The 57,671-nt window shown below is 34.8% G+C and carries 46 protein-coding genes and 3 pseudogenes (1 of these 49 running past the window's edge); 34 read left to right on the top strand and 15 right to left on the bottom strand.

Annotation, left to right across the window (positions count from 1 at the left end):
- The 4 genes from N9R04_RS10215 to N9R04_RS10200 form a co-directional block, all read left to right on the top strand.
- Positions 1 to 260, top strand: the end of a protein-coding gene (locus N9R04_RS10215; protein ID WP_262856671.1) for an ABC transporter ATP-binding protein. Its footprint begins 1,453 nt before the window's first position; 260 of the gene's 1,713 nt are visible here — the last part of the coding sequence; its start codon lies beyond the left edge, outside the window; it ends in the stop codon at positions 258 to 260.
- 89 nt (positions 261 to 349) lie between these two features.
- On the top strand, positions 350 to 673 hold the full coding sequence (locus N9R04_RS10210) for a PadR family transcriptional regulator (RefSeq protein WP_262856670.1): 324 nt from the start codon (positions 350 to 352) through the stop codon (positions 671 to 673).
- The gene (locus N9R04_RS10205; RefSeq protein WP_262856669.1) at positions 666 to 1,232 is read left to right on the top strand and encodes an HAAS signaling domain-containing protein; all 567 of its coding nucleotides are present in this window, start codon (positions 666 to 668) and stop codon (positions 1,230 to 1,232) included. The genes N9R04_RS10210 and N9R04_RS10205 overlap by 8 nt, the downstream gene beginning before the upstream one ends.
- Positions 1,232 to 1,846: an NDxxF motif lipoprotein gene (locus N9R04_RS10200; protein WP_262856668.1), complete on the top strand. Its 615-nt coding sequence runs from the start codon at positions 1,232 to 1,234 to the stop codon at positions 1,844 to 1,846. The genes N9R04_RS10205 and N9R04_RS10200 overlap by 1 nt, the downstream gene beginning before the upstream one ends.
- Positions 1,847 to 1,876: 30 nt before the next feature.
- Here N9R04_RS10200 and N9R04_RS10195 read toward each other — a convergent pair whose 3' ends face one another.
- Positions 1,877 to 3,265, bottom strand: a complete 1,389-nt coding sequence (locus N9R04_RS10195; protein WP_262856667.1) for an ISL3 family transposase — start codon at positions 3,263 to 3,265, stop codon at positions 1,877 to 1,879.
- Between the two features lie 733 nt (positions 3,266 to 3,998).
- Positions 3,999 to 4,229, bottom strand: coding sequence for a hypothetical protein (locus N9R04_RS10190; protein WP_262856666.1), 231 nt, complete (start codon positions 4,227 to 4,229; stop codon positions 3,999 to 4,001).
- A 190-nt stretch (positions 4,230 to 4,419) separates the two neighbouring features.
- Here N9R04_RS10190 and N9R04_RS10185 point away from each other — a divergent pair, with 190 nt between their 5' ends.
- The 9 genes and pseudogenes from N9R04_RS10185 to N9R04_RS10145 all read left to right on the top strand — a co-directional run bounded on the left by N9R04_RS10185 (position 4,420) and on the right by N9R04_RS10145 (position 14,750).
- Positions 4,420 to 4,986, top strand: a complete 567-nt coding sequence (locus N9R04_RS10185; protein WP_262856665.1) for a Pycsar system effector family protein — start codon at positions 4,420 to 4,422, stop codon at positions 4,984 to 4,986.
- 2 nt (positions 4,987 to 4,988) lie between these two features.
- Positions 4,989 to 5,738, top strand: coding sequence for an adenylate/guanylate cyclase domain-containing protein (locus N9R04_RS10180; RefSeq protein WP_262856664.1), 750 nt, complete (start codon positions 4,989 to 4,991; stop codon positions 5,736 to 5,738).
- A gap of 177 nt (positions 5,739 to 5,915) precedes the next feature.
- A complete protein-coding gene (locus N9R04_RS10175; RefSeq protein ID WP_262856663.1) occupies positions 5,916 to 6,071 on the top strand; it encodes a GNAT family N-acetyltransferase in 156 nt (51 codons plus the stop codon).
- Positions 6,052 to 6,216, top strand: coding sequence for a GNAT family protein (locus tag N9R04_RS10170; protein WP_262856661.1), 165 nt, complete (start codon positions 6,052 to 6,054; stop codon positions 6,214 to 6,216). The genes N9R04_RS10175 and N9R04_RS10170 overlap by 20 nt, the downstream gene beginning before the upstream one ends.
- A gap of 368 nt (positions 6,217 to 6,584) precedes the next feature.
- A complete protein-coding gene (locus tag N9R04_RS10165; protein ID WP_262856660.1) occupies positions 6,585 to 8,513 on the top strand; it encodes a DNA methyltransferase in 1,929 nt (642 codons plus the stop codon).
- A gap of 1 nt (position 8,514) precedes the next feature.
- Complete coding sequence (locus tag N9R04_RS10160; RefSeq protein ID WP_262856659.1) at positions 8,515 to 11,067, top strand: DEAD/DEAH box helicase family protein; 2,553 nt, start codon at positions 8,515 to 8,517, stop codon at positions 11,065 to 11,067.
- A 189-nt stretch (positions 11,068 to 11,256) separates the two neighbouring features.
- Positions 11,257 to 11,739 (top strand): annotated as a pseudogene (gene tnpA, locus N9R04_RS10155) (IS200/IS605 family transposase).
- 252 nt (positions 11,740 to 11,991) lie between these two features.
- Entirely contained in the window at positions 11,992 to 13,923 is a 1,932-nt protein-coding gene (locus N9R04_RS10150; protein ID WP_262856658.1) for an ATP-dependent DNA helicase, read from the top strand.
- Positions 13,924 to 13,970: 47 nt separating this feature from the next.
- Complete coding sequence (locus N9R04_RS10145; protein WP_262856657.1) at positions 13,971 to 14,750, top strand: hypothetical protein; 780 nt, start codon at positions 13,971 to 13,973, stop codon at positions 14,748 to 14,750.
- 1,259 nt (positions 14,751 to 16,009) lie between these two features.
- Here N9R04_RS10145 and N9R04_RS10140 read toward each other — a convergent pair.
- Both N9R04_RS10140 and N9R04_RS10135 read right to left on the bottom strand, forming a co-directional pair.
- Positions 16,010 to 16,903 carry a DMT family transporter gene (locus tag N9R04_RS10140; RefSeq protein WP_262856656.1) on the bottom strand — a complete coding sequence of 298 codons (894 nt, stop codon included), beginning with the start codon at positions 16,901 to 16,903 and terminating at the stop codon, positions 16,010 to 16,012.
- The gene (locus tag N9R04_RS10135; protein WP_262856655.1) at positions 16,896 to 17,345 is read right to left on the bottom strand and encodes a hypothetical protein; all 450 of its coding nucleotides are present in this window, start codon (positions 17,343 to 17,345) and stop codon (positions 16,896 to 16,898) included. Before N9R04_RS10135 ends, N9R04_RS10140 begins: the two co-directional genes overlap by 8 nt.
- A gap of 224 nt (positions 17,346 to 17,569) precedes the next feature.
- Between N9R04_RS10135 and N9R04_RS10130 the strand changes: the two genes are divergently transcribed.
- Together N9R04_RS10130 and cas9 are read left to right on the top strand one after the other, a co-directional pair.
- Positions 17,570 to 18,976, top strand: coding sequence for an aminotransferase-like domain-containing protein (locus tag N9R04_RS10130; RefSeq protein WP_262856675.1), 1,407 nt, complete (start codon positions 17,570 to 17,572; stop codon positions 18,974 to 18,976).
- Between the two features lie 202 nt (positions 18,977 to 19,178).
- Entirely contained in the window at positions 19,179 to 22,340 is a 3,162-nt protein-coding gene (cas9, locus tag N9R04_RS10125) for a type II CRISPR RNA-guided endonuclease Cas9 (protein ID WP_262856654.1), read from the top strand.
- Between the two features lie 286 nt (positions 22,341 to 22,626).
- Here the strand turns inward: cas9 and N9R04_RS10120 are convergent, their stop codons facing one another.
- From N9R04_RS10120 to ppx, 8 genes are all read right to left on the bottom strand, one after another.
- Positions 22,627 to 23,097 (bottom strand): hypothetical protein, encoded by a 471-nt coding sequence (locus N9R04_RS10120; RefSeq protein ID WP_262856653.1) that lies wholly within the window; start codon positions 23,095 to 23,097, stop codon positions 22,627 to 22,629.
- A 1,058-nt stretch (positions 23,098 to 24,155) separates the two neighbouring features.
- Positions 24,156 to 25,076 (bottom strand): ABC transporter substrate-binding protein, encoded by a 921-nt coding sequence (locus N9R04_RS10115; protein ID WP_262856651.1) that lies wholly within the window; start codon positions 25,074 to 25,076, stop codon positions 24,156 to 24,158.
- A 187-nt stretch (positions 25,077 to 25,263) separates the two neighbouring features.
- Complete coding sequence (locus tag N9R04_RS10110) at positions 25,264 to 26,244, bottom strand: tRNA dihydrouridine synthase (protein WP_262856650.1); 981 nt, start codon at positions 26,242 to 26,244, stop codon at positions 25,264 to 25,266.
- A 312-nt stretch (positions 26,245 to 26,556) separates the two neighbouring features.
- A complete protein-coding gene (locus N9R04_RS10105; protein WP_262856649.1) occupies positions 26,557 to 28,434 on the bottom strand; it encodes an FtsX-like permease family protein in 1,878 nt (625 codons plus the stop codon).
- Positions 28,424 to 29,182, bottom strand: a complete 759-nt coding sequence (locus N9R04_RS10100; protein WP_262856648.1) for an ABC transporter ATP-binding protein — start codon at positions 29,180 to 29,182, stop codon at positions 28,424 to 28,426. Before N9R04_RS10100 ends, N9R04_RS10105 begins: the two co-directional genes overlap by 11 nt.
- A gap of 166 nt (positions 29,183 to 29,348) precedes the next feature.
- On the bottom strand, positions 29,349 to 29,501 hold the full coding sequence (locus tag N9R04_RS10095; RefSeq protein ID WP_262856647.1) for a hypothetical protein: 153 nt from the start codon (positions 29,499 to 29,501) through the stop codon (positions 29,349 to 29,351).
- A gap of 273 nt (positions 29,502 to 29,774) precedes the next feature.
- Positions 29,775 to 31,934: an RNA degradosome polyphosphate kinase gene (locus N9R04_RS10090; RefSeq protein WP_262856646.1), complete on the bottom strand. Its 2,160-nt coding sequence runs from the start codon at positions 31,932 to 31,934 to the stop codon at positions 29,775 to 29,777.
- A 64-nt stretch (positions 31,935 to 31,998) separates the two neighbouring features.
- On the bottom strand, positions 31,999 to 33,528 hold the full coding sequence (gene ppx, locus N9R04_RS10085; RefSeq protein ID WP_262856645.1) for an exopolyphosphatase: 1,530 nt from the start codon (positions 33,526 to 33,528) through the stop codon (positions 31,999 to 32,001).
- A 221-nt stretch (positions 33,529 to 33,749) separates the two neighbouring features.
- On the opposite strand from ppx, the gene N9R04_RS10080 reads away from it, so the two are divergent.
- The 8 genes from N9R04_RS10080 (at position 33,750) to N9R04_RS10045 (ending at position 40,417) form a co-directional block, all read left to right on the top strand.
- Positions 33,750 to 33,878 (top strand): hypothetical protein, encoded by a 129-nt coding sequence (locus N9R04_RS10080; RefSeq protein ID WP_262856644.1) that lies wholly within the window; start codon positions 33,750 to 33,752, stop codon positions 33,876 to 33,878.
- Positions 33,838 to 34,071 carry a hypothetical protein gene (locus N9R04_RS10075; RefSeq protein WP_262856643.1) on the top strand — a complete coding sequence of 78 codons (234 nt, stop codon included), beginning with the start codon at positions 33,838 to 33,840 and terminating at the stop codon, positions 34,069 to 34,071. Before N9R04_RS10080 ends, N9R04_RS10075 begins: the two co-directional genes overlap by 41 nt.
- A gap of 336 nt (positions 34,072 to 34,407) precedes the next feature.
- Positions 34,408 to 35,766: a branched-chain amino acid transport system II carrier protein gene (gene brnQ, locus N9R04_RS10070; protein WP_262856642.1), complete on the top strand. Its 1,359-nt coding sequence runs from the start codon at positions 34,408 to 34,410 to the stop codon at positions 35,764 to 35,766.
- Positions 35,767 to 36,223: 457 nt separating this feature from the next.
- Positions 36,224 to 36,448 carry a hypothetical protein gene (locus N9R04_RS10065; RefSeq protein ID WP_262856641.1) on the top strand — a complete coding sequence of 75 codons (225 nt, stop codon included), beginning with the start codon at positions 36,224 to 36,226 and terminating at the stop codon, positions 36,446 to 36,448.
- A gap of 45 nt (positions 36,449 to 36,493) precedes the next feature.
- On the top strand, positions 36,494 to 37,690 hold the full coding sequence (locus N9R04_RS10060; protein ID WP_262856640.1) for an MFS transporter: 1,197 nt from the start codon (positions 36,494 to 36,496) through the stop codon (positions 37,688 to 37,690).
- An 87-nt stretch (positions 37,691 to 37,777) separates the two neighbouring features.
- Complete coding sequence (locus tag N9R04_RS10055; protein WP_262856639.1) at positions 37,778 to 38,404, top strand: DNA-3-methyladenine glycosylase family protein; 627 nt, start codon at positions 37,778 to 37,780, stop codon at positions 38,402 to 38,404.
- A 386-nt stretch (positions 38,405 to 38,790) separates the two neighbouring features.
- Complete coding sequence (locus N9R04_RS10050; RefSeq protein WP_262856638.1) at positions 38,791 to 39,444, top strand: hypothetical protein; 654 nt, start codon at positions 38,791 to 38,793, stop codon at positions 39,442 to 39,444.
- A gap of 274 nt (positions 39,445 to 39,718) precedes the next feature.
- Positions 39,719 to 40,417, top strand: coding sequence for a phosphatase PAP2 family protein (locus N9R04_RS10045; RefSeq protein WP_262856637.1), 699 nt, complete (start codon positions 39,719 to 39,721; stop codon positions 40,415 to 40,417).
- Between the two features lie 149 nt (positions 40,418 to 40,566).
- On the opposite strand, the gene N9R04_RS10040 is transcribed toward N9R04_RS10045, so the two are convergent.
- Positions 40,567 to 41,727, bottom strand: a complete 1,161-nt coding sequence (locus tag N9R04_RS10040) for a putative glycoside hydrolase (RefSeq protein ID WP_262856636.1) — start codon at positions 41,725 to 41,727, stop codon at positions 40,567 to 40,569.
- A 491-nt stretch (positions 41,728 to 42,218) separates the two neighbouring features.
- Between N9R04_RS10040 and N9R04_RS10035 the strand changes: the two genes are divergently transcribed.
- From N9R04_RS10035 to N9R04_RS10005, 7 genes are all read left to right on the top strand, one after another.
- Positions 42,219 to 43,787, top strand: coding sequence for an IucA/IucC family protein (locus tag N9R04_RS10035; RefSeq protein ID WP_262856635.1), 1,569 nt, complete (start codon positions 42,219 to 42,221; stop codon positions 43,785 to 43,787).
- Positions 43,787 to 45,472 (top strand): IucA/IucC family protein, encoded by a 1,686-nt coding sequence (locus N9R04_RS10030; protein WP_262856634.1) that lies wholly within the window; start codon positions 43,787 to 43,789, stop codon positions 45,470 to 45,472. The genes N9R04_RS10035 and N9R04_RS10030 overlap by 1 nt, the downstream gene beginning before the upstream one ends.
- The gene (locus N9R04_RS10025; RefSeq protein ID WP_262856632.1) at positions 45,453 to 46,616 is read left to right on the top strand and encodes an MFS transporter; all 1,164 of its coding nucleotides are present in this window, start codon (positions 45,453 to 45,455) and stop codon (positions 46,614 to 46,616) included. The genes N9R04_RS10030 and N9R04_RS10025 overlap by 20 nt, the downstream gene beginning before the upstream one ends.
- Positions 46,609 to 47,841: an alanine racemase gene (locus tag N9R04_RS10020; protein ID WP_262856631.1), complete on the top strand. Its 1,233-nt coding sequence runs from the start codon at positions 46,609 to 46,611 to the stop codon at positions 47,839 to 47,841. The genes N9R04_RS10025 and N9R04_RS10020 overlap by 8 nt, the downstream gene beginning before the upstream one ends.
- A gap of 96 nt (positions 47,842 to 47,937) precedes the next feature.
- On the top strand, positions 47,938 to 48,873 hold the full coding sequence (locus N9R04_RS10015; RefSeq protein ID WP_262856630.1) for an ABC transporter substrate-binding protein: 936 nt from the start codon (positions 47,938 to 47,940) through the stop codon (positions 48,871 to 48,873).
- Complete coding sequence (locus N9R04_RS10010) at positions 48,863 to 49,861, top strand: FecCD family ABC transporter permease (RefSeq protein ID WP_262856629.1); 999 nt, start codon at positions 48,863 to 48,865, stop codon at positions 49,859 to 49,861. The genes N9R04_RS10015 and N9R04_RS10010 overlap by 11 nt, the downstream gene beginning before the upstream one ends.
- A complete protein-coding gene (locus N9R04_RS10005) occupies positions 49,858 to 50,841 on the top strand; it encodes a FecCD family ABC transporter permease (protein WP_262856628.1) in 984 nt (327 codons plus the stop codon). The genes N9R04_RS10010 and N9R04_RS10005 overlap by 4 nt, the downstream gene beginning before the upstream one ends.
- 112 nt (positions 50,842 to 50,953) lie before the next feature.
- Here N9R04_RS10005 and N9R04_RS10000 read toward each other — a convergent pair whose 3' ends face one another.
- Entirely contained in the window at positions 50,954 to 51,433 is a 480-nt protein-coding gene (locus N9R04_RS10000; protein ID WP_262856627.1) for a glutathione peroxidase, read from the bottom strand.
- 304 nt (positions 51,434 to 51,737) lie between these two features.
- On the opposite strand from N9R04_RS10000, the gene N9R04_RS09995 reads away from it, so the two are divergent.
- Complete coding sequence (locus tag N9R04_RS09995) at positions 51,738 to 52,043, top strand: hypothetical protein (RefSeq protein ID WP_262856626.1); 306 nt, start codon at positions 51,738 to 51,740, stop codon at positions 52,041 to 52,043.
- 110 nt (positions 52,044 to 52,153) lie between these two features.
- On the opposite strand, the gene N9R04_RS09990 is transcribed toward N9R04_RS09995, so the two are convergent.
- Positions 52,154 to 52,570, bottom strand: coding sequence for a MarR family winged helix-turn-helix transcriptional regulator (locus tag N9R04_RS09990; RefSeq protein WP_262856673.1), 417 nt, complete (start codon positions 52,568 to 52,570; stop codon positions 52,154 to 52,156).
- A 654-nt stretch (positions 52,571 to 53,224) separates the two neighbouring features.
- On the opposite strand from N9R04_RS09990, the pseudogene N9R04_RS11510 reads away from it, so the two are divergent.
- The 3 genes and pseudogenes from N9R04_RS11510 to N9R04_RS09980 form a co-directional block, all read left to right on the top strand.
- Positions 53,225 to 54,280 (top strand): annotated as a pseudogene (locus tag N9R04_RS11510) (MMPL family transporter); the annotation flags it as partial.
- Between the two features lie 33 nt (positions 54,281 to 54,313).
- Positions 54,314 to 55,915 (top strand): annotated as a pseudogene (locus N9R04_RS11505) (MMPL family transporter); the annotation flags it as partial.
- Between the two features lie 22 nt (positions 55,916 to 55,937).
- Positions 55,938 to 56,870 (top strand): glycine betaine ABC transporter substrate-binding protein, encoded by a 933-nt coding sequence (locus N9R04_RS09980; RefSeq protein WP_262856623.1) that lies wholly within the window; start codon positions 55,938 to 55,940, stop codon positions 56,868 to 56,870.
- The last annotated feature ends 801 nt before the right edge of the window (positions 56,871 to 57,671 follow it).

Below are 57,671 nucleotides of genomic sequence, written 5' to 3'. Positions count from 1 at the left end.
TTTTAAAGAATCCAAGTCTAATTTTATTAGATGAAGCTACTTCAAATTTGGATAACGAATCTAAAAGTGAGATTCTAAAATCTATTTCAGAACTTACACAATACAGAACTACTTTAAAAATAACGCATAATGTACAAGAGTTATGTGAGGATGAAGAGATTCTATTTATAGAAAATGGTAAAATGCTTTTTAAAGGAAGTCACGGAGAATTGTTGAAAAACAATGAAAGATATAAAAAATTCATTAAAGTTATGTCCTAACGCTTTACCTATTACCTAAAATAAGGTATCTTATATTACATAGTAGTGTTTTAGTATACTCCATAAATTGATAAGGAGGACATTAAATAATGAATGTTCAATTCAAAAAAGGGGCGTTAGAGTTATTAGTTTTATTGATTATTAGTCGACAAGACCAATATGGATACTCGTTAATTCAAATTATGACCCAAAAAATTACAATATCAGAAGGTACTATTTATCCATTGTTACGAAGACTTGTTAAAGAGGAATATTTAAATAGTTATTATGAACCTTCTAAGGAAGGGCCATCACGTAAATATTATGCAATTACTATTAAAGGTAATGAGAGATTGAAAGAGTTGACGAGAGAATGGAATATGTTTACTGAATCAATAAATTCATTTATGGAAGAGAGTGATGTTCATGAATAAGGACGAATACATTGCAACTTTGAATAGACGTATGAAAAGAATAAGCAAAGAAGAAAGGAAAGATATTCTTAACGAATATGAGTCTCATTTTCTTAGTGCTTATAAAGATAATAAAAGCGATGAGGAAATTATTCGAGATTTAGGAAATCCAGTTAATATTTCAAAGGAAATAAATGCTATGAATGCTTTAAACGCTGTTAAAAACAAAAAAAGCATTAAAAATATCTTTATTGCTGTGTTTTCTATAATGGGATTAAGTGTTTTTAATTTTATTTTACTTGGATTAAGCTTATTTGTATTTATGTTACTTTTACCTTTTATACTAGCATATATTATTGCAGTCCCAGTTATGATAGTCTCGCCAATAATATTATTAGTTATGGGAGTTGTGAATGGATTTGATACTATTACATTAAGTGATATATTTGAAATGATAAAAGGGCTTGTTTTAGGTTTAATTTTAATCTTTATTGGATACTTCTTTGTAAAAAACTTTTTTAAATTTCTTACTTTGTATTTAAAATGGAATATAGACATTGTTAAAAAGGAGAGTTTATGATGAGAACATCTTTGATGTTAGGAATATTAGTTTTATCACTTTTTATAGCAGGATGTTCTAATAGTGATTCTAATGATATAAAGCAAAGTGATAATGATTATAAGAAAGTAGAAAAAAAAGATTTACCATCAAAGGTTTTTGATAACCAAACTACAAATTCGTACTTGTCAGAACAAGAAATTAAAGAAGCAATTAAAATATATCTAAATACAGATAATGATTTAAACGAAGCAAAAGAATATTATCAAGATAAAGTAGATTCAGAGGAAGACTTAAGTAAAAAAGAAAGTAAAGAAATTAAGAAACTAAACAAACTAACTAAAGACAACGACAATAATTTCCGTCATTATATAAGTAATAATACTCTTCCTGAAGGATATAAAAAATATTCATTTAAAATAAGCAAATACATCTCTACGTCAAACAAGGACTTTCAAAATTTAGATGAGCAAATTAATTCAAGTATCGATGAAATTACAGAAAGTGGAAAAGTATCGACTGAACATTTTAATGAAATTAGTGAAGATAGCAAAGTTGTTAATGGTAAAGAACAGGATAAAATTGAAAAATTCTTAAAAGAAAAAAATATAAAAACGAGAGCTTTTAAAAATTAAAGGCATTTTTAATTTATTATAGTATATTTTCTATATATTTAGAGCATCCTTCATAAAAAATGGGCTGTTTGTCAACAATGGTTGGTCTATAAAAATATATATATTTGATACATCAAGCAACTCTTTCCTATGTTGCTTGATGTATTTTTTATGTTTAGATACAAATAATCTAGAAATTATAAGTATTCTGTTTCTAAAATTAATGAAATTACGATAGCCGTAGGCATTTCTTTTTATTAGTTTTATTTTATTAATGATTCCTTCGATAGGACCATTTGTGAATTTGGGATATGTCATAGTGTTTTCTATAAAAGGTAAATAGTCTTTAAAAGTTTTAATAATGCGCTTTAGTCCTTCAAAGATTTCTTCATTTTCGGCTTTACTTAAAGCTTCTTCAAAATGCTTTATATCATTCATTCTTAGTGCATTTAAAATTTGATGTCCAATTCGATAAGTTGCTTCTAGTTTATCGTCTAAAGTAAGTAAATATTGTAATGCACTATAAGTGCTTTGCCAACTCTTAAAAAGTCTAAATGGATGATAATTTATAGAATTCAATTGGTAAGGGTTCTTTAAAAATAATCGCCAATAGCGCTTTAGTTTATTATATTCAGGTCTGTTTGACTTACGTTTACTATTCATAACTGATACACGGCAACGATTAATTTCTCTATTAATTGCTTGTACAATATGAAAGCGATCAATAATGATTCTAGCATTTAGGAATAATTTTTTGATTAATTCTATATAGGGTTTATACATATCAATGGATATAGTTTTAACACGTGCCCGTGTTTTAAGAGGAAGTCGACTAAAATATTTTTCAAGTTCACCTTTTCGTCGATCAGGTAAAATATCTAATATTTCGTGTGTACTTCCGTCACAATATATAAAACTCATTGCGCCTTCAACATCTTTAGTTGATTTAAACTCATCAAAAGACAAATGATTTGGCAGTATATCTGATATTTTTGGTTTAACTTGTTGAGCAATAATTTTCATTTGACGATGAACAGTTGAAGGTGAAATAAATAAATCATGCGCGATTGCTTTCTCAGAGCGTGCTTCAGCAGCCTTTTCAGCAATAGCTAGCTTTACTGAATTTGAAATCGAAGATTTTGGTTGAACGAAAGATGTCTTAGCTGTGAAAGTTTCACCACAAGCCTTACAATAAAATCGCTGTTTATTTAGTTCTAAGTAAGCAGGTTTATAAATGATTTCACCCAAATAAATTAATGTGTGTCGCTTGCCATTTTTAATACCACAACATTCACAAGCAATAGCATCATAGGTTAAAACAGCTTTATAAAATAGCGTTTTGATGCACTTGTAGTATATTTCTTGAGGTAGTTCATTTGAAAAATAAATATTATCTACTTTTAAACCAAGGTAATTTGTTTTATTATAAGTATACGGCATAGATATCTCTCCTTTAATTATGGTTTGGTCACTTATAATTATAGAGATATTTGTGCTTTTTTGTATTCAAACATAAAAAACGATTGATGATTTTACTCACCAACCGTTAAAAGTGTACATCCCATTTTACTTGGACGTCTTTTCCGGTTGTTGTCTAGTCCGAGGATATCATTCACCTCAAGTCTATGTTGCTAATCACATATCATGGTGCTGTTTCACTATAAGACAACCTATTTTTTGTCTAAATCATAATATAGATAGCTTAAATTCTCTAGCATAAACTTTATTTTTCAATCGCTTGCTTAACCCTTCTGGTTCAAATTCTTTATATTATGTAACCCATCTTTGGATTAAACTTTTATTCGATATTTTATATTTCTTTGTTAATGCTTTATAGCCTAATGAACTATTCAAATATTCTTGAACTACCTTTAATTTTAATTCATATTTATAATGTTTACACATAAAAATGCACCCCATAAGTTAGGTTTTTAGTCCTACTTTTGGGGTGCACATCATATATTTTAAGTCTTTTTTATTAACTCCATTTTAAAAAATAAATATATTCAGGGTTGTTCAGTAATATATCATGTAAAACGGATTCACTTTCAGATTTAAATGCATAAGACTTTCCAATTTTAAAATTTTCAGAATCGATACCAAGTGCAAGGCAAAATTTTTTGAAATTTACTGAAAAGTTAGGTTTAGTTGAAACAAATAAATCATGATCTTCTCATTTTTTTGGTTTATTTTCTTCATCTTTATGATTGGTGTAATAAATACATTCTACTTCAATTTTAATTATATCATTAAGAATCAATGGGTAATTCTCCTTGTTACGAGTGTTACTATTCCTGTTTAATTCTTCATATGATTGGTTTGCGTAGTTCATTACTTCTTTTACATTTTTTGAATAGATACCCTCAATATTTGATTGCAATTCACGACCCCAATCGTGGTTCATCAAATCGCTAATTTCTAATTTTTAAATAATTATAACTTAAGAATTGTGAATATATATATAGAGAACGTAAGTTCTTGATTTGTTATAATTATTTGTAGTAGGTAGTCTCATTATAAAATAGATTGCAAAATATAAAATAAAATTATTAAAAAATTTATATTTTTTATAATTTAAAAGGATGATTAATCTAATGGAAAACAACAAATTAAAAATTGAGCTTTTAGATGAGCTAGATAGACATTTAGAGTGGATAAAGAGTTGTGATACAAAAGCTTCAATTGTTTTAGCAATGTTAGGAGTTGTTATTGTTACTATTTCTTCTGAATTATTCTTAAATAGTCAAAGGGAAATAGTAATAAAAGTGTTGAGCAATATAAATTTTTCTAATTTAATTTATTTAAGTTTTGAAGTCGTGGTCTATTTATTATTTTTCAACGGAGTATATAATATAGTAAGGGTACTTTTTCCTCAGTTAAAAAATTCTGTTGAGACTTATAATGAGGTAGAAAATGATTCATTATATTATTTTGAAAGTATTTCAAGCAAGACTTATTCTGAGTATAAAAAGCAAAGAATCAATAGAACATCAGAAGAAGAAATCGAGGATATCTTATCCCAGATTTATATAAATTCAAAAATATCTACAAAAAAATATTATTTTTATAAGAAAGGTTTAGCATATGTACTTTGGGGAATTTTAGGAATTTTGGTTTTGCATTTTATCGGTATTATTTTAGTTAAACTAGGAGGTTTTTAAATATGGAAATAAGAGGCTATGATTACAAGTCAAGAAAGAAAAAGGTTGAAGAAATCTTAGAGAATACTAATTTTATAAATGAAGTGGAAAGATTTCCTAATAATGACAATTTTACATATGAGAATGGCTATAAAGCTTGGCTTAGTGCAATTTTTATAGATTTAAGAAATTCTACTAAATTATTCACAGAAAATAGTGAAGTAGATGTTGCCAAGGTGATTAGAGGCTTTACGTCTGAAGTTATAGAGATTTTACAAAAAGATACTCAAGATAATGAATTGAAAGAAATTGGTATTAGGGGAGATTGCGTATTTGCTGTATATTCAACTGCTAGCAAAGAAGAAATATATGATGTCTACCAACGTGCAGTTTACATTAATACCTATTTAAAAATGTTGAATAAATTATTAGATAAAAGAAATCTTCCAAATATCAAAGCAGGTATTGGTTTGGCTGCAGATAAAAATTTGGCAGTGAAGGCAGGTAGAAAGTGTTCAGGTATAAATGATTTTGTATGGATTGGAAAAGCAGTAACAACAGCGTCAAATTTAGCAGATCTTGGTAATAAAGAGGGAATTTGTCCCATTGTGATGTCAGGCACTTTTTACACTAATTATATTGATATTGAAAAGAATGAAAATTCTAAAAATTGGTGGAGAAAAAATCATGATAACCAAAATGGCGCATATTACCATGGAAATATTGTGCGTACAGACTTTGATGAATGGATTAAGGCAGGTATGGTAGATTAAAAGTTAATTATGTTTTGAAATTGTTTAAATAGGGGGCGAGTACATTGATAAAGAAATTAGACAATTTAGATTTTGAGTCAATAGAAAAATTTCCAATATATGGTTAAATTCTAATTTGGAAGCGCATGATTTTATAAAACGTGAGTATTGGATTGATAACCTAGATAAAGTGAAAAAATGTTCTCAGATTCAACAATTTACGTGTATTATGCTGATAATCAAATTGTCGGATTTGCTGGCTTATATGAACAATATATTGCAGGTCTTTTTATTACAGATAATTACTGCAATAAAGGTATAGGAAGGTTTTTTATTGGAAAGATTAAAAAGTGATTATAATGGATTTAATTTACATGTATATGAGAAGAATGAAAGAGCCATTCGTTTTTATATAAAACATCAATTTGAAATACGAACTAAGGAATTTGAAGCAGAAACTCAAGAATATGAATATTTTATGAAATGGGATAGTAATTGAAATTACAAAAGTACCAATAAATAATTTTATGTAAAAAGATAACAAATAATATACTCTATTAAGTCCCACAACTTGATAGAGCTTTTTGTTTATTAAGCATTTATGCTACTAGTTGATATTAGACGTAAAGTATTTATAGTAGTAATATATCGTTTTATCTAGCTGTACGAAAAATCAATTACAAAAAACCGCATCAACAACCGATAAGCAGAAGCGTATCATAAGTGAAGTGGGGTTGGTATCCCAATTATAGTTAGTTAAAATTTCATCAGAAAAGGTTTAATAAATTGGAAATTCCCGGTGTATTTATATTATAAAGTCTATTATCATAAAGATATATACTAAATTTTGATGTATGGAGAGATTATATGAGTGCCAACATATTAGATGAAATTAGTAAAATACTAAGTGGAGTCGAAAAATATTGGATAAATGAAAAACTAGCAAAACAAATAATAATAGAAGATTTACGTAATAACGATACTAAATTGATTTCTAAGCTTTTAGCTAATAAATCTATTAATGAAACATATGTTCAAGATATAGATGGTTATAAAGTATTCGATAAAGAAGCATTTATTTCATTGTTACGTTATAAAAATTACTGGCAAGATAGCTATACTAAGTATGCTAATAAAATTGGTTTAACGGCGGAAGGTAAATATTTGAATTATAATTCTGATGTGGTATTAAATTTTCCATTTAAGGACTGTGTACTTGAAGGTGGAATGACTAAAGAAGATAGTATTTTAAAAAATGATGAAAAATTTTATAATGAAGTGATTGCAAAAGAAGAAATTGATACTTTATTAGCACCAAAGGTATTTACAAATATAAAAAAATATAATATTGAAGGGCCACATGTTGTAGATAATATAGATTATAAAGAGAATCTAATAATAAAAGGAAATAATTTATTAGCATTACATAGTTTGAAAGAAAAATATAAAGACTCAATTAAGTTGATTTATATAGATCCACCGTATAATACCAATGGTGATAGCTTTGTATATAACGATAGGTTTAATCATTCAACATGGCTGACATTTATAAAAAATCGACTTGAATTGGCTAAAAACTTTATGAGTGATGAAGGAATAATTATGATTCAATGTGATGATAACGAACAAGCATATTTAAAAGTATTAGCGGATGAGATTTTTGGTAGAGAAAATTTTATCAATAATTTGGCAGTAATTATGAATTTAAAAGGAAATCAAGATCAATTTGCTTTTGCAGGAACACATGAATATGTATTGGTTTACAGTAAAAATAAAGAAAAAGCAGAATTTTATCAGCTAAGTTTAAAAAATTCTGAAAAACTAGAACAATGGAATCAAGACGAAATTGGTTTTTATAAAAAGGGTGCGAATTTAAAAGCAACTGGCGTAAATGCTCCCAGAAATAAAAGGCCTAACCTATTTTATCCAATATTTCTCTATGAAGATGGAACTATTAGTACTACTGAAAAAAACGGATATAAAGAAAAAATTTTACCAATTACAAATGGACAAGAAATGTCTTGGAGATGGCAAAAATCTACTCTAGAGAGAAATATCAAAGACGTTATTATAGTTAAAACTGATGATAATGTAAATCTTTACAAAAAACAAAGACCTGAAGTGGGTGATTTGCCATCTCATAAACCAAAAACTTTAATGTATAAGCCAGCATATAGTAGTGGGAATGGTACAAATCAAATTAAAAATCTCTTTAAAGAAAAAAAGTTTAATTTTGCTAAACCAGAAGAGTTGATTAAAGATTTTATAGAAATAACAACAAAAGAAAAAGATATAGTATTGGATTTCTTCATGGGATCTGCTACAACTCAAGCTGTTGCTCATAAAATGAATCGTCAATATATTGGTATTGAACAAATGGACTATATTAATGCTGTCTCTGTCCCAAGATTGCAAAAAGTTATTGAAGGTGAACAAGGCGGCATATCTAAAGATGTAGATTGGCAAGGTGGCGGTTCATTTGTATATGCAGAACTGGCAAAAGAAAACCAAGAAATTGTGGATAGAATTATAAGTAGCAGTACAAAAGAAGAGCTTAGTCAACAAATCGATAAACTATTAAATGATGGTGTTCTTAATTATGAAGTAGATTTTGATAAGTTTACAAATACTAAAAAAGAATTTAGTGAATTAGAACTTGAAGACCAAAAAGAAGTGTTAATTAGAATATTAGATAATAATCAATTATATGTTAATTACTCTGATGTTGAAGACTCAGTGTATAATTTCACTGAAGATGAAATAGCGTTTAACCATAGTTTCTATGGAGGTGTGTAAAATGTCAGAAATGTTACATGATCGTATAGAAAACCAATTATTTTTACAATATCCAGATATACCTAATTATATCGTTGATAATTTGAATCATCGTCTAAGACCGTACCAAGAAGAAGCGGTTCAAAGACTGATGTACCTCGAGGAACAAGATGAAAGTAATTTATACAACAAATTGATGTTTAATATGGCAACTGGCTCTGGTAAAACACTTGTTTTAGCTGCAACAGTTTTATATTTATATAAAGAAAAAGGTTATCAAAATTTCTTGTTTTTCGTTAATAGTACAGCGATTGTCAATAAAACCTATGACAATTTAACTAACACATCTTCAAGTAAGTATTTGTTTAATCCAGAAGGTATTGTCATTGATGGTAAAGTGATAAACATTCAAGTAGTAGATAATTATCCCGTCTTACCTGATGAAAATACGATATACCTTAAATTAACAACGATTAATGCATTGCATGATAAATTAAATTACCCAAGAGAAAATGAAATCACATATGAAGATTTAGGTCAGTTCCCTATCGTATTGTTAGCTGATGAAGCACATCACCTAAATGTCAGCACAAAGAAAAAAGGCAAAAAAAGCAATCAGCAAATTGAAGAGACTAACTGGGAAGTAACTGTTGATAGGATTATGAAGCAAAACAATAAGAATAAGTTATTAGAATTTACAGCTACGGTACAGTTAGAAGATGATATTTTTGAAAAATACAAGAATAGGATTCTTTATCGTTATGACTTAAAGGAATTTATGCAACAAGGTTACTCAAAAAACGTAACACTTTTATATGCTAGTGAAGAAAATGAAGATAAAATTATACACGCACTATTAATGAGCGAATATAAAAAATATGTAGCTAATAAAAACAATATAACTCTTAAACCTGTTGTAATGTTTCAGTCAACGTCTATTAAAGGTTCCCAAGAGATACATCGAATGATGCTTGACCGTTTAGAACAGTTAACGTATGAGCGATTAGAAATAATTATTAATAATGGTTATAAATTTTTCAGTGGTCAAAATAGTATTTGGAGTAAAGTTTTTGGGTATTATAAAAAAGCAAATTTAACAAAAGTGTTAGACGACTTGAAGTGGGATTTTAATGAACAAACTACATTGAATGTTAACAACGAAAAAGAGAAAGAGAAAAATGCGCAATTACTTAATAATCTAGAAGATAATGATAATCCTATAAGAGCTATATTTGCGGTGTACAAACTTAATGAAGGTTGGGATGTTTTAAATCTATTTGATATTGTCAAAGTTGACGAGAAGAAAAAGGTCAACAAAAATGCGACTAATGCAGAAGCTCAACTCATTGGCCGTGGGGCGAGGTATTATCCATTTATATATGAAAATCAAAAATCTTATAAACGTAGATTTGATGAAGAGTTTAGTGATTTAAAAGCAATCGAAACTCTACACTATCATACGATTAACGATTCTTCATATATTAAGAATTTACATCAATCCTTAACGGAAGCAAAAGTTCAAACAAATACTGATATAAGCGAGATACATGAAGGAAAAGTAAAAAATAAATTTAAAAAGACTGACCTTTTCAAATTCGGAAAAATATATGTTAACAAAACAGTGCCAACAACTGCTGAGGACTACAAGAATTTAGAAAATTATAGTGCACCTAGGGAACATATGAAGGAGTTATTCAAAGTAAGTGAGTCTAATTTAACTCAAGGTACCAAAGCTATAGCTGAAGATCGTAAAGAAGTAAGATTAAAGCTTAATAAGCCGTTACTACAGAAAGCTTTAAGAAGTAATCCATTCTTTAGATATTCTAATTTAAAAGGGTATGTACCTAGTATTACGAGTATGCAAACATTTATAGAGTCAAAAAACTTTTTAGGAGATTTAGATATCAGCGTAACTATACCTAAAGAGATGGATATTAGTGACATCACGCCAAAACAAAAGTTGTCTGTATTGAATGATTATTTAAGTAAATTAGAAACAAAAATTAAAAATAATTATCTAAAGGTCAAAGGTACAACTATTTTTGAAGGTATTAAACTTTCAGAATTAATCGATGACTACGTTGTTGAGGTTAATAATGTCAATAGAGATGTAACAGATTTAGAAGATCAGAAAAGACCTAAAAATATGGGACAACATGATTGGTACATTTATGATAAAGCTATTGTAAATGGTCTTGAGAGTGATTTAATTGATTTAATCAATAATATGATGGAAGATTTGCAAAATGAATATGAAGAAGTTTATTTAATACGTAACGAACGTAAAATTAAGTTTAGGGAAATCAATGGTGTCAGAGGCTTCATGCCTGATTTCTTATTGTACTTAAAGGATAATGAACACACATATCAAGTATTTATAGAACCTAAAGGTCAACATTTATTATTAAACGATAAATGGAAAGAACAATTTATGTTATCACTGAATAAAAGAGATGATATTAAAGTACTGGCTGAAAATGATGATGTTAGATTAGTAGGCTTAAGCTTTTATTCTGATGATTCAACAAAGAGAAAAGAATTCAAAGAACAGTTTAATAATAAAATATTAAATTAAGTATTGCTATTACTAAAAATGCAAACAACAATCAAAAGAATATAATTTTTATTTACTGCTAAATGTAAACCATGCGCTATGCGTATAGATCAGTAAAGGTTTTATCGTTATATCAAAAAATAGGCATCCCTCATGATAGAATAATAATTGGTCAGCCAACCAATATTATCTACATGAGGAGATGCCAATATGTCTAACATCACAAATAGTTTGGCAAATGCAAAGTGTAATTGTAAGTATCACATAGTTTTTGTGCCTAAGTATAGAAGACAAACTATATATGGAATAATAAAAAGGAATATCGGTATAATTCTGAGATAATCATCTGAAAGAAAAGGTGTGGAAATTATAGAAGCTGAAGCACGTAAAGACCATATTCATATGTTAGTAAGTATACCGCCAAAACTAAGTGTTCCCCAATTTGTTAGCTACTTAAAAGGTAAGGGTAGCTTAATGTTTCTTGATAGGCATGCACATTTGAAATATAAATATGGTAATATAAAATGTCGGTGTAAAGGTTTTTACGTCGACACGGTCGGAAGAAATAAAAAGATAATAGAACTATATGTTCGATATCAATTATAAGGCGATATCGTTGCAGAACAACTCATATTGATAGAATATATAGATGCATTTACAGGGGATAAAAATAAAAGAGTGAGAAAAAAATAGTACAGTTGGCTGATCTTTTCAGTGCCCTTATAAGGGCTGGTCAGTAACAGAGGCTTTCAGCCGCAGAGCAAACCACCCGTTTTACGGGTGGTTTTGATTTTAATATGTACTAACAGCACTTAGAATTAAAGATAAAATTGAAGAAAAGCAATACAAACTATTTTAATTAAATTTTAGGAAATATAAATATTCACTAAGAACATAAGTTCTTTTATGATATAATATAAGAACTTAAGTTCCGGGGGTGCGTCTGTGAATTATCAGAGGATTTATCAAGAAGTTGATAGGGCCATAAAAAATATGAGTAACATGGAAATGGAGACTAGGGAAGGTCAAGAGAATCTTATGTATAGCGTTTGTGAAGCTTTTGAGAAGGCTGAAAATGTTATTGTAGAAGCACAAGTAGGTATTGGTAAATCATTTGGCTACTTAATACCGGGTATTATAATTTCAATGGCTACTAATAAACCACTTATTGTTGCTAGTTCAACCATACAATTAACTGAACAATTATCTAGTGATATAAAAAAAGTAGAAAATATACTTAATGTTGATATTGAGTGTATAGTTGGTAAAGGGGTTACAAATTACCCTTGTTTTAGAAAAATTCACGATAATTTAAAATCTGAAAAGTTAAATATAGCATTAGATATTGCTAATCGAGGTTTGACTAAGCAAGAAGTAAATCATTTGTCTATAGATTGGGACGATATTAGCACTAATAGATGTATATATGAAAGATGTGTTCATAGTCAAGATTGCTCTTTTTTGAAAATGAGAAATCAAATGGTAACAGGAAATAATCACATTAGACTTAAAGGATCCAAACCAAAAGTAATAATTGTTAATCAAAATCTACTTTTACAACATTATAAAAATAAGAAAACAGGTAAAAAGGGAATAATTTATGAAAATCCTTGTTTGATTATAATTGATGAAGTACATAATTTGGAAGAAAATCAACGTGCTGCATACACTACAAGTATTAATTCTTTTTATTGCATTAGCATTTTAAAAAGTGCAATAAATAAGTTTAACAGAAATAAATACAATTTTGAATGTGTGAGTGAGTTAAAGAGTTGGTTTAATAGCCAGTTAGCTTATATAAACTCTCGTAATATGTATGAAAGTAAACCAGTTATAAATAGTGGAAGAATAGAGATTAATAAAGGTAATATTAATAACTTGAATAAGTTAATAGAAAGTTTAGAAGAATTAAAAAGCATGCTTGAAATTAAAAGTTTAGATACTTTTATTAGAAAATCAAAAGTGAATGATAATGAATTAGATGAAATAGAAAATATTATTAAAGCATTAGAAATTGTAGCTATGAATGATGATGATTATGTTATATGGAGTGAAATATTATCCAATAATCAAATTAGAATATCGTATTGTCCTAGTAATCCATCTAAAATATTAAAGAAAACTTTATTCAATGGTAATAATATAGTTGCTTGTTTTTCAGCAACGATTACAAGTGATTCTAATGAAATGGACGGCTATAACTATATAATAGAAAATATAGGATTTAATGGCTACTATGAAAATGTCGAAAGAAATGAGTTTCCATATGATGAAAGTAGATTATATATTCCGTCGCAATTGCCAAATCATAATAATCGAGATAATGAATACTATAAAGAGATAGCAAAGCATATTTACAATATATCAATACATAACTCTGGAGGTACAATGGTTTTATTTACAGCCAAAGAAGATATTTTATTTGTATCTGATGAGTTAAAAAAACTAAACATTCAAAAGTGTCTTTATTTAGACGATGGGGAAGTAAGTCAAAATGAAATCATTCAAAACTTCAAAAAAACACATGGAATAATATTAGGTACAGGAGTGTTTTGGGAAGGAATTGATTTGAAAGGAAAATATTTAACCTCACTTATAATAGTAAGATTACCATTTCCAGTTCCTGATCCAGTAATACAAAGAAAGATTGAATTACGGGGTGATAGTGAAAAAGTACTAGTACCAGAAATGATTATGAAATTAAAACAAGGCACTGGTAGATTGATCAGAACATCAAAGGATAGAGGATTATTGACTATATTGGATTCAAGAATGAATAATAAAAATTACCGATATAGAGAGTCAATATTAAATTCGATACCAATAAAAACTAAAATTGATGATTCCGATGTGATGAATTTTTTGACATCATTATAACTATTTTTTTTAAAATCATACGCATTTTTAATAGGGGGTTAATTGTAATGAATTTTATAAATCTAATAACCTATTACTCAAAGTTTAAAAAGGATATTGAAGAAAGACTTTCAATACCGTTACATTATGTGATTTTTGGTATTTTACTTATTATGTGGAATTTGAATTTTCCGTTTGATAAATTAATGAGTTTTTTAGATGAAGAGTTCAAACTTAAAATAGTATATGCATTTTCTATAGTGTATAATCATATAGTATTATTTACATTACTTATTTTGTTTTTAATTTTTATTATTATAATGATTTTCGAGAAACTTAATGTGAATAACTTTTTCCCACCTTATAAAGAATATGGAGATAGAACTAAGAGTTCAATTAATTACATATCTGCAATTAAAAGACTTGCTTATATATGTATTTTAATATATACAAAGTATTGGATTTATTACTTTCTAGCCCTAGTTCTTATTAATAATGGCAAATTTGTATATTTAAATGAAGCATCAATTAATGTAAATAGTATTTTATTGTACTTTAATATTACATTATTAATTTTATACATTATAAGGTCTATTTTTCTCTCAAATGAACCTGTTGATAATTTGCTATTTCAAATCAATGAACATGAATTAGAAGAGTATTATATTATATTAAATGAAATAAATGGATATGTAATTGTAAAGCCAGAATATAGAAAAATGACAAATTACTATTTATTAAGAAAAGATAATAGGTATAATGATACCAAATTTTATAAAGTAATTAATAAGTCTAAAAGCCTTGATGAAATTATATATAATTTTGATTATTTAACAAACAAATTATAGTTTTAATTCCAAGATGGGGCTAGACTGAGTAAAACTGAGTAATTGTAAGGATCTTCTTAATGTAATATATATTTATAGAAGGTTCTGAGTAAATAAAAAAACCACCACCACGAAATAAGCAGAACCATATCCAAATTGAAGTTTTGTCTAAAAATACTCAGGTAATCCTATAACAATAGATAGGAGGCTTACATATTAAACATCATAGGGAATTGATAATTTCGTTTCTTTACTTCGCACTTTTAATAATTAGTTTATTTGTAATTATTAAATGTTGGAATAGTATACCTCACAATATTCCAATGCACTTAAGCAATGAAAATACGTTGATTACAAAGTATATTCTTTTTTTGCCTCTTTTTTTAAGTTTGGTTAGTTTTTTGCTCTTATATGTATATCGAAAACAAAATAGCTTTAAAAATCGGACTGATTTATTTTTACAGTATTCTATAGGTCTATATTTTATTTATATTAGTAATTTTACGTATCAATATTACTAGACAGGACAAATATATTCTTTAATAACATCGTTTTACTGTCATTGCCTATTATTATAGTCGTTTGCTTAATTACTATAGAGGTATGCACTAAGTTGAGGAAGGATTATTAAATTGAAAGGTGCACTTTCTATTGTTCTCAAAAATTAATCTCCCATTGTTTCTAATCCAATTATATTGAGCAGATAATTAGATATAGCGATAACAATCATTGGTATTAATAAGCTTTTTAACTCTGCATTTATCGTTAATATTTTTAAAATCGCTTGAGTTGCTTAATATTATAGAATGAGGCTGCCACATAAAGTTCTATGCTCTTGGAAAACGATGAACGGTGTCCCAGAAGCAGGATTTACGACAGAAACGCTTTTGTCCCGCCCCTGCAGTAATACGCTAAAATATAACTAATAAAGTTAGAAAGAAAGTATTACAGTTATAGACTGCATAGCCATTAATCCTCTTCTATCAGGATTAAGTCAAGTGTTAACTGCATATTTAATATTCAATCGTTTTAAGGAAATAAAGTGAACACACACTAATAATTAAACATTGAATCCCTGCATAAATAGTGATTATACTTTGAAGTTTAGCCCCTAAAACGAATAATACTATCGAGGTTATAAGGCCGCCTATGAGAGGAGTATAAAGTGAGCGTTTGAGTGTAATCAAAGGTCGATCTTAGATGAATGAAAATAAAAATTAGAGCACAGCGATTGCGCGTAATAGAATCTACTGTAACTCTAATTTAAAGTACCTCATTTTCTATTTCAAATCTACACTTTCTTCAGCATTTGCAGAGGTAATGGCGACGCCTATTAATGTAATGATACCTCCAATCATTGCAACTAACGTTGGCATTTCACCTAACATAAAGTAGGCTAATATAAGTGAAATTGCTGGTGTTAAATAGAGAGAGATCGTGGCGTCTGACACACCTATTTTTTGTATCGTATAGGCTAAGGCAATGTAAGGGATAACTGTTGGAAATGCGCCTAAATAAAAGACGGATAGTATAGCTGTCATGTGGGCGGACTGCATTTCACTAACACTTTCAGGTAAAAATATAAGCATAAATAATGCTCCTGTAATTATTGTATAAATCGTTAATGGGATAAATCCATATTTATCTAAGAACTTTTTTTGAAACGTAAAATATACGCTCTCGCCAAAGGAGGCTAGTAGAACGAGCACGATACCTACGATAAAGACATTCACTTTGTCTCCGTTACCTAATGATATTAATGCTACGCCTAAAAATGCAATCAGTGAACCAAACCAAGCTAATTTTGAAAATCTTTCTTTAAAAAAATAAGTGGCGAGCAGTGCAGAAAAAATAGGAGTTGTGGATACGATTAAGCTAGCCACGCCAGCACTCACATAGTATTCACCGATACTTAATGCAGTGTGATAGACTGTAAAACCGCTAAATCCTAACAGTAGAATAAACGGTATGTCTCTCATATTAGGAAGAGGTATTCTTCTTACAATCCCTAGAAAGAATAATATTATTGCCGCGATGAGTAACCTTAAAGCAGATAAATGTTCCGCTTTAAAATCGTTAAGTGCTATTTTAATTACTGGAAAAGCTGAAGCCCAAAGTAAAATAGTAATTCCAAATGCAAAGTAAATGGATTTATTATAGTTGTGTTTATTCATCATCATCTGCCACCACGGTTTGTTGGTAGTTAATTAGACTCACTGAATTTACACCCGTGTTATTACTTTTTCCATTGTCAGCTGAGCTTATGTAATGACTAACCTCGGTATTAGAAACAACGTAAGATTCTACGGGTTGAGTAATTTCAAAGCTCCCTATTAAATCTTTACTGACGATTTCTTCGGTCGGATTATGGCCTGCTGCAGGAATTGCTATAACATTCGTTTCTCCAGTTTCATTGCTTCTTTCAATTAAATGTGTAGATGGAAAAGGTTCATTATCATGATGCGAGCAATAAGTTAATGAACATGCTTTATATCTATCTGCTGACAAATGACTCATTTCTTCTAATAATTCTTGATCATCATCTTGTATGCCTTCATAGTTTAACTCCTTCACTAAATCACATTGTGCATAAACATTTTGTTTAATCTCACTCACTATAGAACAACCCCTTTAATATTGTATGGGAGCGGGACAGAAATCTTTTTATTCAAATTAGATTTCTGTCCCGCTCCCTTTCTCTCTAGTCAAAGACCATTATGTCCCAGTAAAATCTATCGTCATAGATTTCTTCATAGCTAATCTTAGTATGTTTGATTTATAATGAGTACAACCAATTGTCAGATAATTTACCCAACCAATTGATAAAGGATTGATTTTTCATTAAGTATAAAGAGATTGCTTCATATATTAGAGACAAGGTAATAAGTGGAGATTGGTTCTATGGGATGAGGATTCCTTCTCACCGAACGTTAGCCAACCAATTTAATGTTAATAGAGTTACGATTATTAAAAGTATAGAATTGTTAGAATCAGAAGGTTTTATTTACACGAAGAAAGGAAGCGGAACGTATGTAAATGATTATTTAAACGAAGATTACATTTTAAACAAATGGTCTGAAATGATGGAGTGGTCGTTTAGGATGAGAAGTCAGTATACGGTACAACTTATTAACAAAATTGAAGCAGACCCATCCTATATACATATAAGTAAAGGAGAGCTAGGCAAAGATTTACTTCCACATCTAGAATTAAAAAATGCCATGACTCGTGTCTCAAATTATATAGGAGAACTATCGTTTGGATATAATAATGGGTATGGCTACTCAAAGTTGAGGGAATTAATAGCGAAGCGTTTGAATAATGAGGGCATAAACATCACGAAAGATAATGTATTAGTAACTTCTGGAGCATTGCACGCCATTCAGCTTTTAGTTACCGGATTTTTAAGTCAGAATACAGTTATCTTTTCTAATACGCCGTCTTATATCAATTCTACGCATGTCTTTGACTACTTTAATATGAAAAAAGTGAGTATTTCATATAGTGAATTAAGCGATTTCCAAAATATTATTAATAAGCTACCTAGTCATAGAGAAAAAGCTTTGTATATAGAGCCATCATTTAATAATCCAACTGGTCAGTCCATATCCGAAAAAATGAGGGAGGATATGGTTAATTATAGTAAAGTTCATAATATGCCAATTATCGAAGACGATATTTATAGGGATATATGGTTTGAAGAAAAGCCCACAAGATCACTTAAGTCATTAGATACCACTCATAATGTGATACATATAAGTAGCTTTTCGAAATCGATTGCCCCAGCTATTAGAATTGGTTGGGCTATTGCGTCTGAAAAAGTGATTGAGCAATTAGCTGATATAAGAATGCAAATTGACTACGGTTCAAGCATATTGTCTCAAATGGTGGTTTATGAATTACTGGAGAGTGGAGATTACGATAGACATGTGTCTAACCTCAGAAATGCATTAAAAGAAAAACGGGACTACATGTTAAATATTTTAAACGAGGATTTTTCTAATATAGCTCAGTGGGACATACCTAAAGGTGGCTTTTTCATATGGATTAACTTTAATGAGAATATCGATGTTAAAAAGCTTTTTTCAGAGTTGATTGATAAAGAAAAAATATTAATAAATCCAGGGTTTATTTATGGAAGTGACACAAATACGATACGTCTCTCATATGCCTTTGAAGATAAAGCAAATATTAAGTATGCATTGACTAAGATCTATCAGTACGCTTGTTATACTGAGTTTAAGTAAAAACTTTAAGATTATATTTGACTCAAGGTAAAATAAGAGGTATAATACATATACAATAATTTAATTTATTGTACTTATACCTAAAATTACAGAATCTACTAAAACAAGGCTAAATGCCGTGTTTATCTCGTCAACTCGTCATGTGGTTGACGAGATTTTTTTATATCGATAGTAACAACTTCATATATTTGGGAGTGATCATATGAAAAGAAAGTATATATTAGGATTAGACATCGGAATTACATCAGTAGGTTATGGAATTATTGATTATGAAACTAGGGATGTCATAGATGCTGGCGTACGTTTATTTAAAGAAGCTAATGTTGAAAACAATGAGGGGCGCCGTTCAAAACGAGGTACTCGAAGACTTAAGAGACGACGTAGACATAGATTACAAAGAGTAAAGAAACTGTTATCTGATTATAATTTATTGAATCAAGATAGTGAACTAAGTGGAATCAATCCTTACGAGGCACGCGTGAAGGGATTAAGTCACGAATTAAGTGCAGAGGAATTCTGTGCGGCATTACTCCATTTAGCAAAGCGTAGAGGCGTACATAATGTTAACGAAGTGGAAGAAGATACAGGTGAAGAATTATCTACCAAAGAACAAATTACTAGAAATAGCAAAGCATTAAAAGAGAAACATGTGGCGGAATTACAGTTAGAGCGTTTAAAAGTAGACGGTGAAGTGAGAGGCGCGGCTAATCGTTTCAAGACATCTGACTATGTAAAAGAAGCAAAGCAGCTGCTAGACATACAACAAGCATATCATCAAATTGATCAAGCTTTTATAGACGCTTATATCGATTTATTGGAAAAAAGAAGATATTATTATGAGGGACCAGGTAAAGGCAGTCCATTTGGCTGGAAAGATATCAAAGAATGGTATGAAATGTTAATGGGCCGTTGTACGTATTTCCCAGAAGAACTACGCAGTGTGAAATACGCCTACAACGCTGATTTACATGATGCGTTAAATGATTTGAACAATTTGATCATTACTCGAGATGAGAACGAGAAATTAGAATATTATGAAAAGTATCATATTATCGAGAATGTCTTTAAACAAAAGAAAAAGCCAACGCTTAAACAAATCGCGAAGGAGATTTCGGTAAATGAGGAAGATATCAAAGGGTATCGTGTCACAAGTACAGGTAAACCAAGCTTTACAAATTTCAAAGTTTATCACGATATAAAAGGTATTACATCAAGAAAGGAAATCCTCGAGAATGCAGAGTTACTTAATCAAATCGCTGAGATATTAACTATTTATCAGTCACCAGAGGATATACAAGAAGAATTAGCGAAACGGGATTCAGACTTGACACAAGAAGAGATAGATCGAATTTCAAACTTGACAGGTTACACGGGGACGCATCGCCTCTCTTTAAAAGCAATAAATTTAATATTAGATGAACTATGGCATACTAGTGATAATCAAATGGAAATATTCACTCGCTTGAAACTTGTACCTAAAAAATTGGATTTAAGCCAACAAAAAGCAATTCCTACTACTTTAGTTGATGACTTTATATTGTCTCCAGTGGTAAAACGTTCATTTATACAATCTATTAAAGTCATTAACGCTATTATTAAAAAATACGGTTTACCAAATGATATTATTATTGAACTGGCGAGAGAAAGAAATTCTAAAGATGCACAAAAAATAATTAATGAAATACAGAAGAGAAATCGTCAAACGAATGAACGTATTGAAGAAATTATAAGAACAACAGGTAAAGAACATGCTAAAACTTTAATTGAAAAAATTAAGCTACACGATATGCAAGAAGGGAAATGTTTATACTCGTTAGAATCAATTCCTCTAGAAGATTTACTTAATGATCAATTCAGTTACGACGTAGACCATATTATTCCACGTTCTGTGTCTTTTGATAACTCTTTCAATAATAAAGTGTTAGTAAAACGAGAAGAAAATAGTAAAAAAGGAAATAGAACGCCATTTCAATATTTAAGTTCTTCAGCTTCAACAATAAGTTACGAGACATTCAAAAAGCATATTTTAAATCTCGCTAAAGGCAAAGATAGAATTTCTAAGAAGAAAAAAGAATATTTATTAGAAGAACGAGATATCAATCGCTTCAGTGTTCAAAAAGATTTTATTAACCGTAATTTAGTGGATACACGCTATGCGACTAGAGAATTAATGACCTTATTAAGATCGTATTTTAGAGTTAACGACTTAGATGTCAAAGTGAAATCGATTAATGGCGGGTTTACTAGTTTCTTAAGAAATAAATGGACATTCAAAAAGGAAAGAAACCAAGGCTATAAACACCATGCTGAAGACGCACTGGTTATTGCGAACGCTGATTTTATCTTCAAAGAATGGAAAAAATTAGATCAAGCTAAAAAAGTGATGGAAAATCAAAAAGTCGACGAAAAACAAGCTGAAAGTACGTCTAAAGTTGAGGGTGAACAAGAGTATGAAGACGTGTTTAAAAAGCCCCCTCAAATCCAATATATTAAGGATTTTAAAGATTATAAGTACTCACATAGAGTTGATAAAAAGCCGAATAGAGAGTTAGTTAATGACACAATATATTCTACGAGAAAAGATGACAAGGGCAATACATTAATCATTAATAACTTAAAAGGATTATATGATAAAGATAACGATAAATTGAAAAAGTTAATTAACAAAGCACCTGACAAATTATTGATGTATCATCATGATCCACAAACGTATCAAAAGTTAAAATTGATTATGGAACAGTATGGTAATGAGAAAAATCCTCTTTACAAATATTATGAAGAAACAGGCAATTACTTAACGAAATACAGTAAAAAAGATAACGGACCAGTTATCAAAAAAATTAAATATTACGGCAAGAAGCTAAATACGCACCGAAATATTACGGGTGATTATCCAAATAGCAGAAATAAAGTAGTAAAACTATCATTGAAACCGTACCGATTTGATGTTTATTTGGATAATGGTGTATATAAATTTGTGACCGTTAAATACTTAGATGTGATCAAAAAAGAAGATCGCTATGAAGTTAATTCAAAGTGTTATAAGAAAGCAAAAAAACTGAAGAAAATTAGTGAGCAAGCCGAATTTATCGCAAGTTTTTACTACAATGACTTGATTCAAATTGATGGTGAATTATATAGAGTCATAGGTGTAAATAATGATTTGCAAAACAGAATTGAAGTCAATATGGTAGACATCACATATAGAGAATACTTAGAGAATAGAAATGAGAAAAAAACACCTAGAATATTTAAAACAATAGCAAGCAAGACACAATCTATTAAGAAACATTCTACAGATATTCTCGGAAATATTTATGAAGTGAAAAGTAAAAAACGTCCTCAAATGATAATGAAGGGATGATTGAACTTTGGCATGGAGAATAGTGTATCTTTCAGAAGTAGATAAGCTTGCATTGAATTTAAATAATTTAAAAGTCGCGAAAGGGAGCGGGACATAAATCCCAGCCTCTTCAACATCTCGGCAGTAGATGACTGATTTGAAAACGCGCTTGTATCAAGCTTTTTTCAATTCTAGTCATCTTTGCCGGGGCGGGACAACGACATCTTTTTATTCAAATTAGATTTCTGTCCCGCTCCCTATTAGTAGTACTCATAATAAATTCATACTAAGATGATCTATGTCATGTCTACTGAAAACTAGTAACTTTCATTCTTAAAATAAACTTTGCTGCATAGAGGGTTATGCCAATATGCAATGTGGTCATAATACTATCGAGACCTGTAACGTAACTTGGGAAAAAGAACTTTGCTATTCCAATGTTAATAATTATACCTAGTATAAAAATAATAATTGTTAAGGGGGACCCTTTTTTTAACCATTCTTGAGTACGTGAATTAAATGAAATTTTCATCGTCGTGCCTCTAATTAGACCAAAAATAAAGCCAATTATACATGTAATTATCATATATAGGTACAATGTCGAATCATCTTTATACATGTGAATAATACTAATTGTTAATAAAAATCCTATGACCATTAATATTAAGGGTGCTTTACTTTTTAAATTAAGGTTCTTTTCTTTTAACATGATGCGACAAATTAGTAACAACATCGCTAGTATGATTATTAAATTAAGCACGTCATCACTCGCTTTCATTGTTAATATATATAGTGTAATTGAATTAACAAAATGAAAACAGTGACATTTGTAATCAATAAATTGATTTTTGTAATAAAATTAGTATAGATAAATCTTTTTAGTACTCTATAATTTTAGGTATGAGATATACTGTTTTTGACGCTTTGTTATTACGTGTTTGGTTTTAGTACTCTGTAGTTTTAGGTATAAGGTATACATTTGAACAACTTGTGTACGCTAACGCTACGTTTTAGTACTCTGTAATTTTAGGTATGAAGTATACAAATTTGTTTAAAGAAACAAAAGTCAGATTGTTTTAGCACTCTATAATTTTAGGTATGAGGTATACTATTCAACAAATCATATCCACTTTCATTGGTTTTAGTACTCTGTAATTTTAGGTATCAAAGTTTTCTTTTCCCCGTTACCCTTTATCAAAGCCACTTTTAATCATAGAGATAATTGTGCTCTTTTTATATTAATATTGAGATCGGGGCACAAGCGTTTAGGGTTTGAGCAGGGGGCCCCAACACGGAGAAACTGATTCATCAGTTTCACCAAGCAATGCAAGTTGGGGTAGGGCCCCAACACAGAGAAACTGGGACATAATGTAATGTCTCAACTTCTTTCAGCATCTTGGCAGTAGATGACTGATTTGAAAATGCGCTTGTATCAAGCTTTTTTCAATTCTAGTCATCCTTGCCGGGGCGGGACGACGAAATCTTTTGTTCAAATTAGATTTCTGTCCCGCTCCCTTCACCATCTCGGCAGTAGATGACTGATTTGAAAACGCGCTTGTATCAAGCTTTTTTCAATTCTAGTCCTCCTTGCCGGGGCGGGACGACGAAATCTTTTTATTCAAATTAGATTTCTGTCCCGCTCCCGAATCGTGAGCGTTTCTGTCGACAATCCTGCTTTTGGGACGCCGTTATATGGTTTCCTAGAGCACTAAAATTTTTATGTCTCAACCTCCTAATAGTTTAGAGCTTTTTATTATCTAGAATTAAAATAACGGTCAGTGAATAGTTCACCAACCGTTAAAAATGTGCAATCGTTATAATGATTGTTCGTCGAATTTACTTCATCTCTTTTAGTTGATCGAAAATAATTTTTCTTTGTTTTTCTAAAGAGATAGGGTCATTATATTGCGTATCTTGTACATTTAAATCAATGACATGTCCGTTCTTTACAGTTTTTAAGTTTTTCCAATTTTCTTTTTGCGTAAATGGAGGTTTTTGTCCCATACTAGCTAATATAATATAGTCTCCAGCGTAATCTGCAAGCTTTTCTTCAGATAGTGTAGCCATATAAGCGTTTTTAGTTTCTTTTTCTAACATCTTAGGTTGTTTCATACCATACCCGTCATAAACTATTTCTGTACCACGGCCGTAGTTTTTACCGAATGCAGTTAGACCTTTAGGAGTTGCTTGGAGAACTGTTATTGTTTTCCCTTTAATATTATCACCAAGCGATTTTTTATCTTCTTGTAATTTATTCTCCCAATCTTTTAACCACTTATCAGCTTTATCTTGTTCATTTACAATTTCGCCGAGTTTTTTAGTTGTTTCTTTATAATTAGATTTCATTGCATCCATCTGAATGGTTGGTGCAATTTTTTTGAGTTTCTTAACATTTTTATCTTCTTTTGTAGTAATGATAAGATCAGGTTTTGTTTTTGTAACTTGTTCCACATTACCTTGACCTATTCTTTTAATTCCTTTCGTTGCTTCATCAAGTGTTTTATTCTGACTAACGAACTCTGTAACACCCACTGGTTTGTGATCGAATTTGACTAAAGCACCAACATATGTAGGGTGTAAGACCACAATTCTTTTCGGATTTTTAGGTATTTTAACCTTAGTTCCATCATCTTGTTTAAATGTTTTTGTTGCAGAATTATCACTCTTTGATTCGTGTGATTTATCTTTACTGTCATTAGTATTACAAGCAGCTAAAAGTAAAATTAAGCACATTGTAATAAATATCAATTTTTTCATATATAACACTCCCTTTTTATTGAAAGTAATAATCGTTATCAATTATACCACAATATTTAAGTATCACAATATTTATTTTTAAGAGAAATTTGTAAATGATCATTAAAAAGAGCCTTCTAAAGCAAAAAGATCATTTCACTTTAGAAGGCTCTCTCTAGTCTGTACATATAGCGGGTCGCGTAATATGCTAAGACAGTTGATCTTCATCCGTTTCTCTTTCAAACTCATCCAATAGCGCACGAACTTCGTCGGTTGAATTCGTGCTCATCAATTGATGGCGAAGTTGGCTAGCACCCCTAATACCTCGCACGTAAATCTTGAAGAATCGGCGTAGGCTTTTAAATGGGCGTGTTTCGCTTTTCTCGTATTTATCGAACAACGAGAGATGTAGTCTCAGTAGATCTAATAATTCTTTGGCTGTGTGCTCACGAGGTTCTCTTTCAAATGCAAACGGATTATGGAAGATGCCTCTGCCTATCATGATGCCATCAACTCCATATTTCTCCGCGAGTTCAAGTCCAGTTTGTCTATCAGGGATATCTCCATTAATCGTCAAGAGTGTCTCTGGAGCGATTTCGTCTCGCAATGTTTTGATTGCTTCGATTAGTTCCCAATGAGCATCTACTTTACTCATTTCTTTGCGGGTACGTAAATGGATAGATAGGTTGGCGATATCTTGTTCTAAGACGTGTGTTAACCACTCTTTCCACTCTTCTATATCGTAGTAACCGAGACGTGTCTTAACGCTTACTGGTATACCACCTGCTTTGGCTGCTTGAATAATTTCAGCTGCGGTTTCAGGACGTAGAATTAAACCTGAACCCTTGCCCTTTTTTGCAACGTTTGCTACAGGACATCCCATATTTAAATCAATTCCACTAAAGCCCATCTCAGCCATGCCAATACTCATTTCTTTAAAGTGCTCTGGTTTATCTCCCCAAATATGAGCAACGATAGGTTGTTCGTCTTCACTAAACGTTAAACGACCACTCACACTGTGTACGCCTTCAGGGTGACAGAAACTTTCCGTATTGGTGAATTCAGTGAAGAACACGTCCGGTCTTGCAGCTTCGCTAACCACATGACGAAAGACGATATCTGTTACTTCTTCCATCGGCGCTAAGATAAAGAATGGGCGTGGCAAGTCATTCCAAAAGTTATTCTTCATAATTTATTTAAACCTTCTTAATTATTAAATGTTTACCATTGATGATATTACCATAAATTTTGAATAAATACACAAGGAATATGAATTGTGAATTGGGAACGTCTGACTGAGTTGGTAACGCTCCTTAAGGTTTGACCTATGACATGATAGGGCTTGATAAATATTGAGTGTCGTTTATGCAATTTGCCCAATTGATTGGCGAATCATTTAAAAACGCTCTCACTCATACTGAATAAGTTAGTAGGATGAGAGCGTTGATTATTGATAACTGCTCAACGAATGGTTGTGAGCATATCCTACCTGCTATAAGGTTTAAATTGAATGTTTGATTACTCGCATTGAGTGAAGATAAGCAAAGAATGCAAAGATAAAGTAAACAATAGCGTAGATAATCATAATGATAATGACAGGTTTATACGTTCCGGGATCCATGATCTTCATAAACGCATATGCCGCAAAGAATGCGTGGAGTAATGCTATAACAAGTGGAAGGCCGAAGTTAAATAGAATGTTGAGAAATAAACCTTTAGCCATATCTGTAGTTGTAAATCCAATGCGACGAAGCACTTTAAAGTTATCTATTCCGTCTTCCGTTTCATCTACTTGTTTAATATAAATGATACAACCGGCCGCGATTAAGAACGCGAGACCTAGGAAGGAACTAACGAACATCAATATGCCATTACTCATGTCCATCATTTTAATCAGGCTGTCTCTTGAAGTTATGAAGGGGTCTACCTTATGTGCAATGTGCTCTGCTTTCTTAACATCGCTATGATGTTTCAAGTTGTAACCGTAGTTATGTTGAGTAATCTTCTTCTCTTTTAAACTGTGATAAACTTTTGGACTAACTTGGATGATTGGTCCTGCAGAAGAAAGTGAAGTCGGATAAACCTTATCATCATCTTTCTCAGTAACTTTAACGGTTTGCTTAGATTTCCCTTTAACTGTAATATGATTATTCATATTAAAGTGGATCATGCCGTTAGCTAATTTGGTATTCGTTAGTTTAGCTTGCTTCCCTTTAAGTTTTGGATTGCGCATTATCGGAGTAACCTCTGAATGGTTTTCTTTACCATTAAATGACATTACTTTATCCTGCACTGTTTTAGGAGTAATTGATTCGTAAGTGACTTTACTAAATGGTATGTGATGTTGGTTTAATTGATGTTCAAATTTATTAGCAGTGCTCGTCTTTTCAATATTGAAGTCTTGTGGCGAGCTGGACTGAATGTAACTATCTGTACTCGAGTAAGTTATTACAGCAAAACAAAGTGTGCTGACTGTAATTGCTGAGATGACTGCAATGACAGTTAAAGACATCGCATTCTTCTTCATTCTATGCATAATTGATGAAGTGCTTACGACATCTGTAATTGAAACACGGCCATTTTTAGCTCTTCTAATCGTTTTAAAGATAAATGACACGGAACTTCTAAAGAATAAATAAGCACCGACAATAGTTAGAAATAGAATGATAAATGGGCTCAACATAGACAGCGTTAGAGGTTTAAAGACGCCGAACATTTCTGTAGCTATATAGTACCCGAGCGCTATCATGATGATTCCTAAGATGCCACCGATCGTTTCTTTAACGGTAATACGAGACTGAGTCGCTTCGGTCTTGCTACTATCTTTCATCATAGATAAGATGCTTCGTCTCTTTAGGAAGAGCCAGTTTTGGAACATGATTAATATAAAGGCCATGAGTAACATCAATAATGTCACCAATAATGCTTGAGGTTCGAAACTGACAGATAAATGAACTTTGAGTTTCATCAGGCTAGCAGCTACGTGTAGTAATAGTTGGGAGCCAAAGACGCCGATAATTACCCCAAAGACGCTTGTAATGACAAATATGGATAACTGCTCAATGCAAATCATTCTTAGAATATTACTTCTAGTTAGCCCTATAAGTTGAAACAAAGCAAATTCTCTTGTACGTCTTTTAACAAATAAGTGATTTGCATACATCAGAAATATAATAATAATGAAAAATAAAGTAATTGAACCGATAGTAGCCCCGTTTTTAATGAGGCCACCACTCTCAGAATTATTGATGCTACGAGCATACTTTAATGTTGAGAAACTAAAATAGAGAATGATACTAATAAGTAACGAGAATAAGAACATGCCGTAATGGCGAATATTCTGTCGGAAATTTTTAAGAGTTATGTGGTTAAAAGACATCTACCGCACCTCCTAGTGAGGACTGTAGTTGAATAATTTCTTGATAGAAGACGTGTTTAGAATTATCTTCCTGACGTATTTCTGAATGTATATTTCCATCTTTCAACATGATCACTCTCTCGGCAAAGCTTGCTGCTGCTGGGTCATGCGTAACCATGATGATTGTTGAATTAAATTGTTTATTCATGTCTTCTAACCGATTCAGTAAGTCGCGCGCACTTTTAGAATCGAGGGCGCCGGTAGGCTCATCGGCAAAGATAATCGTAGGCTTGTGCACGAACGCGCGAGCTGCGGCAGTACGTTGCTGTTGCCCACCGGAAATTTCACTTGGATATTTGTTACTTAATTCAGAAATACCGAGTGCTTCGGTTACTTCTTTATAATTTTGTTCCATTTCGTATTTTGGAATCTTCTGGACAGATAGCGGTAACATGATATTTTCTTTAACAGTGAGGGTAGGAAGTACACTGTAATCTTGGAAGATAAAGCCTAACTGCGTTTTACGAAAGTTCGCCAATTTTTTATCGTTTAATTTATTGATTTGGTTACCATTAATTTCTACAGAGCCGTTGGTGATAGTATCAATCGAACTTAACACATTGAGGAGGGTCGTCTTACCTGACCCTGAAGGGCCCATAATTGCTACAAATTCACCTTTTTCAACTGAAAAATTGAGGTTGTTAAGTGCTTGATACTTCTGTTTGTTACCATATACCTTAGATAGATTGTTTACATTTAAGATCGCCATACTTTCACTCCTTGAATGATGTTATATTCAAATTGTAGTTAAAAGGGGTTATCGTAACATTTATCTAACCTTACAAAGTGACTGGGGAAACTTACACATTTGTAAGATATAGAGCTTCAAGAAGTTCGAAATGTATAATAAGACGACGGAGCCATAAAAAAAGCACTCAGATGATTTGACTCAATTCATCCGAGTACTTCTTTATAATCAATACTTCATATTGAATGGCTTTGCTTTTCCACCCCAACCCGCAGTGCTTGAGGGGAGCGGGACAGAAATCTAATTTGAATAAAATGATTTCGTAGTCCCGCCCCGGCAAGGATGACTAGAATTGAAAAAAGCTTGATACAAGCGCGTTTTCAAATCAGTCATCTACTGCCAAGATGTTGAAGAGGCTGGTATTTATGCCCCAGACCCTTTCTCTCTAGTTAAAGACCATTATGCCCCAGTTTCTCTTTGTTGGGGCCCCACCCCAACTCGCATAGCTTGCGGAAACTGTTTTACCAGTTTCTCTGTGTTGGGGCCCCCTGCTCAAATCTTAAGCGTTTTTGTCCTGACCTTTAAATTTAAAGATCGACTCAACACGCAAACACTACTTGCACCATTTTTCTCTTATACGTTTAAACCACGTCTTTTTAGAAGAGACTGCCACGCCTGAGGGTTTAGTGATTTCTCGCTTCAGTTCTTCTCCATAATCAAGTGCGCGCTCCATTAAATAGGTTTGTGAGTTAAGCGGCTCTAAGCTGTTTTGTTGATAGTGATAGTGACCTGTACTATCTTGGTAACGCGCTTTTTGATTATCAGCTAATTGTAGGTTTAAGTAATTAACAAGTCGTTGGGCAATCGCTTTATCTTCTACAGGAAAGAGGATTTCTACACGTTTAATCATGTTCCGAGTCATGGCATCTGCAGATGATAAATAGATTTGTGAATTTCCATTATTGTAGAAGTAGTAAATGCGAGAATGCTCTAGAAAACGCCCGACGACACTCGTCACTCTAATATTGTCACTTATCCCTGCTATACCTGGTTTAAGGCAGCAGATGCCTCTAATGATTAAATCTACCTTGACCCCAGCCTGAGAAGCTTCAAATAGCTTTTTAATAATATTCTTATCTGTTAAGCTATTCATTTTCATCATGATGTGACCAGTGCCATATTCTCTTTGCATGTTAATCTCTCTATCAATATGATCAATAAACACATCTCTAATGTCATAGGGAGCGACGATTAACTTCCTATAATGTGGTTTACGCGTATAACCACTTAAATAATTAAAGAAACTAATAGCATCTTCGACGATTTCATTATGAGTCGTGATGATGCCCATATCAGTGTAGATAGTAGCTGTTTTATCATTGTAATTTCCAGTGCCTAAATGGACGAAAGAGGTTAGTTGACCCCCATCTTTTTTAACTACTAGCGCAATCTTACTATGCGTCTTAAGATGTGTCATACCATATATGACGTGACAACCCGCATCTTCTAGCATTTTAGCCCAATGAACGTTATTCTCTTCATCGAAACGGGCTTTCAGCTCAACCAAGACAGTTACTTGTTTACCTTTCTCAGCCGCTTCTTTCAAACTAGTAATAATAGGCGAATCTTTACTGACACGGTAGAGCGTCTGTTTAATCGCAATCGTATTCTCATCTTCAGCCGCCTCCCGAATAAAATCTACGATGCCTTTAAAAGATTCATAAGGATGATGGAAGAAGATATCTTGTTGCAATGCTAAATCGTACACGTCTCTATAACCTAATGAACGAGGGGGTTGCGGCGTGTAAGGTTCATAAGTGAGTCGATTAAGCTTATGAGAGTAGTAGCTTACAAGATCTGACAGAAAGGTTAAGTCGAGGGGACCATCAACGCTATAGACGTCTTCCATATCCAGCTCTAACTGGCGTAAAATCCATATTAAATCCTCTTCTGTACCGCGTCGGCCATCCACCTCTACCCTAACAGCGGTGCCTTTCTTTCTCTCTTTTAAAAAGCGCTCGATTTCAATAAGTAGATCTTCCGCGCCATCTTCATCGAGAGTTAAATCTGCGTTTCTCGTGATACGGAAAGGAAAAGTATTACGAATGGTATAGCCCTCAAATAGTTGATGTATGTAATATTCGATAATGTCTTCAGTCATGACTATATATTGAGTTTGCCCTGAATTAAATGTTCGATACCGAGAAATAAGTGGTGGCACGGGCACAATTGCCGAGTATAAACGGTGATCTGTATTGATATCGACAAAGATGTTGATCGTCTTATTATTTAATTTAGGAAAGGGATGATAGGCATCGATGGCCAGTGGTGTCAGGGTAGGTAAGATATGTTGTGTGAATTCTAGTTCTAGTGAGGTATGTAGTTCTTCTGGCAAATCTTCCGGTCTGACAATACATATGTTGTAGCGAGATAGTTGTTGTTTCAGTTCTTGATAACGTTCATATTGCTGATCGACGTAAGAAGCGTTTTTCTTTTTAATTTCGCTGAGTTGCGTTTGAGGCATTAATTGCGCTTTATTCTCTGGCTTATCATACCCCATTTTAACTTGATCCTTCAGCCCAGCTACTCTTACCATAAAGAATTCATCTAAATTCGAACTAAAAATAGATAAAAAATTAAACTGCTCTAAAAGAGGGTTACTTGGATCCTTAGCTTCTTCGAGAACTCTTAAATTAAAGTCTAGCCAACTTAATTCACGATTATTATAGTATTCTGGAGAATCTAAGTTTTGTTCTTTATCCTCTATACTCATAGCAATCTTTACACCTCATTCAACATCGTTATATATCGGTAAATATAAACGTAACATATGAATTTTAAGCTTTTGTAAAGTTGATGATGAGATTTGATTTTAATATCTTTTCGATATGTTTCTTTTGTTGTTCTGAATAATAATATTCGACGACAGGCTTATCGTCACAATAAACATTAAGTTGATAATCATCGTGCTTTGTTCTCGTTAATTCTACATTTTGAATACGATCGGTATGAGAGATATTCAATGCATTAGAGAACTTGATAATACCTCCTAATTTAAGCAGGAGTTGAACCGTCTCATTATCCAGCCAATTCGTTTGTTTACTATAGAATTTAAGTAACGTCTTATTTTTAAAGCTAGCTAACAGCGCTAATCTTAAGCGTTCTTCATGAGTGAGTCCGTCAATATTAGTGTTTGCAATAAGATAATAAGTATGGGGCGAACTAGAGTCAGAATCGATAAAGCGTCCTAAATAATAAAGATATGCTCCCTTTAGAAATAGCCAACGATCCTTACTTGAGATTTCAAGAAATTGCAGTGCGCACAACTGATCTAATAGTTGTTTACACAGCTCCACTCGATGCTCGGCACTTTGAGGTTCAATTTCATATTCTTGAGCTAAGTTATGTAGCGCTCTGCTACTTACATGGTTAGCATCAAAGTCTTCAGCATATGTGTTGTTGATTAAGTGCATGATATAGCCTTCTCGTAATCCTTTTCTTGAAAAGGTAAATTGAGTGGCTTTCATATGAGAGAATAAACTGGTGAATACAGTTGCAGCTGGCGTAATCAGATCCACTCGATCCCGACTGAGCCCGTCTAAATCTTTTAATTCTTTACGTTTACTGTGTGTGAGGAGATGATAAACTTCCTCAAGGGCGCGGTGATCCATTGTATAATTATGGACGCCGCTAATAGGGTAAGCGTGCTTAGCTTGATGTATACGTGCAATATTACGCGCTGAACCGCCTATGCCAACTAGTGGAACTTGCACGTCACTTAGCCAAGACAATTGATGAAATTGCTTTTTAAGAAAGTGCTGAAGCGCTTTGATAGATTCCTTGTCACTCGGATCTTGATGGTCAAAATATTGACGTTGTAGGGTCACGGCACCAAAAGGGAAACTGTGTGAGTGCACACGTCGTTTATCTTTAAATAATGTCACTTCTGTAGAGCCCCCACCAATGTCAATTGCAATACCATCTCGAATTTCAGTCGTGTGAATAATAGCGTAGTAGCCATAATATGCTTCATCATCTTCTGAAATAATTTTAATAGTAAGATCGAGGTTCTTCTGTATTTGTTTAATAATATCTTTGTTATTCTTAGCTTGTCTTAAGGCAGCTGTCGCAATTGGATGTAAATCATCGATATTAAAGCGGTTTGCAATATCTTGGAAATTCTCTAAAGTTTCTTCTAGTATATCGATACCTTGTTGCTCGAGCTGATTATGATCGTTTAAGTATTGGCTTAAGCGCGCTGGAATTTTGATATTAAGTATGTCATTTAAGCCTAGTTGACTATCTGCTTCAAAGATGACGAAGCGGATAGTATTAGAACCAATGTCGATTAAACCTAGACGTTTCATATAAGCCTCCTCGGTAGTTAAACGTACTTAGAATGATAGAGTTGAGATTCGTCAGACATAAGCTTTGATGACGTAGTCTTCTTCTTGTACAGGGTGAACGTATTAAGATGATGACGATAGGGCGCCATCTTCTGTCAATGACGACCTGGATTAGGTTTCATCTTTCTTAGATACACATCTTTCCCTCCGCATAATAACAGAGGTAGTGGCTACTTTTTAAAGTGCTGTACTTATTTATAAAGAAGGCGGGACACAAGTGTTTAGGGGGGCCCCAACACAAAGAAACTGGTTCATCAGTTTCCACCAGCAATGCAAGTTGGGGTGGGGCCCCAACAAAGAGAAACTGGTAAACCAGTTTCACCAAACACAGCGAGTTGGGCGGGACTACGAAATCTTTTTATTCAAATTAGATTTCTGTCCCGCTCCCGAACCGTGAGCCTTTCTGTCGACAATCATGCATACTTGGACGCCGTTAAGCGGTTGCCCAGAGCACAGAAACTTTATGTTTCAACCTCCTTATTTACAAAGGTGCCACTACGGTAGAACAAGTGTCCTTATCTCAACTTAAATTACTCTGTTATGTCCAGTGTACACAATAGTCCTATCAATAAGGTATAAGTGAAGCTAAAGATTTCGTTAATTTGATGTAAAGCTTGATCAATAGGGATAGCAGCATTTAAATATGTTGAAGGTTTAAATAACAGATAAGTAAGTGGATGAGCTTATTATATATGGGATAAATTTAAATCGCTTACATATTCTTGCATTTTTCATGTTATTTTACTACGTTAGTAGAAATATGTGTTTTAAAGAGTATACGCAATAATAGATAAAAAATGTATAATGAATATTGATAATTTAACTTAGGAGTTAGAAAATATGAAAAAGCAAAAGCTTTCATTTAAAGAAATCATCTTTATAGGTTCAATGTTATTTGGCTTATATTTCGGAGCGGGGAACTTAATCTTTCCCATACATTTAGGTCAGACTGCGGGGGCCCACGTTTGGCTAGCTAACTTAGGTTTTCTGCTTGCTGCTATAGGGTTACCGTTCTTAGGAATTATAGCGATTGGTATTTCTAAGAAGAATGGGGTCTTCGAAGTAGCGACGAGAATTAATAAGATATATGCCTACATATTCACCATAGCTTTATACTTAGTGATCGGACCTTTCTTCGCGTTACCTAGATTAGCAACAACGTCGTACGAAATAGCCTTTTCACCATTTGTGTCCTCAAGCACTGGGCGCATACTATTACCACTATTTAGTGTTATATTCTTTATACTCGCATGGTTCTTCGCTCGTAAGCCATCGAAAATCCTAGATTATATCGGTAAGTACTTAAACCCAGTATTCCTTGTATTACTAGGCATCGTGGTCATATTAGCTTTCATCCACCCTTTAGGCGAGATTAGCAATGCACCTATTAGTCCAGATTATAACAAAGGTGTGTTGTTAAAGGGATTTGTTGAAGGTTATAACACCTTGGATGCGTTGTCATCCTTAGCGTTTGGGATCATCATCGTCACTACGATTCGCAAGTTAGGAGTTACAGAGCCCAATGCGATCGCGAGAGAAACATTTAAATCCGGGACGGTCAGCACGATAGCTATGGCGGTTATTTATACCTTATTAGCGCTTATGGGGGCTATGAGTTTAGGTCATTTCAAACTGAGTGAAAATGGCGGCATCGCTCTAGCTCAAATAGCGCAATATTACTTAGGTGATTACGGCATTATTATCTTGTCATTGATCATCATCGTCGCGTGTTTAAAGACCGCAATTGGATTGATTACAGCCTTCTCAGAGACATTTACCGAAATGTTCCCGAAATTAAATTATCTGTGGCTTGCGACTGGAGTAAGTGTCTTAGCCTTTATCTTTGCGAACGTTGGTTTAACGAAGATTATTATGTACTCGACACCCGTCTTAATGTTTATCTATCCATTAGCTATTACCTTAATATTGTTAACTTTGGTAAGTCCACTGTTTAATCACGCGTCTCTCGTTTATCAGTTAACGACAATATTTACAATTATTGCGGCATTTTTCGATGGGGTAAAAGCCTGCCCAGACTTTATAAGTCAATCTAAGGGAGCCCAAGCGTTAATCTCATTCGCTGAACATTATATACCGTTCTACAATATTGGTATGGGATGGATAGTCCCTGCAGTGATAGGGTTTATCATTGGCTTAATCATCTGCAAGTTCACTTATAAATCTGAGCCCCAAGGATAATTAAATTAAAAGTCATATGATTTGAATTCCAAATTATTTAAAGAGAATAGAGCGTTATACTCAAGTCGTATCAAACATATACATCTGCGGATTCTTACAAGATGAGCCAGCACTTCTTAGTCTACAAACGCCTGAGAAATCTTGAGCAATACCGGATTGTCCTCTACAAAGGGTGGCCCGCTGTTGTTCAGTTCTAGGTGTCAGACGAGGTGCTGGCTTAAATATTTTACAAGTATAATAATTTCTTATGTAAGCGCTATTACGACGTTTAGTAGGTTTTAACCCTAGGACTCTAGGGGATATGACACTATAGGTTGAAGTGTATCAATATTGAGAGCGATGCAAAAAAGTAAAGACCATTTTATTAATAAAGAAACAGGATTTAAAGATATTTCACATGTGAGTTAAATGAGTTTGGAAAGAAGTAAGTGAAAATAAATGTTTTGGAGGGATTTTGTTGAACATTTACAGATTAAAGTATCAACACTATAAAGATATTGTAGATGACAATGTATTAACGGTATTCGTGTTAGCAAAAAATGAAGATGAAGTTAGAGCCTTTGCTAAAAAATTAACGTATAAAGTTGAAGACGTTACGCAGGTAACTCAAGAAGAGTACGAAAGGGAAAAGGAAAAGTATGATCATTTCGGTTTAGAACATGCGGAAAACTACTTAGACTAAAGATGGGCAGATAGGCTGTCTTGCGTACGAGAGAGGTGTGAGGAAATGAAAGGACAATCTAGAACCACAAGTAGGATGAGATGGGGCTTTGTTGGTGCGGTATATGCATTTCTCATTATCATGATGGGAACTACTTTACCCACACCGCTCTATCCTATCTACAGCAAAGCTTTCGATTTATCCCCGCTGATGGTAACGATCATCTATGCTGTCTATGCAGCAGGGGTTATCGGTGGCCTATTAGTCTTCGGTCAACTTTCTGATCGTATTGGTAGACGTTATGTACTTCTCCCAGGTGTTATATTATCTGTAATAAGTGCACTCATCTTTCTTTGTGCAACGAATGTCGGTTTCTTGTTAGCAGGGCGCGTTGTTTCTGGACTTTCTGCTGGACTATTTACAAGTACTGCGACAGCCACTATTGTGAACCTTGCGCCTGATGATAAGAAGAACCAAGCGTCAACCATTGCGAGTAGCGTCAATATGTTAGGACTCGGGTTTGGACCTTTGCTCTGCGGACTTTTAGCGGAGTATCTACCTCATCCGCTTAGACTAATATTTGTGGTTGATATCGTTATGCTCATCCTCGCGTTGATAGGTATTTGGATAATGCCTGAACCGATCAAGGACAGACAATCGTTAAAAGTTAACGTTCAGAAACTCAGCGTACCTAAAGAAATTCGGGCGACATTTATCTATGCGGTTATACCCGTTTTTGTTGGCTTTTCAATGCTAGGATTATTTACTGCGATATCACCCAATTTCCTGGGTAATATTTTAAGCATTCATAACAAAGCAATCATTGGCGTCACAGTGTTTTTCATTTTCTGTGCTTCTACTCTAGGGCAGCTATTGTTTAAACAACAACCCGATTCTAAAGTGCTTACATTAGGGAGCGTTACTTTGATTGTAGGAGTAATATTAGTGGGTGTGTCGTTATTAGTAGAATCATTCCTCATGTTATTCATAGGTGCGCTCGTCTCAGGACTTGGTCAGGCGTTTAGTTTCAGAGCTGGTTTATCTACGGTTAATTCAGTAGCACCTGAAGATCAACGTGCAGAAATCACTTCTACCTTCTTTACAATTGCTTATATTGCTATCTCAATACCTGTAGTCGGAGTAGGACTGTTAGAGTTAGGTCTAGGAGTTCAATGGGCCGGTATCGTCTTTAGCATGATAGTGGCTGTCCTTGCTGTAGTATCTTTCTTGTTACTAGTAACGAGAGGAAAGAGAGAAGCATAAATCGATGAGGTTAGACTACCCTCTTAGTGCAGCTAGTATACCGGACGTCTATAACTATAGTATAGAGGATGAAATAGGAGTGAGGAGATGGAGTCCATTTGGCGTATTTCGGTACAGGATAAACGTGTTAGGCAACTCATGAAGAAAGATGACGTTATGGCTAGGTTAATCAAAGAGATTGGTGATATTGAAAGGACGCTTAGACCGTACCCTTTGAAATCGCTCGTCCGTTCTATCGTTGGACAACAAATATCTGTTAAAGCGGCGGAAACGATATTTGAACGTCTTTCTTCTAAGATAAACCATCAATGGTCAGTTGAAGCGTTGAGTGAACTTTCTGTCGAAGAGTTGACAGATGTCGGCCTTTCTAGGCCTAAACAACGCTATTTAGATAATCTACTAGAACACATCGATCTTAAAGAAGTTGATCTCAATGCTTTACACGACTTAAGTAATGCAGAAATTATTAATCAACTCACAGCAGTCAAAGGCATCGGGCAATGGACTGTCGAAATGTTTCTCATCTTTACACTTCAGAGGGAAGATGTTGTACCGTTAGACGATGTTGGACTTCAACGTGCAGCACAACACCTCTATCAGGCTCAACAAGTACAAGGCAAAGCGGTTCTGAAAGCGTGTAAAGAAAAATGGGGCGCTCAGGGTACGATAGGTTGCCTCTACCTGTGGGAGTACATCCATCAATATCATATTTAGACTGAAGACGGGATGTCCGTCACTCAGTTTCAAGAGTGACGGCAGTCCCTTTTTTAATGAGATTGAGACATAAAGTTTCTGTGCTCTCGGCAACCGATTAACGGTGTCTCGAAAGTAGGATTGCCGACAGAAACGCTCACGCTTCGGGAGCGGGAGAGAAATCTAATTTGACTAAAAAGATTTCGTAGTCCAGACTTTTTAAAAAGTATGGATGAGGTAAGTGAGTTGAGAACAGAGTTCATATCTAAGTGAAAAGCTAAGTGTAAGCAGATCGCGTTTCACTTATGTCCCGGCTTTACTCTTATTATTGAAGGGTAAATACTATAATGAGAAAGTTACAACTCTCAAGTTATATCAGAATAGTGAATTAAAGGTGGATTTAGTTTATGGCTATAACCCTTTCTGTTAACCCGGCATTGAAGCGCCTATATGATACGCAGGAACTTCAGAAAGAAGTTTACCGCGAAGTTGAACAACAGCTGAAGGATAAAGATTATGAAAAAGTAGAGAGTCAAACGCGTGCTGCACTGCTGTATGTAAAAACCAGATTATATAACTATTATAAAAGGCATGAAATATGGGGACAACGCAATAACGAGACAAATGAAATATATCAATTATCGCCATACCAATTATATGAAGCGATGGAAGATGAGGATGAAAATATCGAACTTGAAGCGCTAGATTTGATAGAACAGCGGTCAGAAATGTATTTCAATGTAGGTATCGGTTGGCTATCAATCATTAATAAATTATTTCCCTATTTAGGTTTGCGCTTCGATCTAGAACCGTTTGACGCTCAACTATTTAAGCGTTTTGAGGAAGAAGCGAAAAGAGTAATGACATACTTGTTTCAAAAAGAACCATGGCTATTTGATAAAGTTAAATCTAAACACTTTCGTCAAAACTATTTAGATCATATTATTAAAGAAGCGTTCATAGGGGCACACCAATTCTATCGCTTTCAAAGCATATGTGGTCAAATGGCTGAGACGTTTATAGAGAGTAAACGCCACAGTAGAACTGAACCAGCATCCTAGGAAAGCGAGGCCATTTAATACAAAGTGTTGTATAAATAGAGCACAGCAGTAAGTTCAATGTCATTTAGAAATAGCTTGCTGCTGTTTTTTTAGGAATTAACGCTCTATCTTTTCTGTCGTTAAAATAATAAGAATTATACGCCGATGCTGCTTCGCTCTTTCTTTTTATGTTATTTAAAGGACTGTTAAACTATACATTTTCTATTGTTTTCGGTAAATTTAAAAGTGACTAGTTGAAGAGTAAGACGATAATTATTGAAGAGGAGAGCACAATATGTTTGGGAAGTTTAAATCAGGAGTGACATCTTCAGCACTTGCGTTAACAGGCGCTACATTTATAGGCGTCTCAGTTGGGTTAGGCGCTGGCGTAACAGCATTGCATAACCTAGATAAAAGGGTACGAGACAGATGGTATCAGCGTTATGGGAGACCAAAGATGAATTTTAAAGGAGATAAGTTAAATACATATTATACGATTTTTGCGAAATACTTTGATATCCCTGCTATCTTAGGCATTGTAGGTATCATGTCATCATTCTTCTATGTTAAGAAATACTATGTAGTCAGCGCTTGGGTTCTTGGCGTCGTAGGATCTGGTGGAGTAGTAGGCTTCGTTCAAAAAAACGTGATACAGCGGTCTCGCCCTTTCCAACATCTCGTACAAGATACAGGTTATTCATTCCCTAGTGGCCACGCTGTAGCGAGTAGTGTGTTCTTCGCGATCGTGTCTCTCGTGCTGCTCCCTGTGATTAAGAATCCAATCATTAAAGGGGTTACATTGCCAATCGTCTTAGGCTCATGGCTGAGCATTATACTAAGTCGATTTTACTTCCACGCCCACTTCTTAACAGATGTGATTAGTGGTAGTGCGTTTGGTATCTTTTGGGTGCTCTTAGGAGTGAAAGGTTACAAATGGTTGCTACACCAAGACTTTCCAATCATGAGAATTGGGAAGACATTTTACATGAAATAGCTTAAGGGTGAGCCATAAAGTTCATTTGTCCGTCTATAAATTGCTCTTTACCGCTTTAATATGGCTTACAGTAAGGGGTCGATTCGATTATTAAGACGCCCTTCCTACTTGAATCTAAAAATTCAGTGGGAAGGGTGTCTTAATTGTTATTATTTACTTTTATCAGGCGTGTAGTCTACACCTTTAGTGTAGTCATTTGAAGCATCCCAGAGTAAAAATTCATTTATACCATGATCTTTTAATGCGCGTATTTGGTCTTCTACTGCTTTTGCGTCGTATTCTTTATAGTTGCCTGCACCTAAATAACTAGCAGTGAAATCTTGAAGCCATGGACGTGATTGGGGTTTATGTTTGCCTGCTTTTTTCAAGACCTCATTTTCCTTTTCAAGATATTTATCTACCGTCTTATAAGGTTCTAAGTCTGGATGAGCTAAACCGAAATCATTAGGGCTCCAGTGCGATGGATAAATCATGGATGAAATGATATCCACGTTGCTTGCTATCTTAGGAAAGCTTTGCCCTATACCCGGTGCTTCTTTGACTGTAGCAGAATAACCGAATACATCTGCCCCTGTTTTAACATCTAATTGATGTAATTCTTCATGCGCTTTTTTCAAAAAGCCAGTGATGGCCTTCACGCGTTGTTCTGTATGATCTGAATCATTCTCTTTAAAGCTCCCAGTCGTGTAGTCTAATTGCTCGTCCATGTTTTCGAAGCCTTCAGGAAAACGGACGTAATCGAATTGAACCTCACTAAATCCAGCTTGACCTGCCGCTTTCGCTACTGCGATATTGTAGTCCTGCACCTCTTTACTAAAAGGATTAATGAATTTATCGCCACCATCACTTTGCCAAACATCTCCATTCTTCTGTTTAAACGACCACTCAGGGTGTTCTTCAGCGAGCTTCGAATCCTTAAAAGTAACTATGCGTGCAATTGAATAAATATGATTATCTTTCAATGTCTTCATTAGTTTTTTTAATTTAACAGTTTCAGAGGTGTTCTTTTTTATTAACTTATTACTTGAGTTTAAATCCATCGTAATATTTCCGGTATCATCTTTGACGTCGATAACCATAGCATTTAACTCTGTATGATTGATAAAATGAATGAGTTCGTCAAATTTCTTGCCTTGTAGTGAACCTGGTGCCACGTATATACCTTTTACCCCATCTTTAGGGTATGTCACTTTGTAGTTTTGACTATCTTGTGAAGCAGTGCTTGAACTATTCTTTTTAGAATCCGTTTGATTATCACAGGCTGAGAGTAATAAGAGTCCAGCAGCCAGTGCGGTAAGTGTACGTTTCATAATATAACCGTCCCCTTAAATATATAAGTGTGAGAAGCATGACATTTACACTAATAAAATTTTTATATTCTTAGTGTACACTGATTCTGTATATTTACAAAGTGTTTTTAGAAGCTGAGCGTTACTATATAGCTATGTTTGCTGTTAACTAATTTGGACCTAAAGACTTTACGAAAGGATGAGCTCAATTGGTGGCCGAAGAGCTCATGGCGGGTCCATAGTTAAAGGAATAGGAAGACTACTGGTCTACAGATAAGGAAGTATGCGGTTAGGATTATGAAAGGGTGGTTGCTGCAACCGGGCGGTCTTCATAAGGTCTTAGGTATTTAGCGGTCGTTTGAGAAGGAGGACTGACGTAATTTATAGCGGAAATTAATTCTTTATAAAAAATCTCATCTTTATAAATCTTCATTGACAAACTTCACATTTAATTTATAATCGAAAATGATTCTCATTATCATATTAATAAAAAATTAAAGGAAAGTGATTTTTTGGAAAAGGTAGTAAGTAAAGATATAGAAGAGATACATAGCCATTTTCAAGATTTGACCTCAAATGAAGTTCAGCAATGTTATCGACAAGCACATCATGAAGTTAATCGACGTGTAAAGCAGCTTGCTGTGTTTGAAAATATCGATGAAACATTGATTGCGCGTGACGAACGCTTGCAAGGTGAAATTGAAGATTCAATTAGAAACCTCACTTTGAGTTACTTGCAATATCATAGGGATCAAGATAATTACGGTCACAAATATGAACATATATTTGACTTTGTAGAGAAAGAAAATCTTACAGATGTTTTCTTTGAACAAAGCGTGACGCAAGGTCATCCTTTTCACCCCATGACTAAGACGAAGCTCGGTTTCACACATCAAGATGTATTAAATTATGCCCCAGAGTTTAGAAACACTGCTCACGTGATTCCAGTTCTTTGTGACAAGTCATTAGTGACGGTAATGGGTACTCAGCGTTCTGAGAAATTTACTCAGTTCTATCACCATGTTACAGATTATTGCCGTCAACACCATATTGAGATGGATAACTATGACATCTTATTTATTCACGAGTGGCAGCTTAAACATTATATGCGTGCTCAATATTCCCAGCTATTTGATAGCAATCAATTGATCCCTCTCTATGATTTAGCGATTGCTGCTAATCCTTTACTTTCATTTAGAACACTTGATATTCCGTCATTAGATTCGATTATTAAGACAGCAATAAATGTGCAAGCGACGAGTGCTGTTCGGAATGTTTCACCCGCTTCCATCAACAATGGAGTGGTCTTGAGTAAAGAAGTTAGCCGTATTTATAATCACAGCACTTATCATCATAGCTATATTCAGAAAGACCTCGCTGGTGCGCACTTAAATATTGATCCACAGAATGCAAATAAGTGTAGCTATTTAATACGAGAGACGATTCCATCCACCCCAGATGTTCATAACGTCGTCTGTGCGAGCTTAATTACGAAGAGTTTCATCACGGATAAACCCATTGTCATTGAGTGCATCGAACAACTGATGACTTGCGAACAACTTGAGTTCCATGAAGCAGCTACACAATTTATGAAACGGTATAGCGAAATACTATTAGAAGCGACGTATAAGCTAATGCTAGAAGAACACATCAGTTTAGAAGCTCATATGCAAAATAGTACAGTGGTCATCAAGAATGGGAAACCGCAAGCCATTTACATCAGAGACTTTGGTGGCGTTCGCTTGTTTGACAGAGACTGTGAAATCGACGCTTCAACAGGCTTACTAACTACAGAATTTGAAGAATTATTAGCTGTTTTCACACATTCTGTGCTTTACAATCATCTATTCCAACTCATTCATGTCTTAGCAGAATACAACTATCCTGCATCGCAATGTCATCAACTTATAGCGGACATGATTAGACGATATAATGAGCAACTTCAACCCGAGATTGATGTGTTGCAACAACCTCACTTTAGAATCAAGTCTTTACTTAAAATGCGCATTTATGAAGATGGTTATGACTATCAGCACACTGTAGTTGATAACCCGCTTTATGGCAAAGGAGGTCAAGCGTAATGAGCTGGATGAACGAAGTATTGAGACATTCCTCTAGATTTAATCGCACCTATGTAGAGCAATCTATTGAACAGAGTATTGAAATTACTTTTACTAAACTAATTAATTGCTTATATGATGAAGTAACGTCTCCTATTCAATGGGTTGAGGAATCTCACGACACGAAGAAACTGTATCTTTCAGACGACACTTGTATCATGTACCGTCAAGCTCAACCGCTCGTTCACTTGTATGAGAATAATATGAAGAAAACGATGATGGATCCGCTTGAGCTGATTGACTGGTTAGCTCTTCACAGCCAAGGTGTGTATGACTACGGTCAGCTGAAAATAGAAATTGAGAACCATCTCATCAATCAAGCGCTTAGTCTGATCTATTGTGCGCATATGCCGAAGAGTGACCACCCTCTCCTGCATGGGGAACAGTATGTGGTTCAAGGACATAACATTCACCCGTGTGCGAAGACTAAATTAGGACTAACCTTTGATGAAGTAATGCAGTATTCACCAGAGTACAATCAGGCCTTTAAACTCAATTGGGTACTTGTGAAAGAAGGGCTGCTGTATAACAATTTAGAAGCGGAAGAATTAAATATTTTAGCTCAATTTAGTGGGTATAAAGGCGAAATACCGGTAGGCTATCATCTGATTCCCGTACATCCTTATCAATTCAAACACGTTATTTCGCGTGTTTATGCCGAAGAAATTGCTAGTAAGCGTATCATTCTACTGTCTCATCGAGGAGGTTTAGTTAAAAGCACTTCTTCCTTCAGAACAGTTTGTCCTATAGATGGTGTTACACCTATGATGAAATTACCTGTTAATTCTCAGATGACCTCTACGATTCGTTCAATTAGTAATAACAGCATTATTAATTCTAAATATATCGGCGAATACTTTAAATATATCTATCAGCATGATGAACGACTGCAAGAAATCAGTTTACCCGTCCTAGAGTTTGGCGGTATGACGTATTGTCATCCGCTTGAGGAGAAGCAGCGGAATTTATCGTTCATTCTACGTGAAAACAATGCGCAATACTTAGCAGCCGACGCGTCATTGTTCGCCGCGACATGCTTGTTTGAATACAATGAATTAGGTATCAAGGTTTATCAAGATCTGATCTCTAGTGCAGAAAGTATTGCGACGCCAATGGAGTGGTTTAAACAGTATGCCTCCATACTGATTGAAACTGCTGTAACTTTAATGTCTAAGTATGGTATAGGACTTGAAGCACATCTTCAAAACATGTCTTTCGAATTTAAACACGGCATGCCGAGTCGGCTACACGTTAGAGATTTCGGAGGGTTAAGAATCGATACGACGCGTATTCCTAGATGGGTTGAATTAACTCAAGCGTTGACTAATGCGACCACAGAACAGATGTATGAAAAAGTACAAAATACGTTGATTAGCAATCACTTGGAGACGTTAGTTGCTCACTTTAGTGAAGATTATGGATGTGAAGAAAGTGATTTATGGCAGTGGATTAACCAAACTTTCCAGACCGTATTCAACCAATTACGTCTGCAAAACCTTCCTCATGTCCAACCTGACATGAATGCTTTTTACACTGAGACAATTAATGAGAAGGCGTTACTGACGATGCGAATTTCTCCAGCTTCAGGAGATATTTATGTTCAGAAATCAAATCCTTTAGTGACATATGACCATGTTCAAGTTTAACGCCTATAGTAGATTTATAGTTTCTCAGTGTATAGCGCGTACAATTGACTGGATCGATATCATCGCTTTAAACTGGATTACTTTGCAACTGACGGATAGTGCAATTTACATCGCTTATGTCAATTTTGCTCGGTTGATACCTCAGTTAGCGTTTGCGTTCATCATAGGCAAATTAATTGATAGCGTGCGCTCGACGAAATTAATGTATATCATTCATAGTTTTAACATGCTGCTAACGTTATGTATCGTTGGTGCATTCTGGCAACAATGGAACATTTATGTCATCCTTGCTGTTATCATGGCACGGTCGTTCTTCCAAGCTATTGATACGATACAGAGAAATGCGTTGATTCCCAGCTTTGTTACTGAAGAGAAGTTACACAAAGCGATCAGTTTAAACGCGCTCATATTAAATGTATCACGGCTAATTGGACCGTTTATTGGAGGGTTACTGCTAGGCACGATTAGTTCACACATCGTACTAGCTCTGCCGATGATAGGAAGCATATGTGTAATAGTGTTAAATCGAGTGTTGCCTGAAGTGCATCAGCAGAAAAAAGAGAAACACAAGATTGGTGCCTATTTAAAGAGACAACCTGTGATCGTCATGCTCATGGCATCAAGCGTGCTATCAATGCTCTTTGGATTTGCTTATACGATCGTCCTTCCAAGCATTGTAGATGCCCAGTTCGGTCGTCACACGATGATTTATTCGCTATTCACTGCTATGGTGGCAGCTGGTTCAATCATTGTATTGCTCATATTTATGCGTTCTAAACAACAAGGAAGTCTAAGAAGTTTAAGGTTATGGTCAGTTATATTTTTAATTTCTGTCATCCCATTAATGTTTATTCACAACGCTTATCTCTATGCTGTAGTACTCGTCTTGATGGGATTTGGGTCTCAAGCGTTTAGAACAACCAATCGTATTCTAGTTCAGAAAATGGTCGAACCTAAATATCGAGGCTCTGTGCTATCCATCTCTATGATGGATAAAGGATTTATTCCACTAGGTGGCATATTGTTGAGCTTTATTTTTGAACATTTAGGATTGAATAGCATGTACATTGTGATGAGTTTAGGCTTATTACTCGTAGCGGCTTGTGTGAGCTTAATGGTGAAGAAGGAGGAGCAGTATGGATAGAATTAAAGCGGAACTAGAAGATTGTAATCAGGATTATTATATATACGATTTAACTGCGCTTGAACGCAGAATTAAGTGGCTTACCTCGGTTACAGAACACCGACTATTCTATGCGGTAAAAGCGAATTCAGATGAGAGAATAATAGCCACACTAGCACCTTATGTAGCAGGGTTTGAAGTGGCTTCGCCGGGCGAGATTCAAAAAGTTAGATCCGTCTCTAAAGACGCTACCATTATCTATGGAGGGCCGGTCAAAACAAAGCGCAACCTATCATATGCTTTAGACAACGGTGTTCAATCCATCCAAGTAGAAAGTTTATTTGAATTAGATAGCTTGGCCGAATTACTTGATAATACAGAGCGACACATTGAAGTGATGTTACGAATTAATTTAAGCGATATCAAGTCGACAGCTAAGTTGAAAATGGCAGGAGTGCCAACTCAATTTGGCTTGCCAGAAGAAGATTTAGATGAAGCTTTCCAACTCTGTGATAGCATAGGTCAACTGACGTTAGTTGGATTCCACTTTCACTCAATGAGCAATAATTTAGACGTCTCAGCTCACGTCAGTTTTATAGAAAAAGCAATTCAATTTACGCATAATTTCGAATCTAGACTGCCCGGAGACTACGCAATCAATGTAGGCGGGGGCATAGGTATTGATTACGCTGGTGAAAGCGTGTTTGACTTTGATGACTTTGCTAATGAAATCAAAGCGTTTCCGCGTTTAACATTTGAGTTGGGCCGCTTTATTACGGCTCCAGTAGGCTATTATGCGGCTGCGGTCTATGATATCAAGACGATGCATAACCAAACGTTTGCTTTATTAAATGGTGGAACGAACCATTTCAGATTTCCTAAAGCGTGGTACCATAACCATCCATTAGAGATTGTTGAACGCGAAATGACAACGCCTAGCGCTTCAAGTCGTTCTAAGCAAGCGGGTGCTTCTCATCAAGTAGAGGTCGAAAAAATGAGTTCTGATCAAACTGAGCAATTATCAGAAAGAGTTAAATATTCGACGCGTCAGAAAGAGATTCGAAATCAAGAAGTAACTCTAGCAGGCAAATTGTGTACTCCTAATGACGTTTTTGGTCCACCTTATGTCGTTGATAGCTTAGCCACGGGTGATTGGATAGTCTTTAAGTACGCTGGTAGTTACAGCTATGATATTAGTCATTTACAATTTCTTTCACACGATTTACCTATTGTAAAATATATTTAGATTACCAGTTGACAACAGTTATCAGTTAGCTATAATTGAGAATGAATATCATCTGAATTGTGTTTAAATATTTATACATAGAAAGAGGGAGACTTAATGAAAAAGTTATTTCCAATATTATTGATTCTCGTACTCATGCTAGCTGCGTGTGGCGGTGGCAACGATAGTAAGTCTTCAGATAAGAATACGCGTGAGATTAAGCACGCTATGGGGACTACGAAAGTGCCTAAGCATCCGAAACGTGTTGTAGTGCTTACGAATGAAGGGACTGAAGCAGCAGTTGCAATGGGTGTGAAACCCGTCGGCGCTGCGAACTCTTATGAAGGTAATCCTTGGTATTCCCACTTGAAGGATAAATATAAAGGCATCAAGCCAGTAGGTGGCGAAAGTGATCTAGATTTAGAGAAGATCGCTAAATTGAAGCCTGATCTCATCATCGGTAACAAATTCAGACAAGAAGCACAGTACAAAAAGTTATCTAAGATAGCACCTACGGTATTCTCTAAAGAACTCCGCGGTGACTGGAAAGAGAACTTCAAACTCTATGCGAAAGCGTTAAACAAAGAGGACAAAGGTAAGCAAGTGCTTAAAGATTATGACAACCACGTGAATAAAGTGAAAAAAGAACTTGGCGATAAGAAGAATGACGCGGTGTCTATCGTTCGTTTCATGCCTGGTGACGTGCGTATTTATCATCAAAAAACATTTACAGGTATTGTTTTAAACGAACTTGGTATCAAGCGACCTAAAGGTCAAGATAAAGATGATTTCGTAGAAAAAGGACTTTCTAAAGAACGTATTAAAGCTATGGATGGCGATTATCTCTTCTACTTCACTTTCCAAGATGGAGATAAGAAAGTCACTCAACTTGAAAAAGATTGGACCAACGATCCTGAATTCAAGAAATTAAATGCTTATAAGAAAGGTCACGTATATAAAGTGGATGACGGAGTTTGGAACACTTCAGGTGGTGTGTTATCTGCTAATCAGATGATCGATGACCTCAAGGATAAAATGTTAAATGAAAAGTAGATATCTATGGTGGATTCTAGGATTTACAGCATTGTTTATAGTGCTGTTTACCTTGAGTTTACTGCTTGGATATAAACAGTTTTCATTCATCCAAGTGTGGAGATACTTCATCTTTAGCGAACCTATTAAAGATGAGCATATCTTAACACAGTTACGACTACCTCGCGCAATATTGGGCGGGGTTGTCGGCGTTTTGATGGGTATTAGTGGCGTAATGATCCAAACCATTACGCGCAACCCGTTCGCTAGCCCCGGAATTATGGGGGTGAATAGTGGAGCGAGTTTAATGGTCGTCATTATGCTTATCGGATTTGGTGTGAATGGCTCATTCCAACTCGCTTTTATGGCCTTTCTAGGTACGATTATTGTCGCTAGTATGATCATTCTAGCGACATCGGTACCACTTAGACCTTTCACTGCCATGGAGCTCACGCTTTTTGGAGCGAGCATTAGTGCATTTTGTATGGCTATTACTCAAGGATTATTAGTCTATAATGAATCCGCAATTGAAGAAATTATTAGTTGGTTAAATGGTTCAGTAGCTAATAAGCATCTCAATGTACTTGCTTATATTTGGCCATTTATCGTAGCTGGATTAGTGCTTTCTATGTATATGGCGCGCTCATTAAACCTTTATATTCTAAGTGAAGACGCGCTTAAAGGTTTAGGCGCAAAGATTTTGAGTATTAAAGTTATGACGATGATAGCGGTAGTCTTGCTCAGTGGATCTGCAGTAGCATTAGCGGGACCGATTGCCTTTGTAGGACTTATCACGCCGCATATAGCTAAGCTCATATGTCGCACACATAATCACTTTATCATCATTCCGCTTTCAGGTCTGATCGGTGGTTGTCTGTTAATGCTCAGTGATATATTAAGCCGTTATTTACTCATGCCTAGAGAGATTCCGGTAGGTATAACAACTGCCATACTCGGCACACCTGTGTTTATCTATTTAATACTTAAGCGCAAGGAGTTAACAGAATGAAGAAATTAATTATATTATTTATTCTCTTGTTAGTTGTTACACTCATTACGCTTATGGTTGGTGATCACTTCTTACTCCCTCAAGAAGTCATTGCTGGCCTCTTTAACACAGGCGATGCTTATACAAGTTTAGTTGTTTCAGATTTAAGACTGCCGAGAGTCTTACTTGCGCTAGTTACCGGGGCAGCGCTCGGAGTTGCAGGTTGCGTGCTTCAGTTCATAACGAAGAACCCTTTAGCTTCTCCAGATGTTATTGGTATCTCTCAAGGTGCAAACGTCGGTTCTCTAGTCTTTCTAATTGTGTTAACGACGAGCACTGAAGCATTGCTTATGCCGATTCAATATCAACCGATCTTCTCCATGCTAGGCGCACTGATTATCACTGGTTTACTCTATTTGTTTGCTTTAAGGAAGAATTACAAACGTAACCGCCTTATCCTGATAGGTGTGAGCTTTAATATTCTCTGCCAAGCGATCATCATGTTCTTAATCTTGACTTCAAACAAACGGAGTGGGCAGGCACAAATATGGATTACTGGCTCTGTGCATCAAGCTGAATACTATCAAGTGTTCCTCATAACTATAGTGTTAGGTCTAATCATGTTTGCCCTGACGTATTTCTCACGTTCTATGGATATTCATTACTTAGGTAAGAATATTTCAGAGGCGCTCGGTGTCCGTTACCAATTTATCTCAGTGTTAGCGTTATTATCTATGAGCGTGTTAATTGGAGTTTCTATGAGTTATGTCGGAGGTGTGCAATTCGTTGGCTTAATCGCACCTCATATAGCGATGAGAATTGGAGCACATCAATTTAGAGTGCGGATGTATAGTAGTGCGCTGATTGGCGCGATGATTCTCCTGATCAGCGATTTGATCGGTCGTACGTTGTTCTTGCCGAAAGAGGTTCCCGCCGGCATCTTTACAGCCTTGATCGGTTCACCGTTCTTCATGTATTTGTTAATTAAAAGTCGTAAGTAAGTCGTTGATGTCCACATCATTAAGGAGGAGACGCTCAAGTTCTATCATTAAACTTAGAGCGCTCCTCCTTTTTAGTCTGCACGAGTTATATCGCTTTTGAAAAAGTGAATGATTACAACAATTCTTCTATTTCGGCAATCATGTTTTGCGGCTTATCTTTTGGAGCGTAACGCTTAACTACGTTGCCTTCGCGATCGATGAGAAACTTAGTGAAGTTCCATTTAATCTTACTATTGAACAAGCCATCTTGTTGTTTTTTCAAGTAAGTGAATAAGGGGTGTTCATTTTTACCATTAACGTCAATCTTTGCATGAAGCGGGAACGTTACCCCGAAGTTTATCTTACACGTTTGTGCTACAGAATCATCTGACTCAGGTTCTTGGTTCGCAAATTGATTACATGGGAAGCCTAAGATCACTAAACCTTGGTCTTTATATTGTTGATAGATTTCTTCTAGGTCTTCAAATTGACCTTTCAAACCGCATTTCGTAGCAGTATTAACTACAATAATCACGTTTCCTTTATACGCTTCTAACTTATAAGTTTCGCCAGTATTCTTTTTTACTTCTATATTATAAATACTTTCACTCATCTTTATGTCCTCCTATATCATTACAATCTTTTATTCATTAATCATGTCGCTCATTTCGTTAGGCAGGCGACGTCATAACACTAAAGCCTGAGCTGTTCATACGATGATCGACGGTGCAAATTACTACATGAGTCAACACTAGTGCGTTATGAGATCGGCACAAAAGCGTTTAGGGTTTGAGCAGGGGTCCCAACAAAGAGAAACTGGTTCATAATGTAATGTCTCAACCTCTTTCAGCATCTTGGCAGTAGATGACTGATTTGAAAATGCGCTTGTATCAAGCTTTTTTCAATTCTAGTCATCCTTGCCGGGGCGGGACTACGAAATCATTTTATTCAAAATAGATTTCTGTCCCGCTCCCAACAAGCACAGCGAGTTGGGGTGGGGGCCCCAACAAAGAGAAACTGGTTCATCAGTTTCCACCAGCAATGTGAGTTGGGGCGGGACTACGAAACTTTTTATTCAAATTAGATTTCTGTCCCGCTTCCGAAGCGTGAACGTTTCTGTCGACAATCCTGCTTTTATGACGCCGTTAATCGGTTGCCCAGAGTACAGAAACTTCATGTCTCAATCTCATAGAGGCGTCGATCATTCGCCCTGCTCGGTATAGGACTAATCTCGTTCCTACTTCATACGCTTGATTCAAGGTTAAAGCGTTTGCCAAGCTGCATGATTCCACCGATGCAATTCAGAGCGATTTGTCTCAAAGTTAAGGTTCCGTTATAAATGTTTTAGCTTATCTTCTAAGTTATCTAAGACCGTCTTGGCTTGTTGATATTCTTCAAGGTTAAATTGAGTTGAAATACACTCCGAAATAGCTTGATAAACAGCCGTTTGTTCTCTTTGTCCTTTCTCGGTGAGACTCACATGAAGTTGACGTTTATCTGATTCTGATCTGTAACGTGTAATCCATCCAGCCTGTTCTAGCCGCCTCAAGAGAGGAGTAAGTGTATTACTTGCAAGGTCAAGCTGTTTACCTATAGCGTTAAGCGTTTGTGGTTGTTTCTCCCATAAAGCCAGTAATACAAGATATTGCGAGAATGTTAAACCAAACCGTTTAAGTTGTTTTTCGTAAAATTGACCAAAAAGACGGTTCACGTTATAAACCGAAAAACATAATTGGTTAGCGAGTTTCATATCATCATTCAAACCGTATCCCCTCCTTTCAATCGCATGCGATTAATTTTAATATAAACAATCGCGAACGACTAATCAAATCATGTGCTTACTCTTCATAGCATTAAAGCAAAACTTTGACGTCTTTCGGTTGCAGAGATGTGGATGTGTCAGGCTTGATTGATAAAAATATCAACAAATCTGTTAATCTGTTGCATTTTTCCACACATCAAAAAATCTAATGGTGTTCATGAACTGTAGCACATAGTAAAGTGTTATGTGTAATTTCAACAATTGAGACTGGGACATAAATCCCAGCCGCTTTCAGCATCTCGGCAGTAGATGACTGATTTGAAAATGCGCTTGTATCAAGCTTTTTTCAATTCTAGTCATCTTTGCCGGGGCGGAACTACGAAATCTTTTGTTCAAATTAGATTTCTGTCCCGCTCCCTTCAACATCTTGGCAGTAGATGACTGATTTGAAAATGCGCTTGTACCAAGCTTTTTTCAATTCTAGTCATCCTTGCTGGGGCGGGACCACGAAATCTTTTATTCAAATTAGATTTCTGTCCCGCTCCCAATTTCAACAATTGCATATGTTTAGCTTTTAAACTTTTATAAAAAGGGAAAAGCTTGAGTATTCATAACAATCTTTAAAAAATAGGGGGAAGTGCCTTGGCAAAATTACTGTATAGAATGGGAAGCTTCATCGCTAAGCATAAATGGGCGAGCCTCTTTGCTTGGATCATACTCCTGGCAGTTATCATTGGGGCTTTAACAGTCAACGCGCCTAAATTTGATGACGATATAACGATGAATGGGCTTAAATCTCTTGATACGAATGACAAGATAAGTAAAGAGTTCCATCAAGATAGTCAGAAAGCGAAGATGCGGCTTGTCTTCCATTCTGATAAAGACAATGGCATCACAGACAAAAGCACGAAGAAAGATATTCAAAAAGCTTTAAATAATATCAAACAAGATGATGATTACATTCAAAATGTTTCAGACCCTTACGATAGTGGTCAAATCAACAAAGATAAAGATACGGCAATAGCAGATATTAACTATGTAGTGTCACAAACTAACATGCAAGATCAATCTAAGAAGATTATCGATAAAGAACTGAGTGATGTTAAAGATGATCATAATCTTAAGATTGAGAAGACAAGTCAAATGTCTATGCAAACGGATACAGGTAGTACTTCAGAAATTGTAGGTATTATCGCTGCATTTATCATCCTACTGATCACATTTGGCTCTATTATAGCTGCAGGTATGCCAATTGTGAGTGCTTTAATTGGGCTTGGTACAAGTGTAGGTATCATCGGTATCCTGACGTATGTATTTGATATTCCAAACTTTACACTTACGTTAGCAGTGATGATTGGTCTAGCAGTCGGCATAGACTATTCCTTATTCATCCTCTTTAGATACAAAGAGATTGCGCAAAAGGGCAAAGGAACGGTTGAATCTATAGGCCTTGCAGTAGGAACAGCAGGCAGTGCGGTTATCTTTGCTGGCTTAACTGTTATGGTGGCTGTCTGTGGTCTTTCACTCGTCGGCATTGATTTCCTAGCAGTGATGGGCTTTGCCTCAGCGATTAGTGTACTCTTTGCAGTACTAGCAGCATTAACACTGTTACCAGCGCTTATCAGTATCTTCCATAAACGTATTAAACTAACGAGAAAGAAAGGTCAACAGGCTAGGGCTACGAATGTCAAAGAAGATAGTAATAAGTCCACTCAAGATCAAGGTAATGGCTGGGGTAGATTTATCGTTGGTAAACCAATCATTGCTGCCGTTATAGGTATTGTTATTCTACTCATAGCGCTTATACCAGTCACTCATATGCGTCTAGGTATGCCAGATGATAGCCTCAAACCGCAAGATTCACCAGAACATAAAGCGTATAAGATGGTGTCAGACAACTTTGGCGAAGGATATAACGGTCAAATCGTTATGCTTGTTAATACCAAAGATGGAGGAAGTAAGAAAGACATCGAGAACAACTTAGACAATATTCGTGACGATATTAAAGATTTAGACCACGTAGATAAAGTTCAGAAGGCACATCTAAATGATAATAACCATTACGCTTTAATCTCAGTGATTCCAGACGATGGACCTAATGCTAAATCGACGCAGGATTTAACTTACGAATTACGTGATTATCACAGTCAAGCTAAAGAGAAATATGACTTTGACACTGAGATTTCAGGTCAAAGCGTCATTAATATAGATATGTCAGAAAAACTGAATAACGCTATTCCAGTATTTGCTGGCGTTATCGTCGCAATCGCGTTCGTACTCTTACTCTTTGTATTCCGTTCTATTCTCGTTCCGTTGAAAGCAGTGCTAGGTTTCGTCATTTCACTCGCTGCTACACTAGGATTTACAACACTAGTTATGCAAGATGGTTTCCTAGGTGGATTGTTCGGTGTTGACGCGACGGGTCCAGTCCTAGCATTCTTACCGGTCATTGTAATAGGTATACTCTTCGGATTGGCGATTGACTATGAGCTCTTCTTGATGACACGTGTGCATGAAGAATACAGCAAGACAGGAGATAACGATAGAGCCATCCTTGTGGGTATTAAACAAAGTGGCCCTGTCATAGTCGCAGCAGCATTAATTATGTTCAGTGTGTTCATTTCATTCGTCTTCCAAGATGATACTACAATCAAATCTGTAGGTATCGCATTAGGCTTTGGTGTGCTCTTCGATGCATTCATCGTACGTATGATGATCATTCCAGCATTAACTAAACTGTTCGGCAAAGCAGCGTGGTACTTACCTAAATGGTTAGATTCAATCTTACCGAAGATAGACGTGGAAGGTAAGGCATTAGAAGAAGAGGATTCAGATAGCACAGATGAGGAAGCGAATAAAAATTATAATCAAGCGCATACTGAACATCCTACTTCTAATCATCCTGACTATGATCGCGCTCATGCTGATAGCTATACACCAGCATACACTACTTATGAATCCAATCAGCCAGAGCAACGATATACTGACCACGACAACTTAACTAGAGACTATACTAATCAAACGCACGCTTCTAATTTCGGCTCAGATTACCGTTATCAAGATATAGATTACGAAAGACTTTACACTCAAGAAGGTGGCGATATAGATAGTCACGAACACGCCACACAATATGATAAACAAGAGCCAACAGAAGATGAGAATAAACGTAAGATAGAAAAAACTACAGCGCTTTATGAAGCGTTAGCTAAAGAATCTAAAGACCAAGATATAGTCTTCAATGCGCTGATGCTTTATGCACGTGTGAACCACAAAGATATTTATGATGAGTACAAGAAGAACCACACATCTAATGGATACGGAGAGTTAGACTAAAATTTAAAGGAGGAAGCGATGAATGTTCAAGCGACGTTTATTTAAGACAGTTGCTGTCATAACCACATTAGCCTTAGCCCTTGTGCTAAGTGCTTGTGGTAAAGGCGGCTCATCAAGTGATCAGGCGACTTCACTTGGTGACAAAGACGTTGAAATCCCATATGTTGCAACTGATAACTCAGCAGCGCGTTCGCTCGTGATAGCTGAAGTACTGAAGAAAGCGGGTTATAATGTTACGACCACTCCTGTGATGGCAAGCGGACCTTTGTATGCTTCAGTTTCACAAGATAAAAACCAATTCCATGCGTCGGGTATATTTCCTTCAACAGATAAGAAGTATTACAATAAATTCAAAGACAAACTATCTGTTTATGACAAGAAACATCTCGTTGATGATGCTAAAGTAGGCTTAGCAGTACCTAAATATATGAAGAATGTAGATTCCATTCGCGATCTTAAGAAGAAAGATGTCGGTAAGCAATTTGATTGGAAGGTTCAAGGTACAGATAAGCGTAATGGCGTTATGAAACAAACAGATGATGAAATAGGCGATAATGATCTCGATAAATACAGCCTTGAGAAATCTTCAGATCAAGAGCAATTCAAGAAGATCCAAGGTGCTTATAAACAACACAAACCACTGCTCTTTACAGCGATGAGTCCAAGTTGGATTAACAAAGAGCTAGACTTCAAAATGTTGAAAGATCCAGAAAAAATTTACGGTTCTAATGACCAGCACATTGACCTCGTCTTCAATAAAGACTTTAAACAGAATCACCCTGGTGCTTATACTATTGCAACACGTATCGCGGATGACTGGAGTCAAAAAGATGAAGATGATTTAGCTAAGAAAATGTTCGTCGATAAGAAGAACAATCCAGAACAAATTGCGAAAGACTACGTAGACGATCACGATAATAAAGTGGATGATTGGAAGAAAGATGTCGGCGATTAAGTACAGCACCTATTAAGCGACGTGTGTAGATATAAAGGCATGCTAACGTCGTTACTCAGAACGTTAAATGAGGGATTGCAGTTAGCAGATAGTGGATTGAAATAATACGCAACCTAACTTGATCACACACGTATAATAAAGTAGCAATTGAGAGATATTAAGTTCTCCTAAAGATGATAAGATAAATAGTCCTTCCCCCTTTGGAATAAGTGAAGTAGCGCGCTTTTCTAAAGGGGGATATAATTTCTATTCCTTTATCAAAGACGATAGGGAGCGGGACAGAAATCTAATTTGAATGAAAAGATTTCGTAGTCCCGCCCCGGCAAGGATGGCTAGAATTGAAAAAAGCTTGATACAAGCGCATTTTCAAATCAGCCATTTACTGCCGAGATGTTGAAGAGGGAGCGGGACAGAAATCTAATTTGAATAAAAAAGATTTCGTAGTCCCGCCCCGGCAAGGATGGCTAGAATTGAAAAAAGCTTGATACAAGCGCATTTTCAAATCAGCCATCTACTGCCGAGATGTTGAAAGAGGGAGTGGGACAGAAAGCTAATTTGACTAAAAAGATTTCGTAGTCCCGCCCCGGCAAGGATGACTAGAATTGAAAAAAGCTTGATGCAAGCGTATTTTCAAATCAGTCATCTACTGCCGAGATGTTGAAAGAGGCTGGGATTTATGTCCCAGCCTCTTTTCCTACGATTAGTCAAGCGCTTCTACAATAAAATAAGCATACTTAACTCAACCGTTTAAATTTTATTTTTTTAAATAAGGTGTTAAACTATATTTGATTGTACGGTTGG

Source organism: Staphylococcus marylandisciuri, assembly GCF_025519785.1.
In the GTDB taxonomy this organism is placed as follows: domain Bacteria; phylum Bacillota; class Bacilli; order Staphylococcales; family Staphylococcaceae; genus Staphylococcus; species Staphylococcus marylandisciuri.
Note: the sequence above shows the minus strand (reverse complement) of the source record. Positions and strands in the feature narration are given on the sequence as shown.

What these genes read in the sequence shown, in the direction of transcription:
- N9R04_RS10210 (WP_262856670.1), top strand. Translation starts at nt 350, where the DNA reads ATGAATGTTCAATTCAAAAAAGGGGCGTTAGAGTTATTAGTTTTATTG.
- N9R04_RS10205 (WP_262856669.1), top strand. Translation starts at nt 666, where the DNA reads ATGAATAAGGACGAATACATTGCAACTTTGAATAGACGTATGAAAAGA.
- N9R04_RS10200 (WP_262856668.1), top strand. Translation starts at nt 1,232, where the DNA reads ATGAGAACATCTTTGATGTTAGGAATATTAGTTTTATCACTTTTTATA.
- N9R04_RS10195 (WP_262856667.1), bottom strand. Translation starts at nt 3,265, where the DNA reads ATGCCGTATACTTATAATAAAACAAATTACCTTGGTTTAAAAGTAGAT.
- N9R04_RS10190 (WP_262856666.1), bottom strand. Translation starts at nt 4,229, where the DNA reads ATGAACCACGATTGGGGTCGTGAATTGCAATCAAATATTGAGGGTATC.
- N9R04_RS10185 (WP_262856665.1), top strand. Translation starts at nt 4,420, where the DNA reads ATGGAAAACAACAAATTAAAAATTGAGCTTTTAGATGAGCTAGATAGA.
- N9R04_RS10180 (WP_262856664.1), top strand. Translation starts at nt 4,989, where the DNA reads ATGGAAATAAGAGGCTATGATTACAAGTCAAGAAAGAAAAAGGTTGAA.
- N9R04_RS10175 (WP_262856663.1), top strand. Translation starts at nt 5,916, where the DNA reads ATGTTCTCAGATTCAACAATTTACGTGTATTATGCTGATAATCAAATT.
- N9R04_RS10165 (WP_262856660.1), top strand. Translation starts at nt 6,585, where the DNA reads ATGAGTGCCAACATATTAGATGAAATTAGTAAAATACTAAGTGGAGTC.
- N9R04_RS10160 (WP_262856659.1), top strand. Translation starts at nt 8,515, where the DNA reads ATGTCAGAAATGTTACATGATCGTATAGAAAACCAATTATTTTTACAA.
- N9R04_RS10145 (WP_262856657.1), top strand. Translation starts at nt 13,971, where the DNA reads ATGAATTTTATAAATCTAATAACCTATTACTCAAAGTTTAAAAAGGAT.
- N9R04_RS10140 (WP_262856656.1), bottom strand. Translation starts at nt 16,903, where the DNA reads ATGAATAAACACAACTATAATAAATCCATTTACTTTGCATTTGGAATT.
- cas9 (WP_262856654.1), top strand. Translation starts at nt 19,179, where the DNA reads ATGAAAAGAAAGTATATATTAGGATTAGACATCGGAATTACATCAGTA.
- N9R04_RS10120 (WP_262856653.1), bottom strand. Translation starts at nt 23,097, where the DNA reads ATGAAAGCGAGTGATGACGTGCTTAATTTAATAATCATACTAGCGATG.
- N9R04_RS10115 (WP_262856651.1), bottom strand. Translation starts at nt 25,076, where the DNA reads ATGAAAAAATTGATATTTATTACAATGTGCTTAATTTTACTTTTAGCT.
- N9R04_RS10110 (WP_262856650.1), bottom strand. Translation starts at nt 26,244, where the DNA reads ATGAAGAATAACTTTTGGAATGACTTGCCACGCCCATTCTTTATCTTA.
- N9R04_RS10105 (WP_262856649.1), bottom strand. Translation starts at nt 28,434, where the DNA reads ATGTCTTTTAACCACATAACTCTTAAAAATTTCCGACAGAATATTCGC.
- N9R04_RS10100 (WP_262856648.1), bottom strand. Translation starts at nt 29,182, where the DNA reads ATGGCGATCTTAAATGTAAACAATCTATCTAAGGTATATGGTAACAAA.
- N9R04_RS10090 (WP_262856646.1), bottom strand. Translation starts at nt 31,934, where the DNA reads ATGAGTATAGAGGATAAAGAACAAAACTTAGATTCTCCAGAATACTAT.
- ppx (WP_262856645.1), bottom strand. Translation starts at nt 33,528, where the DNA reads ATGAAACGTCTAGGTTTAATCGACATTGGTTCTAATACTATCCGCTTC.
- N9R04_RS10075 (WP_262856643.1), top strand. Translation starts at nt 33,838, where the DNA reads ATGCAAGTTGGGGTGGGGCCCCAACAAAGAGAAACTGGTAAACCAGTT.
- brnQ (WP_262856642.1), top strand. Translation starts at nt 34,408, where the DNA reads ATGAAAAAGCAAAAGCTTTCATTTAAAGAAATCATCTTTATAGGTTCA.
- N9R04_RS10060 (WP_262856640.1), top strand. Translation starts at nt 36,494, where the DNA reads ATGAAAGGACAATCTAGAACCACAAGTAGGATGAGATGGGGCTTTGTT.
- N9R04_RS10055 (WP_262856639.1), top strand. Translation starts at nt 37,778, where the DNA reads ATGGAGTCCATTTGGCGTATTTCGGTACAGGATAAACGTGTTAGGCAA.
- N9R04_RS10050 (WP_262856638.1), top strand. Translation starts at nt 38,791, where the DNA reads ATGGCTATAACCCTTTCTGTTAACCCGGCATTGAAGCGCCTATATGAT.
- N9R04_RS10045 (WP_262856637.1), top strand. Translation starts at nt 39,719, where the DNA reads ATGTTTGGGAAGTTTAAATCAGGAGTGACATCTTCAGCACTTGCGTTA.
- N9R04_RS10040 (WP_262856636.1), bottom strand. Translation starts at nt 41,727, where the DNA reads ATGAAACGTACACTTACCGCACTGGCTGCTGGACTCTTATTACTCTCA.
- N9R04_RS10030 (WP_262856634.1), top strand. Translation starts at nt 43,787, where the DNA reads ATGAGCTGGATGAACGAAGTATTGAGACATTCCTCTAGATTTAATCGC.
- N9R04_RS10025 (WP_262856632.1), top strand. Translation starts at nt 45,453, where the DNA reads ATGACCATGTTCAAGTTTAACGCCTATAGTAGATTTATAGTTTCTCAG.
- N9R04_RS10020 (WP_262856631.1), top strand. Translation starts at nt 46,609, where the DNA reads ATGGATAGAATTAAAGCGGAACTAGAAGATTGTAATCAGGATTATTAT.
- N9R04_RS10015 (WP_262856630.1), top strand. Translation starts at nt 47,938, where the DNA reads ATGAAAAAGTTATTTCCAATATTATTGATTCTCGTACTCATGCTAGCT.
- N9R04_RS10010 (WP_262856629.1), top strand. Translation starts at nt 48,863, where the DNA reads ATGAAAAGTAGATATCTATGGTGGATTCTAGGATTTACAGCATTGTTT.
- N9R04_RS10005 (WP_262856628.1), top strand. Translation starts at nt 49,858, where the DNA reads ATGAAGAAATTAATTATATTATTTATTCTCTTGTTAGTTGTTACACTC.
- N9R04_RS10000 (WP_262856627.1), bottom strand. Translation starts at nt 51,433, where the DNA reads ATGAGTGAAAGTATTTATAATATAGAAGTAAAAAAGAATACTGGCGAA.
- N9R04_RS09990 (WP_262856673.1), bottom strand. Translation starts at nt 52,570, where the DNA reads ATGAAACTCGCTAACCAATTATGTTTTTCGGTTTATAACGTGAACCGT.
- N9R04_RS09980 (WP_262856623.1), top strand. Translation starts at nt 55,938, where the DNA reads ATGTTCAAGCGACGTTTATTTAAGACAGTTGCTGTCATAACCACATTA.